The sequence below is a fragment of the Paenibacillus aurantiacus genome (assembly GCF_042431225.1).
In the GTDB taxonomy this organism is placed as follows: Bacteria; Bacillota; Bacilli; order Paenibacillales; family Paenibacillaceae; genus Paenibacillus_Z; species Paenibacillus_Z aurantiacus.
In genome coordinates this window covers 1-56,312 of record NZ_JBHMDO010000034.1, presented here as the reverse complement: position 1 = coordinate 56,312, position 56,312 = coordinate 1, and the positions used below count along the sequence as shown (strand labels likewise).

At 56.1% G+C, this 56,312-nt stretch carries 56 protein-coding genes and 2 riboswitches (1 of these 58 running past the window's edge); of the genes, 13 read left to right on the top strand and 43 right to left on the bottom strand.

The features are described from left to right. The 3 genes from ACFFSY_RS21670 to ACFFSY_RS21660 all read right to left on the bottom strand — a co-directional run. On the bottom strand, positions 1–621 hold the 5' portion of the coding sequence (locus ACFFSY_RS21670) for a GNAT family N-acetyltransferase (RefSeq protein ID WP_377497978.1). Its footprint begins 267 nt before the window's first position; 621 of the gene's 888 nt are visible here — the first part of the coding sequence; the start codon lies at positions 619–621; the stop codon falls past the left edge of the window. A gap of 168 nt (positions 622–789) precedes the next feature. Beyond that, positions 790–1,944 carry a glucose 1-dehydrogenase gene (locus ACFFSY_RS21665; RefSeq protein ID WP_377497976.1) on the bottom strand — a complete coding sequence of 385 codons (1,155 nt, stop codon included), beginning with the start codon at positions 1,942–1,944 and terminating at the stop codon, positions 790–792. 6 nt (positions 1,945–1,950) lie between these two features. Next, positions 1,951–4,005: a glycoside hydrolase family 15 protein gene (locus ACFFSY_RS21660; protein WP_377497974.1), complete on the bottom strand. Its 2,055-nt coding sequence runs from the start codon at positions 4,003–4,005 to the stop codon at positions 1,951–1,953. Positions 4,006–4,107: 102 nt separating this feature from the next. Between ACFFSY_RS21660 and ACFFSY_RS21655 the strand changes: the two genes are divergently transcribed. Next, positions 4,108–4,275 (top strand): hypothetical protein, encoded by a 168-nt coding sequence (locus tag ACFFSY_RS21655; RefSeq protein ID WP_377497973.1) that lies wholly within the window; start codon positions 4,108–4,110, stop codon positions 4,273–4,275. Between the two features lie 180 nt (positions 4,276–4,455). On the opposite strand, the gene ACFFSY_RS21650 is transcribed toward ACFFSY_RS21655, so the two are convergent. The 4 genes from ACFFSY_RS21650 to ACFFSY_RS21635 all read right to left on the bottom strand — a co-directional run bounded on the left by ACFFSY_RS21650 (position 4,456) and on the right by ACFFSY_RS21635 (position 9,357). Next, positions 4,456–6,261 (bottom strand): DUF3658 domain-containing protein, encoded by a 1,806-nt coding sequence (locus ACFFSY_RS21650; RefSeq protein WP_377497971.1) that lies wholly within the window; start codon positions 6,259–6,261, stop codon positions 4,456–4,458. Between the two features lie 105 nt (positions 6,262–6,366). Further along, positions 6,367–6,924: an adenylyltransferase/cytidyltransferase family protein gene (locus ACFFSY_RS21645; protein ID WP_377497968.1), complete on the bottom strand. Its 558-nt coding sequence runs from the start codon at positions 6,922–6,924 to the stop codon at positions 6,367–6,369. Positions 6,925–7,030: 106 nt separating this feature from the next. Beyond that, the gene (locus ACFFSY_RS21640; RefSeq protein WP_377497967.1) at positions 7,031–8,434 is read right to left on the bottom strand and encodes a nicotinate phosphoribosyltransferase; all 1,404 of its coding nucleotides are present in this window, start codon (positions 8,432–8,434) and stop codon (positions 7,031–7,033) included. Between the two features lie 140 nt (positions 8,435–8,574). After that, positions 8,575–9,357, bottom strand: a complete 783-nt coding sequence (locus tag ACFFSY_RS21635) for an NUDIX hydrolase (protein WP_377497966.1) — start codon at positions 9,355–9,357, stop codon at positions 8,575–8,577. Between the two features lie 179 nt (positions 9,358–9,536). On the opposite strand from ACFFSY_RS21635, the gene ACFFSY_RS21630 reads away from it, so the two are divergent. After that, positions 9,537–10,487 carry a nucleoside hydrolase gene (locus ACFFSY_RS21630; RefSeq protein ID WP_377497964.1) on the top strand — a complete coding sequence of 317 codons (951 nt, stop codon included), beginning with the start codon at positions 9,537–9,539 and terminating at the stop codon, positions 10,485–10,487. Between the two features lie 322 nt (positions 10,488–10,809). Next, complete coding sequence (locus ACFFSY_RS21625) at positions 10,810–11,952, top strand: rhomboid family intramembrane serine protease (protein WP_377497962.1); 1,143 nt, start codon at positions 10,810–10,812, stop codon at positions 11,950–11,952. 85 nt (positions 11,953–12,037) lie between these two features. Here ACFFSY_RS21625 and ACFFSY_RS21620 read toward each other — a convergent pair whose 3' ends face one another. The 8 genes from ACFFSY_RS21620 to ACFFSY_RS21585 all read right to left on the bottom strand — a co-directional run bounded on the left by ACFFSY_RS21620 (position 12,038) and on the right by ACFFSY_RS21585 (position 20,297). Continuing rightward, on the bottom strand, positions 12,038–12,427 hold the full coding sequence (locus ACFFSY_RS21620; RefSeq protein ID WP_377497961.1) for a hypothetical protein: 390 nt from the start codon (positions 12,425–12,427) through the stop codon (positions 12,038–12,040). 285 nt (positions 12,428–12,712) lie between these two features. Beyond that, complete coding sequence (locus tag ACFFSY_RS21615) at positions 12,713–13,792, bottom strand: lactonase family protein (protein WP_377497959.1); 1,080 nt, start codon at positions 13,790–13,792, stop codon at positions 12,713–12,715. A 141-nt stretch (positions 13,793–13,933) separates the two neighbouring features. After that, positions 13,934–14,776 carry an energy-coupling factor ABC transporter ATP-binding protein gene (locus tag ACFFSY_RS21610; RefSeq protein ID WP_377497957.1) on the bottom strand — a complete coding sequence of 281 codons (843 nt, stop codon included), beginning with the start codon at positions 14,774–14,776 and terminating at the stop codon, positions 13,934–13,936. Next, positions 14,773–15,576, bottom strand: coding sequence for a cobalt ECF transporter T component CbiQ (gene cbiQ, locus ACFFSY_RS21605; RefSeq protein WP_377497955.1), 804 nt, complete (start codon positions 15,574–15,576; stop codon positions 14,773–14,775). The genes ACFFSY_RS21610 and cbiQ overlap by 4 nt, the downstream gene beginning before the upstream one ends. Continuing rightward, positions 15,573–15,854 (bottom strand): cobalt ECF transporter S component CbiN, encoded by a 282-nt coding sequence (locus tag ACFFSY_RS21600; RefSeq protein ID WP_377497953.1) that lies wholly within the window; start codon positions 15,852–15,854, stop codon positions 15,573–15,575. Before ACFFSY_RS21600 ends, cbiQ begins: the two co-directional genes overlap by 4 nt. Then, a complete protein-coding gene (locus ACFFSY_RS21595; RefSeq protein WP_377497951.1) occupies positions 15,847–16,617 on the bottom strand; it encodes an energy-coupling factor ABC transporter permease in 771 nt (256 codons plus the stop codon). The genes ACFFSY_RS21600 and ACFFSY_RS21595 overlap by 8 nt, the downstream gene beginning before the upstream one ends. Positions 16,618–16,772: 155 nt before the next feature. Beyond that, a riboswitch (cobalamin riboswitch) is annotated at positions 16,773–16,978 on the bottom strand. 81 nt (positions 16,979–17,059) lie between these two features. Next, on the bottom strand, positions 17,060–19,552 hold the full coding sequence (locus tag ACFFSY_RS21590) for a WG repeat-containing protein (protein WP_377497950.1): 2,493 nt from the start codon (positions 19,550–19,552) through the stop codon (positions 17,060–17,062). Between the two features lie 121 nt (positions 19,553–19,673). Beyond that, positions 19,674–20,297, bottom strand: a complete 624-nt coding sequence (locus ACFFSY_RS21585; protein WP_377497948.1) for a TetR/AcrR family transcriptional regulator — start codon at positions 20,295–20,297, stop codon at positions 19,674–19,676. Between the two features lie 153 nt (positions 20,298–20,450). Here ACFFSY_RS21585 and ACFFSY_RS21580 point away from each other — a divergent pair, with 153 nt between their 5' ends. Next, positions 20,451–22,706: an MMPL family transporter gene (locus tag ACFFSY_RS21580; RefSeq protein WP_377497946.1), complete on the top strand. Its 2,256-nt coding sequence runs from the start codon at positions 20,451–20,453 to the stop codon at positions 22,704–22,706. 72 nt (positions 22,707–22,778) lie between these two features. Here the strand turns inward: ACFFSY_RS21580 and ACFFSY_RS21575 are convergent, their stop codons facing one another. Both ACFFSY_RS21575 and ACFFSY_RS21570 read right to left on the bottom strand, forming a co-directional pair. After that, positions 22,779–23,459, bottom strand: coding sequence for an HAD family hydrolase (locus ACFFSY_RS21575; RefSeq protein ID WP_377497944.1), 681 nt, complete (start codon positions 23,457–23,459; stop codon positions 22,779–22,781). Positions 23,460–23,483: 24 nt separating this feature from the next. Continuing rightward, complete coding sequence (locus ACFFSY_RS21570) at positions 23,484–23,867, bottom strand: DUF2500 domain-containing protein (RefSeq protein ID WP_377497942.1); 384 nt, start codon at positions 23,865–23,867, stop codon at positions 23,484–23,486. Positions 23,868–24,095: 228 nt separating this feature from the next. Here ACFFSY_RS21570 and ACFFSY_RS21565 point away from each other — a divergent pair, with 228 nt between their 5' ends. Further along, entirely contained in the window at positions 24,096–25,211 is a 1,116-nt protein-coding gene (locus ACFFSY_RS21565; protein WP_377497940.1) for an LCP family protein, read from the top strand. Positions 25,212–25,383: 172 nt separating this feature from the next. Here ACFFSY_RS21565 and ACFFSY_RS21560 read toward each other — a convergent pair whose 3' ends face one another. From ACFFSY_RS21560 to ACFFSY_RS21535, 6 genes are all read right to left on the bottom strand, one after another. Beyond that, positions 25,384–25,839, bottom strand: coding sequence for a GNAT family N-acetyltransferase (locus ACFFSY_RS21560; RefSeq protein ID WP_377497938.1), 456 nt, complete (start codon positions 25,837–25,839; stop codon positions 25,384–25,386). 169 nt (positions 25,840–26,008) lie between these two features. Beyond that, positions 26,009–26,842, bottom strand: a complete 834-nt coding sequence (locus ACFFSY_RS21555; RefSeq protein ID WP_377497936.1) for a 1,4-dihydroxy-6-naphtoate synthase — start codon at positions 26,840–26,842, stop codon at positions 26,009–26,011. Between the two features lies 1 nt (position 26,843). Next, a complete protein-coding gene (locus tag ACFFSY_RS21550; RefSeq protein WP_377497934.1) occupies positions 26,844–27,509 on the bottom strand; it encodes a futalosine hydrolase in 666 nt (221 codons plus the stop codon). A 177-nt stretch (positions 27,510–27,686) separates the two neighbouring features. Beyond that, positions 27,687–28,154 carry a Fur family transcriptional regulator gene (locus tag ACFFSY_RS21545; RefSeq protein ID WP_377497932.1) on the bottom strand — a complete coding sequence of 156 codons (468 nt, stop codon included), beginning with the start codon at positions 28,152–28,154 and terminating at the stop codon, positions 27,687–27,689. 138 nt (positions 28,155–28,292) lie between these two features. Continuing rightward, positions 28,293–29,936, bottom strand: a complete 1,644-nt coding sequence (locus tag ACFFSY_RS21540) for an ATP-binding cassette domain-containing protein (protein WP_377497930.1) — start codon at positions 29,934–29,936, stop codon at positions 28,293–28,295. Positions 29,937–30,007: 71 nt separating this feature from the next. Then, the gene (locus ACFFSY_RS21535; RefSeq protein WP_377497927.1) at positions 30,008–30,859 is read right to left on the bottom strand and encodes an energy-coupling factor ABC transporter ATP-binding protein; all 852 of its coding nucleotides are present in this window, start codon (positions 30,857–30,859) and stop codon (positions 30,008–30,010) included. A gap of 98 nt (positions 30,860–30,957) precedes the next feature. On the opposite strand from ACFFSY_RS21535, the gene ACFFSY_RS21530 reads away from it, so the two are divergent. Further along, on the top strand, positions 30,958–31,563 hold the full coding sequence (locus tag ACFFSY_RS21530) for a biotin transporter BioY (protein ID WP_377497925.1): 606 nt from the start codon (positions 30,958–30,960) through the stop codon (positions 31,561–31,563). 88 nt (positions 31,564–31,651) lie between these two features. Here ACFFSY_RS21530 and ACFFSY_RS21525 read toward each other — a convergent pair whose 3' ends face one another. Then, the gene (locus ACFFSY_RS21525; RefSeq protein WP_377497923.1) at positions 31,652–32,272 is read right to left on the bottom strand and encodes an acyl-CoA thioesterase; all 621 of its coding nucleotides are present in this window, start codon (positions 32,270–32,272) and stop codon (positions 31,652–31,654) included. 158 nt (positions 32,273–32,430) lie between these two features. Between ACFFSY_RS21525 and ACFFSY_RS21520 the strand changes: the two genes are divergently transcribed. Beyond that, on the top strand, positions 32,431–33,324 hold the full coding sequence (locus ACFFSY_RS21520) for a LysR family transcriptional regulator (protein ID WP_377497921.1): 894 nt from the start codon (positions 32,431–32,433) through the stop codon (positions 33,322–33,324). A 101-nt stretch (positions 33,325–33,425) separates the two neighbouring features. Here ACFFSY_RS21520 and ACFFSY_RS21515 read toward each other — a convergent pair whose 3' ends face one another. Continuing rightward, positions 33,426–33,701, bottom strand: a complete 276-nt coding sequence (locus ACFFSY_RS21515) for a hypothetical protein (protein WP_377497919.1) — start codon at positions 33,699–33,701, stop codon at positions 33,426–33,428. Between the two features lie 30 nt (positions 33,702–33,731). After that, a complete protein-coding gene (locus ACFFSY_RS21510; protein ID WP_377497916.1) occupies positions 33,732–34,706 on the bottom strand; it encodes a cation diffusion facilitator family transporter in 975 nt (324 codons plus the stop codon). Positions 34,707–35,009: 303 nt separating this feature from the next. Continuing rightward, a riboswitch (purine riboswitch) is annotated at positions 35,010–35,109 on the top strand. A gap of 114 nt (positions 35,110–35,223) precedes the next feature. Between ACFFSY_RS21510 and ACFFSY_RS21505 the strand changes: the two genes are divergently transcribed. Next, on the top strand, positions 35,224–36,651 hold the full coding sequence (locus ACFFSY_RS21505; protein ID WP_377497914.1) for an NAD(P)/FAD-dependent oxidoreductase: 1,428 nt from the start codon (positions 35,224–35,226) through the stop codon (positions 36,649–36,651). Between the two features lie 93 nt (positions 36,652–36,744). Here the strand turns inward: ACFFSY_RS21505 and ACFFSY_RS21500 are convergent, their stop codons facing one another. The 6 genes from ACFFSY_RS21500 to ACFFSY_RS21475 all read right to left on the bottom strand — a co-directional run bounded on the left by ACFFSY_RS21500 (position 36,745) and on the right by ACFFSY_RS21475 (position 43,096). Further along, the gene (locus ACFFSY_RS21500; protein WP_377497912.1) at positions 36,745–37,344 is read right to left on the bottom strand and encodes a thymidine kinase; all 600 of its coding nucleotides are present in this window, start codon (positions 37,342–37,344) and stop codon (positions 36,745–36,747) included. Between the two features lie 179 nt (positions 37,345–37,523). Then, a complete protein-coding gene (locus ACFFSY_RS21495) occupies positions 37,524–38,588 on the bottom strand; it encodes a M42 family metallopeptidase (protein WP_377497911.1) in 1,065 nt (354 codons plus the stop codon). 12 nt (positions 38,589–38,600) lie between these two features. Continuing rightward, on the bottom strand, positions 38,601–39,158 hold the full coding sequence (locus ACFFSY_RS21490; protein WP_377497909.1) for a hypothetical protein: 558 nt from the start codon (positions 39,156–39,158) through the stop codon (positions 38,601–38,603). 96 nt (positions 39,159–39,254) lie between these two features. After that, entirely contained in the window at positions 39,255–40,352 is a 1,098-nt protein-coding gene (locus ACFFSY_RS21485; RefSeq protein ID WP_377497907.1) for a GerAB/ArcD/ProY family transporter, read from the bottom strand. Next, the gene (locus tag ACFFSY_RS21480) at positions 40,349–41,554 is read right to left on the bottom strand and encodes a Ger(x)C family spore germination protein (RefSeq protein WP_377497906.1); all 1,206 of its coding nucleotides are present in this window, start codon (positions 41,552–41,554) and stop codon (positions 40,349–40,351) included. Before ACFFSY_RS21480 ends, ACFFSY_RS21485 begins: the two co-directional genes overlap by 4 nt. A gap of 21 nt (positions 41,555–41,575) precedes the next feature. Continuing rightward, positions 41,576–43,096: a spore germination protein gene (locus ACFFSY_RS21475; RefSeq protein WP_377497904.1), complete on the bottom strand. Its 1,521-nt coding sequence runs from the start codon at positions 43,094–43,096 to the stop codon at positions 41,576–41,578. A gap of 132 nt (positions 43,097–43,228) precedes the next feature. Between ACFFSY_RS21475 and ACFFSY_RS21470 the strand changes: the two genes are divergently transcribed. Continuing rightward, positions 43,229–43,471 carry a hypothetical protein gene (locus ACFFSY_RS21470; RefSeq protein ID WP_377497902.1) on the top strand — a complete coding sequence of 81 codons (243 nt, stop codon included), beginning with the start codon at positions 43,229–43,231 and terminating at the stop codon, positions 43,469–43,471. 29 nt (positions 43,472–43,500) lie between these two features. On the opposite strand, the gene ACFFSY_RS21465 is transcribed toward ACFFSY_RS21470, so the two are convergent. The 3 genes from ACFFSY_RS21465 to ACFFSY_RS21455 all read right to left on the bottom strand — a co-directional run bounded on the left by ACFFSY_RS21465 (position 43,501) and on the right by ACFFSY_RS21455 (position 45,853). Next, entirely contained in the window at positions 43,501–43,944 is a 444-nt protein-coding gene (locus ACFFSY_RS21465; protein ID WP_377497901.1) for a hypothetical protein, read from the bottom strand. Between the two features lie 241 nt (positions 43,945–44,185). Beyond that, positions 44,186–44,731, bottom strand: coding sequence for a GNAT family N-acetyltransferase (locus tag ACFFSY_RS21460; RefSeq protein WP_377497899.1), 546 nt, complete (start codon positions 44,729–44,731; stop codon positions 44,186–44,188). Between the two features lie 81 nt (positions 44,732–44,812). Then, positions 44,813–45,853, bottom strand: coding sequence for a hypothetical protein (locus ACFFSY_RS21455; protein WP_377497897.1), 1,041 nt, complete (start codon positions 45,851–45,853; stop codon positions 44,813–44,815). A 223-nt stretch (positions 45,854–46,076) separates the two neighbouring features. Here ACFFSY_RS21455 and ACFFSY_RS21450 point away from each other — a divergent pair, with 223 nt between their 5' ends. Continuing rightward, positions 46,077–46,550 (top strand): WGxxGxxG-CTERM domain-containing protein, encoded by a 474-nt coding sequence (locus tag ACFFSY_RS21450; protein WP_377497895.1) that lies wholly within the window; start codon positions 46,077–46,079, stop codon positions 46,548–46,550. A gap of 106 nt (positions 46,551–46,656) precedes the next feature. Here the strand turns inward: ACFFSY_RS21450 and ACFFSY_RS21445 are convergent, their stop codons facing one another. The 3 genes from ACFFSY_RS21445 to ACFFSY_RS21435 all read right to left on the bottom strand — a co-directional run bounded on the left by ACFFSY_RS21445 (position 46,657) and on the right by ACFFSY_RS21435 (position 49,372). Then, the gene (locus ACFFSY_RS21445) at positions 46,657–47,592 is read right to left on the bottom strand and encodes a manganese-dependent inorganic pyrophosphatase (protein WP_377497893.1); all 936 of its coding nucleotides are present in this window, start codon (positions 47,590–47,592) and stop codon (positions 46,657–46,659) included. 89 nt (positions 47,593–47,681) lie between these two features. Further along, positions 47,682–47,873 carry a hypothetical protein gene (locus ACFFSY_RS21440; RefSeq protein ID WP_377497892.1) on the bottom strand — a complete coding sequence of 64 codons (192 nt, stop codon included), beginning with the start codon at positions 47,871–47,873 and terminating at the stop codon, positions 47,682–47,684. A gap of 230 nt (positions 47,874–48,103) precedes the next feature. Beyond that, a complete protein-coding gene (locus ACFFSY_RS21435) occupies positions 48,104–49,372 on the bottom strand; it encodes an erythromycin esterase family protein (protein WP_377497890.1) in 1,269 nt (422 codons plus the stop codon). A gap of 133 nt (positions 49,373–49,505) precedes the next feature. Between ACFFSY_RS21435 and uraA the strand changes: the two genes are divergently transcribed. After that, complete coding sequence (uraA, locus tag ACFFSY_RS21430) at positions 49,506–50,789, top strand: uracil permease (RefSeq protein WP_377497889.1); 1,284 nt, start codon at positions 49,506–49,508, stop codon at positions 50,787–50,789. Between the two features lie 77 nt (positions 50,790–50,866). Here uraA and ACFFSY_RS21425 read toward each other — a convergent pair whose 3' ends face one another. Further along, positions 50,867–51,472 carry an HAD family hydrolase gene (locus tag ACFFSY_RS21425; protein WP_377497887.1) on the bottom strand — a complete coding sequence of 202 codons (606 nt, stop codon included), beginning with the start codon at positions 51,470–51,472 and terminating at the stop codon, positions 50,867–50,869. A gap of 186 nt (positions 51,473–51,658) precedes the next feature. Between ACFFSY_RS21425 and ACFFSY_RS21420 the strand changes: the two genes are divergently transcribed. Then, entirely contained in the window at positions 51,659–52,432 is a 774-nt protein-coding gene (locus ACFFSY_RS21420) for an SDR family oxidoreductase (protein WP_377497885.1), read from the top strand. A gap of 107 nt (positions 52,433–52,539) precedes the next feature. On the opposite strand, the gene ACFFSY_RS21415 is transcribed toward ACFFSY_RS21420, so the two are convergent. The 4 genes from ACFFSY_RS21415 to ACFFSY_RS21400 form a co-directional block, all read right to left on the bottom strand. After that, complete coding sequence (locus ACFFSY_RS21415) at positions 52,540–52,788, bottom strand: glutaredoxin family protein (protein WP_377497883.1); 249 nt, start codon at positions 52,786–52,788, stop codon at positions 52,540–52,542. Positions 52,789–52,841: 53 nt separating this feature from the next. Further along, positions 52,842–53,786, bottom strand: a complete 945-nt coding sequence (gene trxB / locus ACFFSY_RS21410; protein WP_377497881.1) for a thioredoxin-disulfide reductase — start codon at positions 53,784–53,786, stop codon at positions 52,842–52,844. A 170-nt stretch (positions 53,787–53,956) separates the two neighbouring features. Next, positions 53,957–54,697 carry a winged helix-turn-helix domain-containing protein gene (locus ACFFSY_RS21405; protein ID WP_377497879.1) on the bottom strand — a complete coding sequence of 247 codons (741 nt, stop codon included), beginning with the start codon at positions 54,695–54,697 and terminating at the stop codon, positions 53,957–53,959. After that, positions 54,667–55,071 carry a Fur family transcriptional regulator gene (locus tag ACFFSY_RS21400; protein WP_377497877.1) on the bottom strand — a complete coding sequence of 135 codons (405 nt, stop codon included), beginning with the start codon at positions 55,069–55,071 and terminating at the stop codon, positions 54,667–54,669. The genes ACFFSY_RS21405 and ACFFSY_RS21400 overlap by 31 nt, the downstream gene beginning before the upstream one ends. A 174-nt stretch (positions 55,072–55,245) precedes the next feature. On the opposite strand from ACFFSY_RS21400, the gene ACFFSY_RS21395 reads away from it, so the two are divergent. Then, on the top strand, positions 55,246–56,199 hold the full coding sequence (locus ACFFSY_RS21395; protein WP_377497874.1) for an L-lactate dehydrogenase: 954 nt from the start codon (positions 55,246–55,248) through the stop codon (positions 56,197–56,199). The last annotated feature ends 113 nt before the right edge of the window (positions 56,200–56,312 follow it).

Below are 56,312 nucleotides of genomic sequence, written 5' to 3'. Positions count from 1 at the left end.
TGCCGCTATGCCGTCCTTGTCGCGGGCGATGAGCGCAAGACCGCCGTTCTGCAGCGATTGCCATTGAGACTGCCATGGCTGCAGCTCGCGATGGAAGGACAGCCGCTGGACGTCTTGCGGATTGCCGGTCGTCATCGTATACCGCTCAGCCGATTCGCTATCGCCGAACGCTTCGTCGCTTAGCTGCCCTTCCCACTGGTAGAACGATAGTCTGTCAATAACGGCATAGCCGTATTTGCTATAGAGCGCGATCGCCGGCGCGTTCTCCTTGATCGCTTCGAGCAGCGCGATGTCGACGTTCTCGGCGCGGTAGATTCGGATCGCTTCTTCGATCAGCAGCTTGCCGATGCCCCGGCCCCGGTATTCGGGTATGAGAGCGGTTCCGCCGTTCCATGCGATTTTGCGGCCGGCGTCCTCGCGGAAGCCGTTCATGACGAATCCGACCGGCCGTTCACCGTCCAGAATCGCGAACGAATGCGCAAGCGATAAGCCATCATTTGCCGTCCTCTTCAAGAACATGTCCAGCGTAAAATTCAAATTGACGAAATAGTGCAAAAAACCTTCATTCCAAAGCGCGGTCAATTGTTCAAGCGAATAGGTATGCAAACGGCGAAATTCCATTTCTGCAGCCTCCCTCTAATGAGTTACGTTATAACTATACTAAATGATTGCGAGAATAATCATCATAAATGTTAAATGTTGGTCTTTATGAACAAGAAAAAAACCATGCATTTGCACGGTTTCATCCTGACTATTATGATTAGTGATCTTCTTCGCCTCAGTCTTGCGCTATACCGAGAAGCTGTAAGCAGTCTCTCCCGCCGCCGCCCCGAACTTCCACTGCTCAACCGGCACGACATCGACGACCGCTTTAATTCCAATATGGTTAAAATCGACCTGAGGCACTTCATCCAACGTAAATCGCTTCGTGAACAGCGACGTCACGGCGCCGCTCCAACGCGATTCCATCTGCTGCAGCCGATAGATGCCCGTCTCGAAGTGCTTGCGCGCCGCATTCACCGAACCGATGACGCATTTGTTCTCCAGCACCATCTCCATATTCAGCTTGTCCGCCGGAATCTCGCTTTTGCGCCCTCCAGCGGACAAGCCTAGCATGGCCAGTACCCCGTTCGGCGCCAGCACGTCCATAGCCTCGAAGCCGAGCGGACTGTAGCCGGTGCATTCCCAGATGAGATCGAAATGCGCGCCGATGCTCTCCGCATAGGCCGACAACGACGAAGGTCCGCCTTCCGCGTTCGACTGCTGATAGACCCCTCCGATTTTCTCGATGAGTTTCGCTTCCGGACTATCGGGCGCGGACATCGACCAGACGTGCACGTTCAAATCGAGACAGCGGCTGGTCAGCGCGGCAAGCAGGCCAAGCGGCCCGGAGCCAAGCACGAGGGCGGATCGCGGTTCCCAGATCAGCCGCTGCTGGATATGCTGCACTTCGTCCCATACTTTCTCCACGATGCTTTGCGGCTCGGCCATCATGCCGAACGTATGACAAGCTTCGGGCAGCTTGATGAAGAAGCGGTCTTCGTCTTTGATATATTCCGTCAAGTACCCGTGCGCGCCTTTGATGCCGCGCTCCGTATACTGACCGCTTTGGCAGAAGTCCGACCGTCCATTCCGGCAATTCACGCATGCCGGATCGTGGCAGGGCCGTCTCACGACGATGGAGACAAGATCGCCAGGCGCGAGCCCGGCTTCCTTGCCAGACTCGACCACAACACCCATGGCTTCGTGTCCGAAGATCAATTCGTCTTCGCCGCTCGGCGCTTCGCCGTAAGGACCAGTCATGATCTCGCGATCCGTGCCGTCGAGCCCGACCGCCAGCACCTTCACGAGCACCTCGTTCGGCTGCGTGATGGACGGCTTCGGATGGTCGCCGACGCGGATCGTTTTGCTGCCCTTCATATTCGTTACTTTCGCGGCTTTCACCGATCATCACCTCGTCTGCGAATAAGTTTGTGCATGTCCTTCCAGCACTTGCGTATCCGGCAAGTCCGTCTCCTCATTGATCCGGTTATCGTGCATTTGCTTCTTTCTGGCGATATACTCTTGTACAACTTTGACGTAGGTGGCGTGCGACCAGGCCAGCGGCGATACGGATAACGGGGCGCCCGTGATCGGGTGCACCTGCTCAGCCATGACGCCGGATGGCAGCGCGCGGCGGCTCGTCCATTTCAGCCATTCAGCCGCCTGCTCCACGTCCTCTTCGTTCTTGGCCACCGCGAGCAGCCACTCCGCATACCACAGCGTACAGATAATCCACGGATTGCCCGGGATGCGGCTCACATCTTGACTGATTTGGTGATAGTAATCGTTCTCGTAACGGGCCAGACCGCCGACTTCCGTCTTGACCGACAGCGCCAAATACATGTCGTGCATCGTCTGAATGATACGCGGATCGTCCGGCTTGAACAGATCGAAGTCGAATAAGCCATACATGCTGGCATCCAGCTTGAGGTCCGCTTCGTACGAGCTAGTCGACGGGTTCCAGTACAACGCGCGCAGGAAACGCCGCAGAGTTTTGTCATACATCTGCTCCTCGACCGCCCGCTTCACCGCCTCAGCCGTGTCCCGATAGTAGATTGCGCGGACGCTATCCTGATGGTACTTCGCGAAATTCGATGCCGCCAGCAAGCCGGCGTATACGGTCGCCACCGTGAACGCATGTACGCCGTAACGCTCTTCCCATAGGTCGTAGGAAGGCAATGGCAGGCCGGTGGCGCTCCGGTATCGAATGAGGAAGTCCGCCGCGGGAATGACGAATTTCTCGTATGTCTCCTTGGATTGCGCAAGCGTGCCCGCGATCTGAAAATGATGCCACATCGCGAAGATGACCAGCGCCGTCTCATCCTCTTGAATCGGGAATTGCTTCTCGCCCTTCTCGTTGATCCACGGATGCCAGCTGGACCCTGCCGACCCATCGGGATTGTATTTATGCATCATGCAGCCATGCTGCGTGAGCGACTTCACGCAGAAATCGACGAACGCATCCGTCAGCTCGCCGTACCCGCACCTGTCGAGCGCATGCGCAATCAAGGCGCCGTCGCGCGGCCACATGTACGAATAGGAGTCCTTGGAGAATTTCAGAATATCCGAATCGTTCGCGGCGACGATCGCCCCGCGATTGTCGAAATGCGTTCGGATGATGAGCAAGCTGCGTTTGTAGAGCGAAGCTAATACGGGTTCAAGCCCGGACAGATCATGTTTGTCCTGATGCACCCAGTGGCGCCAATAACCCGACGTACGCTTCAGCATCTGTGCCGGCGTCGTCGTTCGGACCGCTTGTTCCAGCTCCCGCAGCTTCGCTTCATTCGCGGCGAAGCCGATCCAGAACCAGCCATCTTGAGCGGCCCCGCCTTGAACGGACAGTGTTAGCTCCAGCGTGCCATCCACCGAGCCTTGCGTGATCGGATTGCCGCCCAGCTGGCCGTCTTCGGCATCCTGCCATGTGCCGTTCATGCCCGCCACCCGCTTCTTGCCGGTCGCGAAGCCGCTTGGGCTTGGCCCCCGCTGACCGGCCGACTGACACGTGAGCGAGAAATACCGGTTGCGTTTATAGAAGACGAGCGAGCTCAGATCGGGATCGAAATACGCGGTATCACCAATCGCCGATCCGTAGATTTCCAAGTCCAAATGCATATATAGCTTGAACGTGCGGGGATGGGCGAACAGATTGCGGATCGTCACGTGCCGGAGCCAGCAATCATGCTCGTAATCGACGCCGTCTTGAATGAGCAGCTCGAAGCCCAGGCGCTCATGCCGCGCCCGCACTTCCGTGACAAGGGTGTCTTCCTCATATAGGGCGTTCGTCTGCATGCCAGGATCGTCGATCCAAGCAAAGCCCTCTGGCGTCCAGATGCCGAAGCGGCAGCAGTTGCCCAACGTATGGTTCTCCATGCCGACGTACGGATAGTAGATTTCGCGCAAATTGTAACGGGAGTCGTAGTTGATAAGCACGTTCCCGTTGCCGATGGGCAAGTCTCTTGGCATCGTTAACCACCTTGTCTGTTGTTTGTTTGTAACTTGTCCAACATCCGGAATAACGATGCATGGCGGCGGCCATAATACAGCGTACAACGAGGAGGGATTGCGATGACTGACCAATGGAATGAACAGGCGGAACAACAGGAAGAACTTCAGCAGCATACAACCGCCGCGGAAACGAATCAAGTCGTCAACAAAAGCGGCGGCATGGATTACTCGGTGGATTTTATTTGGGGCAGCGATCAGGATCAGTACGTCAATCCCGAAGAGGCATGACCCTGCCCCACAGCAGTGCAAGACCAATGACCGATAAGCAGCAAAGCCGCCCGAGGGCGGCTTTTTTGCGCAAGACACGTATAGTACAGGACTTGCGTCGATAACGTCTTATGTTCAACTAATATTGCGCATTAAAATGATGCTGCTTTCAAACTGCATCGTACGACGACTCGGAAGTAGTTATGCCTGTCGATCCTCATCCGTACTACCTGTTCGCTGCATGGCCGACAACATGCCGATGACGGCATTACGTCGTTCGGCATATATCTGGCGTTCGTTCATGAAGTCGTCGATGACTTTGGCGACCATCCGGCGCATCCGGGCGTCAGCCTGGCAGCCATCCGATAACGCGCGCAGCATGGACAACACCTGTTCATCCGCATCCCGCTCGGCAGAGAGAAGCCGCTCGATCTCGCCTGCTTCGGTCGCGTATTGTCGAGCCCATTCCATATAGGCTTGGATGCTCGCCGGATCGGGTAATTCAGCGTCTGACGGTGACGGTTCGCCGAATCCGACGTTATACCCGCCTATCGCCTCGGGATTGCCGCCTCCATGCAATTTCCCTCTCTCGACCAAATGACGAACGCGGGCAAATAAGAAGGAGTCGTTCAATCGCTGATCGCTTAGTCCGATGAACTGTCCGACCAAGCTGGCGGCCGTGTACATTCTCCCCTTCGTCGATGCAACGGAGATAGCGGCCTGCAAAATCATCTCATCCCAATAATCTTCCGGCACCGATTGTATACGACCCTCGACAATCACGCGCAGCTCGCCAGCCTCTCTTATAAGCCGTTGCCAATCGGCGGCATATTCGCTCTGCTGCTCGGTCGTCAACGCTTGTCCCTGTTCCACAAGATCGCCCAGCTCCCCAAGCGGGACCTCGCCCGTATGCGTATGCAGGATAGCTCCATTCGTGCGCTCGAAGATACGGGAAGGCGCGTCGATCACGCGGACATCAGCCGATTCCGGAATATGCGCGGTGAGACGCCGAAGACCGATTTGCTCTCGCGCGTTCCCTGCCGCCCATACCACCACCCGGCGATCCGCAAGCCTCTGGGGCCAGCTGCGCCACTCAACGCCATCACGGAAATACTCCGCCTTGGAGTTGCCCAGCATGCCCCGCTCGGACATCCAGGCCAAACGGCGCTGGAGCGTTCCCGGTGGCGCGCCGCTGTCATCCAACGGACCTACGGATAGGTCATCCGCGAGCAGAACCACATATTCACTGCTCGCTTCGCGAAACAGATACCGAAGCGAAGAAGCTGCCGACGCATCGAACACGACGTGGATCCGTTCCGGCTCTTGCGTCTGGCCCAGCCTCTCGGCCAAGTACTCCGAATTGCCGAGCTCCCATTCCCGATCGAACGCCTCCAAATACCGCACCATATACACATGCCGCTCTTCCGCCAACATGCGCGCCGATTCCGTATTAAGCAGCGCCTTTAGCTTCAACAGCTTCTCATAGAAATGGTTGACCGCGGTATCCTTGCCGCTGCGGTATTCCTCCTTCGTCATCGTAACGCGGGGACGCACGTTCGGATCGCAGATCAGACGCCCCTTCCAGCCCGAGTAGACGAACGTGCGCGCGGCGGCGATCGCGCCAATCGCGTCGAGACGGTCCGCGTCCTGCACGATGCGCCCTTCGAGCGTCTCCATAAGCGCGCCGCCCCCGCCGCCGTAGGACATTGTAGAGATGATCAGCATTACGTGCTCGGCCGTATTAACATCGACGCCGGCTTCGGCAAGCCAATCTTCAACCCGCCGCAGTCCGGCTTCCTTGCTGACATTCAGCTTCTCGTCCGCAATATCGTGCAGCAGCGCGGCCAACTCGCATACATATGCTTCTCCCCCCTCGATTTCGGCGAGCAGCTTCGCGCTGCGGGCGACGCGGACGATATGCCACCAATCATGACCGCTGCTATCATGCTCCAATGCCGCCTTCACGAAAGCTCGTGTCTGGCTCATGATGGATTCCCGTTCCGTCAACGTTACATTCCCCCTTGCCGGCTTGCGGTCTGGCGTGCGGCCATCGCAATCCAGTCGTTCTACTGTCGCCGTCAGAGATTGGCTGACAATGGAAGAACGATCATATCATCGTGCCTCCCGAAGCGCAAGCAGCGCCCCGCGAAGCTCCCTATATGGCACGACCAGCTCGGGATGGACCTGTGTCCGCCAAACGCTCTCCTGCCCTTCCCGAATCATCGTCCTGAGCCAAGTGGCACTCACCGCGCCATCCGGTCTCGGGAAGGTCAGACGGTCCAAGCGCCGGATGCGCTCTTCCGCGAACCATCGTTCCCGCCCGCTCTCTTCGCCTTCGATGACGAGGTCCGGAGGCGGCAACCCTTTCGCCTTGGCGTAATCTTCCACAGCATCGAGCAGATAATCGCCCCAGCTTGTAGAGTGGTCGTGCTCGTTCGTCAAATCATTCAGCGCCAGTACGTGGATCCGGTCGCCATAGATTTGCCGCAGCCATCGCTCTCTCTCCTGCGCCGTGAACGGGTTCCGAGAAGTGCCGCTCTCTTGCGCCGAGCCGATCACTACGAGCACGTGTTCAGCTATCGCGAGCGCCGCGTCGATCAAGGCTTCATGCCCCCGGTGGACCGGCTGGAACCGACCGATGATGAAGCCGAATCGAAAAGGTTGTGTCATCGTACATCCATCCTCTCTTGAAGTCACCCACCCGTTGTTTGGCGAGCCCGGTCTTGCACTGCATGGTACGCGCTTGACTTGGATGTTCGACCGGCGCGATCCTCTTTTACTCCACGCCGTACTTCGCCGCGATTTGTTCCATCTTATGCAAGATAGCTTCGGATAATTGTACCCGCTCCTGCCGTGCCGTTTGGGTGCGGACCCGATTCCGGACGTCGATCCAATGCGATTCGTCAAGCGGCTTCATTGTGAGTTCTCCCGCTCCATCGTAGGTGTAGACCGACTCGTACAACCCGCCGCCCGTCATCTCTTCATGCGCGACGACGACGAGATTATCGCCCTTCATGATCAGTCCGACGCGTCCCGGTATGCTCCGCTTCAACGGGTCCATCGAGAACTTCATGCGGTCTTTGCCGTTGCTGTACGCCGTCTTCATCGCCCAGCCGAGCGTATCGCGGTCGAGATGGTTATAGAAGCCCGAGCCTATGCCGTAGGCGACGAATGCAAGCGGAACGCCGTTCTCTTCCAGCACCTGATCGTAACGCCGCGCCTGCACGAAGCTCATGCCCTCGCCGATAATGACGCCGACCTCGGCTATAGCGCCATGGCGCTCGGCCGATTTGTAAATAGCGATCGCTTGACGCAGCACGTCGCCGCTGTCGGGACGCAGTATGATTTTCACTCCGCGCTCGCGCGCCCGCTCCGCAAGGATGGGCAAATACTGTTCGATGACGCGGTTCGCATCGTACGTATCGATGACGAGCGCGACGATCCCCTCGCCGCTATCCGCCGTCGAATCTATCGCATGCAAGAAGCACTGCAGTTCATCGTCATACTGCTGCGTGACTTTGTGCGCAAGCGCCGCGATGCTGCCGATCGTCGCATGAGGCGTATGTTTCGTCGTATGGAAATCATCCGTACCCTGCAGCGACAAATTCCACGCCGTACCCGCCCAGTAAGCATCCTCCAGACTGCGGTGGCCGCGGAACCCGAAGCTGTGGAACCGCCAGAAGAACGATTCATCCGCGCCGAGCGCTTCGCGCTTCTCTTCCAGGTAGCGACGCATATGGAATGCCTCCGTGGCGCAGGCGCTTGGGAAGTAAGCATGCATAAGCACGCCTTCCCACCACGTCACCAGCTCGCCGAAGCCTTCCTTCGTATTGCGGATTTGTGCGAACGGCGTGCCAGCCGGACACCACGTGCCTTCAGGCAGAGATTCCACAGCAAGGGGCGCATAACCGCCGCATTCATCAATAACACGATGGAAGATCGCCGAGGGGAATAGCAGACCTTGCATCGCCGCGCAGCGTTCCGCTTCTTCGACATCCGCCTTCGTAATGCGGACGGTCAAGATCGATAGCGCGATTTCGCGGAAGCCATACAGAATCATGCCGGCCTTCCGGTTGTAGAGATGGCTGACTTCCCAGTCCATGCTGCATTTCAGCCGGCTGTGCGAGAGATTGTAGCTGTCCGTCAACAGGAGTACGTTCGAACGAAGTTGATTCATCATATTCATTACCTCCGTAATTGTCTTATCGACTATATAAAATGATATGCAGCGGCGTTCATTTTTGTCACATTGACTATATGAATTCGGAAATAAAAGGGCTGATCCCTCAGCCTTCCTTGCATGTGTACAGTCGCCTTGCCTCAGAACATGCCCGAATTGTAAATGGAAATTCTCGGCTCATAATCGGCAAATTCGTAAAGCTGCGCGGGACGATTAGAATTCCGATCCGACGTGAGCGGCTGGCCGTCCGAACCAATCGCTTCGCGGATCAGCCCTTGCCGCGTCTTCGTCGTCATCAGGTTACGCTTGAAATTCGCGATATCTTCCTCGAAATCCGGCACGACCGTCTGGATGACTTGATACAACTCGCGAATCGTGAATGTCCTTGGCAGAAACTCTTTCGCGATCGTCGTCGTCATCATTTTGGTCTGGATGAACGCGAGCGCATCCTTCAGCAGCTCCCGATGATCGAACGCAAGATTCAGCTCTAGCGCTTCCTCCACTTCGAATAACTTCGCTTCGTCGGCATCCGTATCCGGCGAGATAGCGCGCAGCTGATCCTCGCTTACGAGCGCACAGTAGAGTACGGATGGCATCCAGCCTCTCGGATCGCGCCCCGGATAATACACCGTCTTCACCTGTTCGATATGAACGTCAGCGCCGACATTCGTCTCCTCGTGCAGCTCTCGGTAAGCAGCTTCCGTCAGCGTCTCCGATTCGGAGGAGAACCCGCCTGGCAATGCCCACTGTCCGGGGAATGCGGATGACTGCGTGTTCCTTCTAACGAGCAGCACTTCCAGCTTACGATCAGCGAGCATCTTGTAGCTGCCCGGCTTCGTGATCGACGTAATCGTGAATATCGCGATATCGACCGGCAACCCGTCCGGCGTGCGGTAACGCCCTGTTTCCTGCTTCTTGTTCATCGTCAGCGCCTCCTTGATGAACCCAGTATAACCCAATCGACTCTTATTAGTCAATACGACTTTATTAAAAAGTTCGGCTTGCTTTCCTACTCTTCTCTTTACGCCCTCCTCTGGCCGGGACATAATATGATAGATGGTTCACATCTTACCTTAGTCAGCTAGACGAACGGAGGAGCAACATGGAGAAGAAGCACGTTTATTTCAATCATGACGCAGGGGTCGACGATTTGGTATCGTTGTTCCTGCTGCTGCAAATGGACAACATTCAACTGACCGGCGTATCCGTCATTCCCGCCGACGGTTACTTGGAGCCAGGTGCCGATGCCAGCCGCAAGATCATCGACCGGTTCGGCCAGTATGACGTCGAGGTTGCCAAATCGAATTCGCGCGGCAAAAATCCGTTCCCGGCCGCTTGGCGGATGCATACGTTCTTCGTCGACGCGCTGCCGATCTTGAACGAAGCCGGCACGATGAACGCCGCGCTCTCGCCGCTGCCCGCCCATCGGCATATGATTGAGGCCATTCGGTCCAATTCCGAGAAGACCACGCTGCTCTTCACCGGTCCGTTGACCGATCTGGCTCGCGCGCTGGACGAGGCGCCGGATATCGAAGAACGGATCGAGAAGCTCGTCTGGATGGGCGGCACATTCGAGAGGGGCAATGTACAAGAACCCGAGCACGACGGCTCGGCGGAATGGAACGTCTACTGGGATCCGGAAGCCTGTCACCGCGTCTTCCAAAGCTCGATTCCGGTCGACCTCGTCGCTCTCGAGAGCACGAACAAAGTTCCGCTGACGCTTGCCGTCCGCAACCGCTGGGCGAAAGAGCGGAACTACGAAGGCGTTGATTTTCTGGGTCAATGTTATGCGTGCTGCCCGCCTCTCGTATACATGGAGACGAATTCGACCTACTACCTCTGGGACGTGCTGACGACAGCCTCCGTAGGCAATCCGGACTTGGTCATGCAGCGCGAAGTGCGCTGTTCCGTTATACCGGATGGCATCAGCCAGGGCCGATCCGTGGTCGATCCGAATGGCCGTCCGGTCAATCTCGTCTACGATTTGCATGCCGAAGCATTCTGGACCTATATTGCCGATCTGGCGAAGAAAGCAGCGCCGCAACGGTATTAGCCGATAGTAAGGATAGCTAGGATAGATATCCTAGCTATCTTGCCTATGTAACGAAGTCGCATGACCCACATGAAGCGGCATGCGGCTTCTTCCATTCAGGCTGCAGAATTATCACCGACACGAAGGTAATCCAACGGCGCTTCATATGCACCTAGGCGCCTGCAATCCCTCCTTCTATTGCCATTGCCGTTCTTTTTCGCCAAATGGCTGCCGTCCATCCAGCTTCCCCCGCCAACGCCAGTCACATCCTTTTGCGCCTCTTCATGAAAAACGCTTTTTGGCCTATACTACAACCATTCTATAAGCGAAAGGTGTTTGCCACGTGAACGTTCACGAGCTTAATTATGCGATCTGGGCGATTGCGCGCGAGCTGGTCCACCATCATCGTTATTCGTTAATGGATAATGACGAAGGTATGCTGACTTTGAAGCGGCGCGATGGCATTCGCGTTACGTACCTGTATTTAATGCCATTAATGTACGGTCAGTCCGCGGAGCAGCAAGAAGCCGAGATACGCGAGCAGTTCGAGCATTCGATGGATTGGATGAAGATGGTCGGATTTCGCCGCCCGGCGCTCGTGCATCGAATGGTGCATCTCTACATTCGGACGGATGCCGGCTTCCAAATGTCCGGCGAACAGATCGCCTCCTTGCACTTGAGCACGTTAACCGAGAGTCACCGCATCGAAGCGGGCCTCATCGATCTGGTCGAGAATCGCGTCGTGCTGCCGAAAATCGAAATCCCCGGCGCCGAGTATATCCGCCAGTTCGTCATACGCGGAGAACCCGTTCCTTATGACGATACCCGCTTGTACGAGGTCATTAATGTCTGGCATGGCGAGATGCTGCGCGCCCACCAAGAGCGCGTTCAGCCCTTCGAGGAGGCGGGACGCAAACGCGGCGCCCCGCTAACGTTCGCTTTTACCGCCATTAACGTCGCGGTATGGCTGCTCATGACGTACTACGGCGGCTCTACGAATACGGCGACGCTTATCCGATTCGGCGCCAAATACGCGCCGCTCATCGATGAAGGCGAGTATTGGAGGCTCGTGACGCCGATCTTCCTTCATATCGGGGGTCTGCATCTGTGGTTCAATACCGTGTCGCTCCTCTCGCTCGGCGGCCGCATCGAACGCGTGCTGGGCTCAGGTACCTTCTTCCTGCTCTATATGATCGCGGGCATCGTGGGCAATGCGGCCAGCTATTGGTTCTCTCCTTCTATATCGGCCGGTGCTTCCGGAGCGATATTCGGGCTGATGGGCGCGTTGTTGTATTTAACGGTCAAAGAACCGGATACTTGGGGGGAAATGATGGGGATCTCGATCTACAGCGGTCTCATCATGAACGTCATCCTCGGTTTTGTCGTACCGGGCATCGATAACTACGCCCACTTCGGCGGTCTAATTGGCGGATATCTGTTCATGTCGGCAAGAAGCTTGTTGACCAACCGTAAGGCGCACGCCTAGTCATACGAGCAAACAAAAACGGACAACCATCTCTCCTCTTGGAGGAAGGGTTGTCCGTTTCATCTCGTGTCGCCTGGTAAGTGCATTAGATCGATTGACGCAGATGCTGCTCCGCTGCGTTCTCCTCTGCAAGAATGCGATACGCTTCGACTGCCCGGTAAGCCGCAAGCTGAAGCAGCTCTTCTTGATTGCGCACTTCGCGCAAATGAACCACTTTCTCATGGCATACGATATCCGTCTCGACGAATTCGCCGATCAGCATCTGCATCCGGAATCCATACATGGACACGTTCGCGTCGTCATGGCCGCGGAGTCGTTCCGCCACAGCTTTCATTTCATCGTGTTCTGCTTTGAAACGCCGATCATTCCGCCACGTGCCCGCAGCCTTCGTCTCGGTAATCTCCGACAACAGTCTCGTGTAAGCTGCCGCCTTGTCCAATAGAACGTTGATAGTCATCAACTCGTTCTTCTCCATCTTGTCGTTCTCCTCTCATTGTTAGAATATGGTTAGAAACTATCTAAGCCGGTCGCTTGCGCTAGTTTCTATTACAATAAATCATTGCAAGCATTATGTCAAGAAAGTTTACGCATTTGCGAATAATATGTTATTCCCATGTCAGGTAAATCGAATCTTGACAGTCCTTCCACTTCCTTGAGTCGTAAAATATGTCAAAAAACCTCCCCATCTTGTCGATTGGAGAGGTTTCATGTCAATTGTTCGTTGCGCAACTCGAGAATAATCCGAAAATAACCCGAAAAGCTACAGGTACACCGGCTTTACACAGACCGGCTTGGACACCGATACGGATTGTCCCGTCTCGCTCAGACGTCCCGTCTCCCGGTCTATGCGGAACGTAACGATGTTATTGTCGTCCCGGTTGGCGCACAGCAGATATTGTCCGCCTGGCGTCAGGGCGAAATGTCTCGGATGACCGCCGCCGGAAGCAATATGCTGCACGTGGGAGAGCTGCCCCGTTGCGCCGTCTACCGCGTACACGACCAAGCTGTCGTGACCGCGGTTCGAGCCGTACATGTAACGGCCGTCCTCCGATATCGCGATTTCGGCGGTCGTGTTCTCGCCATCGAACCCTTCGGCCGGAAGCGTGGATACCGTCTGGATCGGGGTCAGTCGGCCATCTTCCGCATCATAGGCGAAGGCGGCAACTGTCGAATCAACCTCGTTAATGACGTAAGCGAACGCGCCCGTCGGATGGAAAGCGAGATGGCGCGGCCCGGCGCCCGGGTTCGTCTCGGTCACATGCTTCTGCACGAGCTTGCCAGCCGCTTCATCGATCGCGTACGTGAAAATTTTGTCTAGGCCCAAGTCTTGAATGAGCACGAACTTCCCGTCCGGGCTAAAGAACGCCGAGTGCGGATGCGGGCGATCCTGCCGCTCCGGATGAACGCTTCGGCCTTCATGCTGACTAACGTCCAGCAGCTTACCGATCCGGCCGTTCTCTTCGATCTGAAGCAAGCCGGCCATGCCGCCGTGATAGCTGACGACGATCAAATATTTGCCGCTTGCGTCACGCTGGATATGGCAGGTCGGCGAAGCGACCGTCAACGTGCGGTTCAGCGGTTCGAATCGGCCGGTAGCCGGGTCGATCGCGAATGCCGCCCCTTCCCCGGCTTTGCCGCCGTCCGGCGATGTACCTTCCGAAATGGCATACAGCCGGTTGTTGGCCGCATCGACGTTCAGGAACGTTGGATTGCGGTAACCCGCAACCGCGTGGACGAGCGTCAGCGCCCCGGTCTCTTCATTTAACTTATACGAATAAATGCTGTTGTCTGCCGTTTCCGCGTAGGAACCGGCGAATACGATCAGTTGTTGCTCGGACAAAACAAGCGCCTCCTTATGTACCCAATTCGCTTACAAACCCGCATAAAATCGTACTAATCTTAGCATCAACGCCGTGTATTTGCAAAAAAAGAGCAGGCGATCGATTGGCAATCGAAGCGCCTGCCTAACCTAAGCCATGCCCTATGCAAGATGATGTCGAAGCCAATCTTCCAAATCAGACAGCGCTTTGGGCGCTAGGTGCCCATGACGTAGACGTTCCGGAATCGCGTCCCACAGATTCAGCACCGCAGGACGCGACAACCCCCAATCGCTTAACGCCGCTACACGAGCGAACACCTCTCCAGGCACCCCCGCCATGACGCACGCGCCGTCTTGGATGACGATGCAGTGATCCGCCCATTCGTAGGCCAAATTCATGTCATGCGTCGCCATAATCATCGTGACGCCTTCCGCGTCATGTATGCGTGCCAGTTCGTCTAACAATCTGCGCTCGGACGTCCGGTCGAGATAAGCGGTCGGTTCGTCCAACAGCAGAACTCGCGGTCGCATCACCATCACGCCTGCGAGCGCGACCCGCTTCTTCTGACCAAGACTTAGCGCATGGATTGGCGTATCTGCTGCATGCGTAAGACCCACCGCATTTATGGCTTCCCGAACGCGGTCTCGAATTTCCCCTTCCGGCACGCCTGCGTTGCGCAGGCCATAGGAGACATCCTCGCGCGGCGTATTCAGAATCAGCTGCTGCTCCGGATCTTGAAAGACAAGACCGATCTCCTCTCGGATGGCGCGCAAGCCGCGCCGATTGTCCGGATATGGCTGGCCGCGAAAGCGCATCGCGCCTTGATCGGGGCGCAGCAAGCCGAGCAGTTGAAGAAACAGCGTCGATTTGCCCGATCCGTTCCGTCCGAGCAGCGCCGTCTTCTTGGCCTGCGGTATCTGTAAGGTCAATTGATCGAGCGCCGGCTTGCGCCCTCCTGGATAAGTATACGAGACGCTCTCCGTCTCCAAGATGTTGTGTATCATGATAGCCATCCTCCAGGCAGCAGCAGTGCCGTCAACGTTATGATTGCGAGACCGATTAGGGCCTCGATGCGCAGCTTCGCGGGAACGTTCCCCGGTTCGCTTGGCGCTAGCCGCAGCTCGTCTTCGAAGCCGCGCGCGCGGAGCCCGCGCGTCCAATTGTCGTAGCGGGACATCGTCCGCCCGAACAGCCGGGCCGCGAGCGTCGCCGTGTCGGCGATTCGGCTCCTCACGCCATGATGGCCACCCCTCGCCCGTTGAGCCGTGTATAGCTCGGACGCCGTCTGGAGCAAGGCGAAGAGAAACCGGTACATGATCTGCATGATCTCCAGCAGCAGCATGGGTACGCGAAGCTTACGCAGCACCTGGAATAAATCCGCCATCGGCGTGGTCAGTATGAGGAAGAGGAAGCAGCTTGAACATGCGAGCACGCGAAACAAGAGCCTTACCGCGAGATGCATGCTATCTTCGGTCACTGCCAGCTGCCATCCGCCCAACTCGAGCCGGACGTTCGCCGCGACAGCCATCTTCGCGCCTTCCGGGATCGCCTCGATCATAAGAGCCGGCAGACTAAGCAGATAGAATCCAAGGACGCTCCCGAGCGACACAGCATAGAATTTCGCGCTGATCCCCGCTCGCGGTACCGTCCAGACGTACAACCACGCGATGATGGCCGCCTGCACCGCCGGACCGGTCAAGTAAGCGAGCAGCAGGAGCGAAGCGGCGAAACCACCCTTGGCTGTCGCCGGCAGGCTTCTTAACCGATTGCCGTAGGAGTAGCTGTCGATCTGCTTCAAGATCACGGTTGTTTTCTCGTCGCTTTGCCTCTGAACAAGCCGATGACATAACCGATGAAGCCCGCGCCGAGCGCCGCTTGCAGCGCGAACAGCATGCTCTCGGTCTCGCCCGGCGGCGATAACAGCGAGGAGAACCACGGCTTGTAGGTTGGATCGACGACCGCGATCAATTCTTCGGCTTCCCCATCCGCGCCCCCGAATTCCCCTTTGACGAAAGCCAGGGGCAGCACGGCCAACAGGATGACCGCGAGGATGATCAGCGTATTGCGATAACGTTTAAACATGCGTCGTGGCTCCTTTCATTCTGCGCTGCAGCTGCCGGAACTCGTCCGCTCCATAGGCTTGCAGCCAATTCCAGACGAGCACGGTCAGCAGACCTTCGCTGATCGCAAGCGGAATTTGGGTGACGGCGAAGACGCCGCCGAATTTCATAAGCGATGCGGCGAATCCCCCGCTAGCTGAAGGGAATGCGAGCGCGAGCTGCGCCGATGTGACGATATACGTGGCCAGGTCGGCAAGCGCCGCGGCGAAGAATATTGCCAGCTTCTGCTTGCCTGTGGTCCGCATCAGCCACACATAGACCGCGTAACCGGCCATCGGGCCTGCGACGGCCATCGAGAATGCGTTCGCGCCGAGCGTCGTCAGTCCGCCGTGGGCAAGCAGCACCGCCTGGAAGAGCAGGACGATCGTCCCTAACACGCTCATCGGCAGCGGTCCGAACATGACGGCGCCAAGCCCCGTCCCGGTCGGATGCGAGCTGCTGCCTGTGACGGAAGGCAGCTTCAGCGCCGATAGCACGAACGTGAAGGCGCCTGCAAGGCCGAGCATGATTTTGAGCTCTGGCGCTTCCTTCGTCACCTTTCGCAGAGAACGAATTCCGAGCATAAAGAACGGGATGAAGACTACCCACCAGAAGATCGCCCATCCGACAGGCAGGAAGCCCTCCATGATGTGCATGGCGTATGCGGACTGCGGTTCATTGATCCATAAGTACAGCGCCATCGCCGCTACCACCGCCAACGTCCCCGCCCATTTTCTTTTTTTCATTGCTGCCAATCCCTTCTGTTAAATGTTGCACGCCGCTCGGACATGCAAAAAAAGGCGCCTCTCCCCTTCGTCATGCAGGGGAAAGACGCCCGTATGTACGCCCTTGGTTACCATCCGGTTGCTCGTCTAACACCTCCCTATCTCCCGTAGGTAAAGCAGTGTCGTTGAAACAGGCAGGTCTCCTGGCTACCGGCATCATCGTCGTCAGCCGCCTTCCCGGTTGCACCCAGTGGCGATTATGCGCTTTCGACTCCTCCGTAACAGTGGCGGGACCGCGTCGGCTTTGCACCGAACTTCCCTATTAAGCCGGAATGGCAGCCTGCATCGGCCGCTTTCCAGCACCTGTTTCCGTTATTCGATTATATCCGCACGCGGAATCAAACCTATGAACATAGTAAACGGTTGCCGCGTTTTGCGCAACAACCGTTTTGGATGGCGCCTCTCAGTGGAAGGATTGCCAGAATGGGCGATCCTTGGCTAATATCCCGTTGATCTGCGCGAACGGAATCGTGAACGTCGGGAAGCCTGCCGCGTAGGGTCCGATTTCGTAAGGCGCGAAATACAGATGCAGCGCCGTCTCCGAGACATAGAACGGCTGGTCTGGCGCGATCCCTTTGTACGTGTCCGGGAATACGTAGTCGTACTGCGGGTCTTCCTTGATTTGTTGGCCGACGATATCGCTGAGCACCTTCACGTAATCGCTGCCGGGCTTGAACAAGTCCTTCAATTCGTAGAACCCCCCGGTTGTCACATCGACATGCGGGTACAGCAGCGTAGGCATGCCGTGCGCCGCGCCGAACGGATAGTTGTAGCCGGACAGCTCGAGGACGAGCAGATTTTTGCGGAACATGGAGATCTGGAAGTCGCCGGTATACGAAGCTTCCAGCTGCTGATCCGCCGGGACCGGCTTCACCTGAGACAGCTCCTTGAGCTTGGTATTGACATTCTGCTGCGTATTCGGATTCGACATTCCTTCGAGCTGCGGGTAATAGACGAGGTAATCTTTGTTCGGGCTATATTTCACCTCGCGCACCCGGTACGGATCGCGCAGCGGAATGATGCTGTTCTGCCGCCAGACATTCTGCCCATCCTTCGTCCAATACGACAGCCGCTGGTCCACGTTCGCCGCGATCAGGCCATCCTCGAGCGTTAAGATGCCGCTTCCTTTGATACGCGGATAACCCGGCGCCGCCTTGCCCGTCCGATCGATGAAATACGTGTGCGTGCGGTCATAGACCGAAGCCAGCCCTTGCTTGAAATCCTGCGGATCGAAATAGACGTAATCGCTTAGACGAACGCCATTCGTCGCGGCGATCGCGTATTTGGAACCGCGGTACGGCTCGTTCTCGTCGATCGCCTGCCCAAGTGCCAGACGCTTCTCGCCGAGCTGCCGGATATCGTTATAGCCCGGCTGGACGACGTATTGACCTTTCTTGTCGATGACGCCATACACCGACTTGTAATCCTCGCCCGTATTGACGACGGCCAACCCGTCTTGGAAAGGCTGGGCAAACGTATACGCGGGCGGAATGACGACCCTGCCCTTCTCATCGATATATCCATAAGGGCCGCCTGCTTCCTGCTGGAAGGCAAGCAGGCCGTCGCCTGGCGGACCTACGAATGGATAATGGAATACGGCAACCTCGGTCCCATCAGGCCGAATAACCGCATATTCGCCTTCTTTCGTCTTCACGAGCGCACGGTCGCGCTGGAAGTCGTCCGCCTCCATGAAGCGGGCCGGAATGACTTCGTCTCCCCGTCCGTCAATGTAACCATACCGCGAGCTGCCATCTTGATCTTGGACATAGAAGACCGCCCTGTTATCGTGCAAATTCCCCAGGAAGGAATAAGCGCGCTTCGTCACGATCTTCCCTGAAGCGTTCATCAGCTTAAAGCCTTCCTTGTCGATAACGACCGCGTGACCTTCGTTGAAATCGCTGATCGAATCATAAATCGGCTCTACAACGAAGCGGCCTGTTGTGTCGATCAGCCCGGTCCCGCGTTCCGTCCCGGCGGCCGCGAGTCGATTCGGACCGAAAGAAGCGGCAGATCGGAAACGAGGCGGCAGAACCATTTTGCCTGAGCGGTCGATGTACCCCCAACGAATTCCGTTCAAGGTCTTGAGCGAAGCGGGGAACAGCGCTTCCGCTCTGGTAGCGACACTTCGGCCATGTTGCAACTTGCCCGCGATCTCCCGCTGCAGACGCTCCAGCTCTTCCCGCGACGGATACGGATGCGGAAAATCCAATGCCCGGCGAGCGGATGACAGTGCCGCCTGCGGCAATCCCGCTCGAAGCTGAGCATCAGCCAGATAATACCAATAGAATGCGTAATCAGGATGAAGCCGAACCATATGCTCATAATAACCCGTCACCTTGCGAAAGTAAGCCGCCTCTACGTCGGGTGCCGGCACGATGTCGCCGCCATGCCAGCGCAGCACCTCCACGCGATAGGCTTCGCCCGTGTCATGCAGCCAGAGAACCAGTTCCGACTGTCCGTCTCGACCGCTCGAACCGAGCAGATCGAGCACCTCGATATAACTGTACGTTAACGGTTCTTTCAGCACGCTTCGCAATCCGCCGGGCTCCCACTCGTAGATCGCCAGCTGCGACCAGACCGCGCCCATCTGCCAGCCTACCAGCAAATTGTTGCGGGTCGCGCTTGATACCGGCGACGCGGACAGCAGCGTCACCCCGTAGCCGGCTCCGCGTTCATTGACGACCGCTTCCCAACCTTCCGCCGGATTCCGGAGCACCAATAGATACAACGCGTCTGCATATCGGTAAACGGCCGCGATCTCCGGATCGCGGTCGCCGTTCATGTCCGCCGCGACGATCGCCGGGTGCGGCACCGGACGTTCGATGACGGCCAGCTCCGCGCCTTGGGGCAAGAATCGCCGCACGAGCTGAACGAGCTGCTGTTCGTGTGCGATCATGTTCGCATCACTCCTCCAATCGCTCTCGAATACGCCTTCTGCGCGCCGGCGCTTGGCTTTTCGCCTAATCGTATGCGGATGCGCGGCAGATATGACAATTTCGAGCGATGGAAGCGAGCGTCTAGCCTTTAAGCGGATCTAACCCGTGCAGGAATAATTGAACGATCTCCTCGGCAGCTTCGTCCGGCGAGATCAACCCCTCGGTCAACTCCGGCTGATTGCGCATCAGCATCAGCATGGCGAACGCGCGGGAGAGGAAGGTAGGATTGCTCTGACGAATGATACCCGCTTCCATCGCCGAGCGGAACACGCCTCCGAGCAGCTGGTGAAGCTGCTGCTCCTGATGACGGATCGCGGCGATTTGGTCCTCGCTCAAGACGGAGGACGCCTTTCGCATCATCGTCTCGAATTCAACGTGCGAGTGGCGCAGCAATCCGATGGCCAGCTGCTTCAGCTTCCCGGCCAAATCCGGCGTCTCGCGAACGATGTCCTCGCTCCTGGCCAGCGCTGTGCGCAGCATGAGCAGAATCGCTTCGGTGAATAGCGAGCTCTTGTCCTTGTAATAGTGGTAGATCGTCGCCTTGGTTACGCCGCACAGATCGGCGACCTCCTGAAGCGATAATTTGTCATAGCCAAGTTCCATGAATTGCATGGCCGCCGTGCGCAGGATGAGGACGCGCGTCGCGTCGGTCCGCTTGCCTTTTGGCCGGCCAGTCTTCGTCTTGTTCTCAGATTTGTCTTGCATAACAGTGATCACGCCTCGCTTATGGTCGAAAATGTTGTTCATAAAGTTTTAACGAATGCCGGATTGAAATATCTACCCTAGGGTAGATATAATTAGTTCAGCTTTAATTATTTTACCCTTTTACCCCTACTTTTGAAATGGAGGAACCATGCAATGGAATCGAACAGCTGGCTTGCCAAGTACGGCAGCCTCGTAGCGGGCAAGCGAACGCGCTGGATCACGATCTTCACGTGGGTTTTGCTCGCCGCGGTTCTCAGTTTGACACTGCCCCAGGTCGGCAGCAAAGAAATTAACAACGCGCCAAACTTGAAGGAAGATCTGCCTTCGGTTCAAGCCGCTGCCATCATCAAGGAGCAGTTCCCTTCCGAGTCCGGATTGCCGGCGCTGATCGTCTGGCATCGCGACAGTGGACTGACCGAAGAAGACCTCGCTGCTGTTCAGGCGCTCGCGAAGCGTTTGACAGAATCGCCGGTTGAAGGCCAGTCTTCCACGATCCCGCTTCACCAGCTCCCGCCGGATGCCGTTCGCGCGCAAGTATCCGAGGACGGTACAACTCTGATCCAGCCGATGTTCTTCGCCGAATCCGTGGATACGGAAGTGATGGAACATTCGCTGGAGACGGTCAAGGCGTTTGGAGACGAGGCATCCGGCGCGAAGCCGTTCGAGCAGGAGACTAGCGGCGGCGAACTGAGCGCGCGCATTACCGGCCCGGCCGGCATTGCGGTAGACGCCACCGCGCTTTTCAGCGGCGCCGACGTCTCGCTCTTGATCGCAACCGTCGTCATCGTGCTTGTCATTCTGCTCGCCATCTATCGCTCGCCGATCCTGGCGCTCATCCCGCTCGTCGGCGTCGCCTTCGCGTATGCCGTAACGAGTCCGCTGCTCGGTTGGATGGCCGGCAACGAATGGATTATCGTCGACTCGCAAGGGATATCGATTATGACCGTGCTGCTGTTCGGCGCAGGCACTGACTACTGCTTGTTCTTGATATCGCATTTCCGCACCGAGCTTACCCGGCATGAAAATAAATTAATGGCATTAATTCATGCCATTAAAGATGCGACCGGCGCTGTCGCGATGAGCGGCTTCACCGTCGTCTTGTCCTTGCTTGCGCTGCTGCTGGCCGAATATGGCGCCTACCACCGGTTCGCCGTCCCGTTCAGCTTATCGATCTTCGTCATGGGCATTGCCAGCATTACGCTCGTGCCTGCTCTTCTGTCCGTATTCGGACGCGTCTCGTTCTTCCCGTTCATTCCACGCACGCCGGAGATGAAGCGCGAGCGCGCCATCCGCAAAGGGAAGCCGGTACCGAAGGAAGCGCCGAAACGCGGCTTCGGGCACGCGATCGGGGGTCTCGTCACCCGCAAGCCTTGGACCGTAACGATCGTTTCGGTCGTCATTCTCGGCGCGCTGGCCGGGTTCGCCCCTGCCGTCAATTATAATTATGACATTCTCTCCTCGTTCCCGAAGACGATGGATTCCCGCGAAGGCAACGATTTGATCGGCGAAGCATTCTCCCCGGGCAGCCTCGCACCGGTGACGCTAGTCGTGGATACCGAGGGCAAAGCCATTAATCTGGACTCGGTCTTCCAAGCAGACGAGAAGATCGCTTCCGTCTCCGCGAAGCCGGAAACAGGCGCATCCGAGCCAAACTTGCAATCTTATTCCATTACGCTTGCTATGAATCCGTACTCGTTGGACGCGATGTCGTTCATACCTGAGCTTCAAGCGCGAGCGGAGAATGAATTGCGCGCCAGCGGCATCGCCGAGCCGCGCGTCTGGATTGGCGGACAGACCGCCGACCAGCACGATACGAAGGCCGTCGGCGACCAAGACCGCAACCTGATTATTCCGGTCGTCACCGTGCTGATCGCGCTGCTTCTCCTGATTTATCTGCGCTCGTTCGTCGCGATGCTCTACTTGATCGCCACCGTCCTGCTCTCCTATGGGGCAGCGCTCGGACTGGGCTGGATCATCATCCATTACTTCATGGGCGCGGACGGCATCCAAGGTTCGATCCCGCTTTACTCATTCGTGTTCCTGGTCGCACTCGGGGAAGACTACAATATCTTCATGATCTCGAGCATCTGGCAGAAACGCAAAACGATGCCGCTGCGACAAGCGATCCGCGAAGGCGTCGCGGATACAGGCGGCGTCATTACGTCGGCAGGTCTGATTCTCGCGGCCACCTTCGCCGTACTCGCCACATTGCCGATTCAAGTGCTCGTGCAGTTCGGCATTATCACGGCGATCGGCGTGCTTCTCGACACGTTCGTCGTCCGGCCATTCCTCGTTCCTGCGATCACGGTCCTGCTCGGTCGCAAAGCGTTCTGGCCGGGCCGCGTCTATGAACCGGCAGCATCGGCCGGACTCGAAGCAGACGGCAAATACAAAACCGCTCGCGGTTAAAGGTGCGTCAACGCATAGGAGGTGTCCGATTCGTCATCTAATGATGACCTTAGGACACCTCCTTTTCATTTCTTAATAGCAAGCTCCAAGCTCGTCGACAAGCTCGCTCAAATGGTCAATTGTCCGATATCGTCCCACAGACAGTGGTTCTCCCGATGTCAACCCGCGCAGCCATACGGCGTGGAGTCCCGCTCTGATCGCGCCATCCACGTCGTTGGCCGGATGGTCGCCGACGTATGCAGCGTGCCGCGGCGATACGCCAAGCTGATCCAGCGCTATAGCAAAGATCGCGGGATCGGGCTTCTTGACCGCCACCTCGTCTGACACGATAATTGCATCGAACAGATGCCGAAACCCGGTCTGGTCGATCTTGGCCTGCTGGCTTCGGCTGCTTCCGTTCGTAATAAGGCCGAGTTGGAAACCGCTGGCTTTCAATCGATGGAGCGTCTCGCCCGCGCCTTCCATGGTGACGGAGTACGCGCTGAACGTCGCGAACCAGGTTTCGAGCAAAGTCTCGACGGACGTGAGAGGGTCCCGCATCGGCACCGTACGCATCATCTCCGCATAGAGCTGCTTCTTTGGCGTGTAACCTTGACGGTCCTCCGCAATTAGCCAATTCGTATAGCGCTCCGCTTGTTCGTCGTCAGCATAAGACGCATATGTCCGAATTAGCTGTGCGGCATACGCGCGGAAGGCGGCGTTACGGTTCAGCAACGTATTGTCCAAGTCGAATAATACCGCTTGAATCGTCATGGAATTCTCCCCCGATTACATGTGCTATGAACGCCGGAATCCTTTATAGCGCGTACCTTGATGGGTCAGAACGCCCGAGTCTCCTTCCGCCAGCAAGCCGTATTCCGTCCCTTTCATCGGAAGTTCAACGCGCGCCCCATCCTGGAATTCGAACGTTACGTAATAGTTAGTGCTCGCGCTCATCTCGCCTGATCCGCCCCATACTTCCGTACGTTTGGAGACAACGCGAGCCGGCCGTTCCACTAAATCCGAAGCGCTATTGACCGCGAACTGGCGAGCACCTCGAATCAACACGCTCGCGAATCCGCCAACGACGAGAACAAAGACGAGCCCTCCGAATAACTTAAAAAAGAGCGGCATCTCATTCAAGAAACTAAAAAATCCAGGCTCATTACCATACAAGTTCATGCGTCCTCCTACATCTGGCGCGAAATAAATTCGACCTTAGTCAACTATATATTCGCTGCATTGCCGTTCATTCCCTTTCATTTCGGCGAAAATCGGCGATTTCCCGTCATTTCTCGTCACAAAGTTCACAAATCCGGCTTTGTTTGTTTAAATTTGAGGCGGATCGTTATGCTATGATAAAAAAGATGTCTTTTTATTTCTGTTTCGTAAATGGAGGAACGTTAACACATGCAGGACAAATCCCTTGAACCTAACGCCGGCGGGCAACAAGATTCCGCGCAGGCCAAGCCCAAGTCCCGGATTTGGCGCAAAATCATCATCTCCGTCGCGATCGCCTCGACGACGTTCATCGTCGGTTCCGGCGCGTTCGCCGGCTACCTATACTATAAAGCCAACCAAGCGTTCGATAAAATCTCCGCGCCGGAGGAGACGGAAGATGCGCAGCAGCCGGTGGCCGACGTCGAGACTCCCGTCCAGCCTGCCGAACCGCTCGTCGACAAGCCGATCTCCTTTCTGCTGACCGGGGTCGATAACCGGGAAGGCAGCGGCGGCACGATGAACGCTGACGTGCTCATGCTGGCTAGTTACGATCCAGCCGACAAATCGGCGGCGCTGATGTCGGTTCCGCGCGATCTGAGGATCGCTTCGGATGATCACGGTACGCATAAAGCGAATTACTTCTTCCCTTATTACTACAACAAAGACAAAGACTCGGTTATTCCGAACGTCAAAGCGTTCTACAGCGACCTGCTCCAGACGCCGGTCGACTACATGGTTGTCGTCGACTTCGACGGACTCCGCGAGATTGTGGACGCGCTGGGCGGACTAGACCTTAACGTGGATATGGATATGCGGTACATCGACAGCGCCGACGGCACCAATATTAACCTTAAACAGGGTCAGCAGAAGCTCGGCGGCAAAGAGGTGCTCGATTTTGTCCGTTACCGCAAATCGAACCAAGGGACCGAGGAATCGTCGGACATGGCGCGCAACGAACGTCAGCAGCAGGTGTTGACCCAAATGGTCGACAAAATGAGCTCGCTCTCGGGCATCTCGCAGTGGGGCAACATTCTCGACATCGTCGGAGAGCATATCCGGACGGATATCCCGAAGGATACGCTCGTGGACTGGATCATTAATTACCGTTCAATGAAACCGCAGTCGTTGAATCTGAACGCGCTGGACGGCGTGTGGGATAGCCCGTACATCTACGTGCCGGAGTCGGACTTGAACGCCAAGCTGTCCGCCGTACGCGCCAAGCTGGCGCTGCCCGCGCTGGACATGGAAGATTTGAAGGATCATATCGGCACCCTCAAAGACGACAAGTCTGAAGAAAGACCATAGAGATGGACACCTCGTGTTCGTTCGCGAACGAATGAATGACAGAAAGCCCTTCCGAAGGCAATAAGCCGGGTGGTTGGGCTTCTTTTTCGTATAAGGCATTGATGCGGTTGATCCCCCTTCACCTTACGGACGCTGCGCGCCATTTGACGACGTGGTCGTTTGCGGGCGCGAACTATCGAAAGTGCTTATGGGGCTTCCACAATAACTCCCGATCCTCCCCGATCTCGAAACCGAATTTGCCGTAGAAATGGCGAAGCCGCCTTTCATGCTCTTCTCCGCCGGCATCCTGCATACGGCCGTCAATATATTCGATACCGCGTTCTCTGGCATGCTGCAGCAGCTGATTCAACATAAGCGTCCCATAGCCTTGATTGATTTTGTCGCCTAGTATCCGAATATACTGCAGCTTGTATGCGTTTTCATTTTTCTTTTGCTGAACATATACCGCCAGGTCGTTCAAATATCTGCGCGTCGCGCCCCCCGTTCCGTGGACGATCCGGCCGAATAGATGCAGCCCGTTATCCGTATAAATGATGAGCCGTCCGCCTCCCCTTGTAGGCACTACGCTTAAGACTCTGCATCCATCCTGATGAATCGCGTCGATCTGGGCTTTCGTCGTCACTTCCACCAACCAACATCCCCCCGCCATCCGCCATTGTTCGGTTTCCTTACAGATATATGGCGGGAACCGACAGACATGACAGTCAGAAGACGAGGGATCCGAAGAATAAAGAACCCTCTGCTTCGCCGACCAGGCGGAACAGAGGATTCTGACATGCGCATAAGCGCAAGCGGCGCTATCGCAACAGGGACAAGTCAAATTCGGGCACAAGTCCTTCTTTGGCGGCTCGGCCGAGCAGCGCTTCGACGGCGGCATAGCCGTCTTCGCCCAGATCGGCGGTGAACCCGTTCACGTACAGATCGATATGCTGCTTGGCTACTTCTCGAGACATCTCTTGCGAATGTTCCAACACATACGCGTCGGAAACTTCGGGATGTGCCCACGCGTATGCCACCGACTCCCGGATCCAACCTGCGATCTGACTCGGGTTCGCCAGCGTCCGCTTGGCAATGATCGCCCCGAGCGGAATCGGCAGGCCCGTATCGGATTCCCACCAGCTGCCCATATCGGCCATGAGCGACAAGCCGTAATTCGGATACGTGAATCTGGCTTCATGGATGACGAGCCCCGCATCAATGAGACCATCCCGGACCGCCGGCATGATTTCGTGGAACGGCATGACGATCACTTCGCCGATGCCGCCCGGCACCTTCTGCGCCGCCCACAGCCGGAACAATAGGTAGGCGGTTGAGCGCTCGCTTGGCACCGCTACCCGTTTGCCGGCAAGCGATGCCGGATCGGGATTGCCTTCCTTGGTCAACACGAGCGGCCCGCAGCCGCGGCCCAATGCTCCGCCGCACGGGAGCAGCCGGTAATCTTCGAGCACCCATGGCAGCGCTGCGTAAGAGATCTTCATGACGTCGAGTCCATCTCCGCTGGAAGCCAGCTTGTTCGTTATATCGATATCTGCATACATCACGTCGAACTCCGGCGCACCGGGGATCAATCCATGCACAAGCGCATGAAAGACGAACGTATCGTTCGGACAAGGCGAGAACGCGATTCTCATTCTATATGACCTCCTTTAGCGCCGCTGCGGCCGCTTCAAGCGCCAGCAGCGCGTCTTTAATTCGCCAGGCGTCCCGATCGCGCGGTCCGACCGCATTCGAGATCCCTCTAATCTCTATGACAGGTACTTGCATCAGCTTGGCGGCGGCAGCTGCGCCATACCCTTCCATCGCTTCGGCAGCTGCTCCCGGGATACGCGATGCTAGCAGCTGCGCCGTCTCCGCCGTCCCTGTTACGGTCGTGACTGTCAATACCGGGGCATAGGCGACCGTGATTCCTCTTGCTTGCACGGCTTCGACAATTCGCTTAGAGATCGCCGCTTCGGTCGCCATCCGCGCGGAGCCGAATCCAAGCTCGTCGATCAGGATGAAACCGTCCTTCGATTCCGCGCCTAAGTCCGCGGCTACGATTTCGCTCGCCACCACGACTGTGCCGATCTCGGCAGCCTCCCTGAATCCCCCGCCGATCCCCATATTGACCACTAGCTCATAACTACCCTTGGACAGCTCTGCCGCCGTCGCCGCCGCCACCGCAGCTTGTCCGACGCCCCCAACCATTACGCGGAACCGTGCGCTCTCTCCGATACCCAGGCGCACGGCCTCACGTTCAGCCTCGACCGACGTGACGACCAGACAGCGCGCTTCTTCTAGTCTCTGCTCGTTGTTCATGCTCTGCCATTCTCCTTTCCCCACTTGCACGGTCCGACAGTCGCAAGATGCCGGATCCGTCATACGCGATGCTACCATGATAGCGCAATTCTCGCGGCGTCTCAAATGAACGGGATGTCGCACGACACCGCAAGCCGCGCAAAAAAGCCAGGGAACTTGCCCCGGCTTTATGCTCGTCTATTCAGACTGTACGTTTTCCTTGCGGCACTCTTCACAAATGCCGTAAATTTCGAAGCGGTGATTCAGAATTTGATAATTGCCGGGCAGCTCGAGGGACTGTTCCATCGGACAATAGTCGAAGGTCATCGTCTTCTCGCAATTGACGCAAATCAAATGGTGGTGATGATGGGACAGGCAGCTGCCTTTGAACTTCAAGCCGCCTTCCATGAAATAAAATTGCTCCAGCACGCCCATCTCGCTGAGCATTCTTAAGTTCCGGTATACCGTATCGAAACTGACGCTTGGATATTTGGCACTCATCTGGTCGTATACGTCCTTGGGCGACAAATAGCCGTCGTGATCCGAGAAAATATGGGCAAGCGTCTTGCGCTGCTCCGTAATTCGCCATCCGTTCCTAGCCATAACGGCAAGCATATCTTCGGCCATTACGGTATGCGCATGGCTCTGATCGTGCTTATGTGCCATCTTTGTTCTCTCCCTTTCCCTATGCCGCTCGCTTCTCCCATTTTATCAGCATTCGCATCATTTCGCCATTTTTTTCAGGTAGGATGCGACCTGTAGCGCAGGCTCGATGCTAACATCGGAGGCTCGAAACTAACGAAGCTAGGAGAACCGCCAGAACAAGAGCAGCAGCAATAAGCAGGAAGTCGTTAAAGCAACATCCTTTAGCTGCCATCTCAATGTACGTCTCACGCGCGGATACGGCCGTCGTCCAACACCACGGCTCTCCAAGGCGCTGGCCGCCTGCTCCGCGATGCGGAAGAGCGACAGCATGAACGGCAGCAAGAGCTCGCGCAGCTGCCCGGGCAGCTTGCGAAGCGAGAAGCGTGCCGCCTTGCCGCGGGCAAGGTTTAGCTTGGCGAACCGCTGCCACTCGGCCAGGAGCACCGGGATGAAGCGCAGCAGCAGAGTTACAGTAAGAATAATCGTTTGGCCCGCTGAAGGTACCTGCCCGCGCACGGCGAATGATTGCTCCAAGGAACGACGCAGTCGGAGCGGCGTAATGACGATCGGCAAGCCGAAGCCGAGCAGCATAACGAGCAAAGGCCTTGCCGTCGACTGCAGCGACGCAAGGAATCCGCCGATTTCCCAAGTGAGACCATGACCGCCGCTTGCAATGCCGGCAATAATCGCCGCGGTAACGGTGAATACCGTCATCGCTTTGATCGCGCCCAGCCAGCGGCGGAGCGGAATGCGTCCGGCCAGAATCGCAGCTGCGGTAATAATAGCACTGACCGCAATGCCCATCCAAGACTTCTGCATCAGAATCGCGGTAGACAGCAGCACATAACTGAGCCAGACCGACCTTGGGTCATAATCGGCTAGCGGCGATCCGGTGCGCTTCACCGAATGTTCACCGCGCCACGAGGCAACTGCTCGTTCGTAATCACGTCGTGTCTCCATCTGTGCTGCCGCTGCTTCCATCGCGGGATCATCCCGCATATTCCTGGTCAATCCGGGATCGCGCTGCCCCCTACTCACCCCTGCGGCAGCCGCGGCTGTGGCTGTATGTTCGGCCGGTTCGCGCAGCGACGTGTCCACGCCTAGACGCCGCAGCCCGCGAAGGACACGCAACCAGGCGGGAATCGCCATTCCGCATTCGGCGAACCATTCGGGATGAACAAGCAGTTCTTCAGGTTCGCAATCCCTGATCGACCGATCCGATCCCATGAGCCACACCCGATCCGCGAACGGGATCGCCCAGTCGGTATCATGGGAGATAAGCAGGATCCCCTGCCCTTCGGCCGCTCGCTGCTTCAGCATGCACGATAGTTCGGCATGCGCGGCCGCATCGAGACCCGCCGTCGGCTCATCCAGCAGCAGCCATGGCGTCGGCGCCGCGAACAAGCAAGCAAGCGCAACCCTGCGCCGTTCGCCGCCGCTCATATGCTGTGGCTCGCGGTCGAGCCAAGAAGCGTCCCATCCGACTGCCGTCAGCGCAGCCGATGTCCTCTTCCCGACTTCGGTGTCCGATAATCCATATGGTTTGAGCGTGAAGACCAGTTCGTCCCGGACAGTACGCGCGATCAGCTGCTCCTCGGGCGATTGGCTCGCATAGCCGTATGCCAACAGGGCTGCCGCATTCAGCCTGCGACGGCTTCTATCCGTCAGCCAGACGCGCTCATTGCCGAAGACCGACTCGACCTCCGATTCCGGCTGAAGCCCGGCAATACTTTCGAGTAAGTAAGTTTTGCCTGAACCATTCGCCCCGATCAAGACGGTTACCGTGCCGGGTTCAAGCTGCAATTGGCGATCGCTGCGAGTATCATCTATTACATTAACGCCATTAATTATTAATGGCGCAAACTTACTTCCAATCAATCCCCAACGACCTCCCGCCACTCCGCTTCCGTCATCGGCAGCGGATCTTGCAGCACGCCTTCGGCGCGCATAGCCAGCGCCAGCTTCGTTAAGTAGCCTGGTTGTAAGCCACTGGCTTCACATGGCGTCTTACCCGTAGCCTCGACAATTCCATAAAAAAATTCTCGCGCACAGCCGTCGAAGCAAATCTCTCCTTCCTTGACGGCCCATACCCGCTCTTCGGGCGTCAGTTCGTCCAGCCGCTGCGTTACCCAGACGACGGCGCTTCCTGATGCATGCCGCTGACGGATGAGCTCGCTTGCGACCTGGCGGCTCCGGTCGTCCAACATGGAGGTCGCTTCATCCAATACAAGCAGCGGGGCCTCTGCCGCTGCTGCGGCCGCGATCGCCGCCAATTGCTTCTGCCCGCCGGACAAGCGCTCCCACGGAACATCCGCTACAGACGCAAGTCCTGTCCGGTAGAGCGTCTCCGATACCCGGTCTTCGATCGTGGCCGCCTCCAAGCCCATCCACTCCAAGGCGAACGTAATTTCTTCCCGCGGCGTCTCGCCGAACAGCTGCGCATCAGGCTGCTGCATGACGTAAGGCGCTGGATACGCACCAGCGAAGCCCCGCTCAATACTGCCGCTTACGCCCTCCATACTCAGCCCGGCCAATAATCGGGCAAGCGTCGATTTGCCGCTGCCGTTCGTCCCCGCTATGTATACCCACTCTCCTGGCAGCAGCGTCGCATGAACCGCGCGAAGCCTCGACGTGCCTTTAGCCCCGGGTTGTCCCGATCCCAAGACATGAACATCGGTTAATCGCAAAGCTGCAGCTGCTCCAATTGGCGTATTCGTATTCATCATTGAATTTCCCTCTTCTCAAGACTGGCAGACCGTGGTAGAATCCGAATTGTTAACCACAAACCTATCAACTAGGTTAACATTCGAAAGGAGATTTGACAATGTCCACCTCGTCACAGACGACTTACGCTTCAACGAATCATACGGTATATGCCATTCGAGGCATCGTATTCACGGCGCTGTTCGCGGCATTGTTCGTCGCTTCCAGCTGGCTGAAGATCCCCCTTGGCTTCACGACTGTGCCAATTACGCTGCAGACGCTTACGATTATGCTCGCCGGGGGGCTGCTCGGCGCGTTCTACGGCTTCTGGAGCATTGCCGTCGTGATCGCGTTAACCGCGATCGGATTGCCGCTCTTCCACGGGAACGGCGGCCTATCGGTGTTGACGGGCGCGACTGCGGGTTACATCTGGATGTATCCGTTCGCCGCGTTGCTCGTTGGCTTCGTCAGCGATAAGCTCTTCCGCTCCGAAAGCACGTGGACGAAAGGCAAGACAGCGATCCTCTTTGTCAGCTTGATGGTGTTCGGCGTCGCGCTCCTATACACGACCGGCGTGCCTTGGCTTGCCCACGTGACGAAGATGTCGATGAGCAAAGCCTTGGTACAAGGATGCTATCCGTTCCTGTTCGGCGATACGGTCAAAGCTATCGTGGCCGCTGCGCTCATTCCGATTTTGCGTCCTCGACTGCCCAAGCTTCGCCCATAATTACATACTCGAGCATAACAAAGGGGAGATGTCCCGGAAGTCGTCTTACGACGATAACGGGACACCTCCCCTTTTGCTTACGACAGCTCTACCACTCCGACTCCCAAGCGCAGGCGAATGCTTGATTATCTTTACGAGAGCTGGAATTTCCTCGCGAGTTTACCGGCCGGTGACGAACATCTTCCGTTCCCATAAAGTCGGCGAAATGCTTGCTTTCCTGGCGACGGATGCGTCTTGCTTCTTTCCGTTCGGGCGCCGTATTGAACAAGAGCCGTTCCTCGTCCGATTCGGGCTGCACGCTTGGCACCTCTACAGGCCGATTGTCTTCGCCTAGCGCGACGAACGTCAAGAATGAGGTGGCGGCGACCTTGCGTTTGCCGGTCAACAATTCCTCGGTCACGACGCGTACGAACACTTCCATGGAGGTTTTGTGCGACCACGTCACGAAAGCGGACAAACTAACCGCATCCCCCTTCTTGACCGGGTGAAGGAAATCTACAGAGTCGGTCGACGCGGTCACGACCGGTCTTCTGGCGTGCCGCGTGGCGGCGATCGTCGCCACATCGTCAATATAGGCCATCAGCTTGCCGCCAAAAATTGTGCCGTGGTGATTCGTATCCGGCGGAAGGACGATCGCGTCCTTGACGGTTAACGATGCGGATGCCGGTCTTGCATCGAATGAAGTTGTCTTCTGTATAAGTTCAATCATAGCTGCACCTGATTTCTTGTTGTTTGGATAACGCTTAGTTTACAACCGCTCGGGTTATAGGTAAAATACATATTTCGAATCGTCTCCATGCCTTTTGGCTATAGTTGACGTCTCCCACTCGTTCACACTCATTCAGATTCAACATTAGGAGCCACTTCATGGATCTCAAACAGCTGCAATACTTCGTTGCGGTCGCGGAGGCCGGCAGCTTCACCCAAGCGGCCCGCAAACTCCATTTAACCCAGCCCTCCTTGTCCAAAATGGTGCGGCTGCTCGAGGACGAACTAGGCGTTCAGCTCATCGACAGGTCGGCCAAACCGATCGAGCTGACGGACGCCGGCGCGACCATTCTCAAATCGGCGCGAAAGGTACTGCAATCCGTCGACCATATGACCGGCGAGCTGGAGGAAGTCATGTCGCTGAAGAAAGGGAAGCTGCATCTGGGCATACCGCCGATGATCGGGTCTACTTTCCTGCCGCCGGTCATTGAACGCTTTCTGACGCGCTATCCCGACATCCGCTTGCTCGTTACCGAGCGGGGCGGCAAACGTTTGGAAGAAGACATCCTGCAGGGCGAGCTGGATTTCGGGATGGTGATTTTGCCGGTGAAGGATGAAGCCAAGTACAGCATTTTGCCATGTCTTCATCAGGATCTGCTGCTGGTCACGGACAAACAGCATGCTTATGCCGGCCGCGATACCGTGCCGCTTCATGAGCTTGAACAAGAAGCGTTCGTCATGTTCCGGGAGGATTTCACGGTGCGTCACTTGATTATGGAACAGTGCGTGCTCGCTGGTTTCGAGCCGCGAATCGTACTGGAAAGCTCGCAATGGGACTTCATGACGGAGATGATCGCCGCGCGATACGGCATCACCCTGCTGCCGGAAGGAATCTGCCGTCAACTGGATCCGAACCGGTTCGCCGTCATCGCGATCGAACCGGCGATCCCCTGGCGGCTGTCGATGATTTGGCGCAAAGACCGGGCGATGTCATTCGCGGCGAAAGAATGGATTCGGCATGTAGAACAGGAGCTCGAAGCACGAGAGCTTTAATCCGCTGATTCCGTTAAAGCAAAGACGGCCCCCATCAACTTCACAGTTGATGGGGGCCGTCCTATTTGCGCTATCAAGTCAACTTAACTCGTCGCCGCATGTTACTTTTCGCCTTCCGGTTCGCTCTGGTCGCGACCCGCGTATTTATCATAACGACCATCCACTTCCCGTGCGAGCGAACGAAACAGCTTGGTCTCCTCCGCCACCGGGTCGTGCTCGGTTTGAATCCGCATTTCGTATTTGGCCGGGAGCTTCACGCGCGCCCGCTCTTCCGCGTCGTCCTGCGCGTTGTTCATTGGCCCCTTCTCCAACTGCTCGGCCAGTTCGTGCTCCATTTCGGACAGCTTGAATTTGGTCTTGTCCTTCTCTTGTTCCATCGTCATCGGCCTCCTTGTACATATTGAATGCTAAGATCCGGGCGCTTCGCCGGACGGCCGCCAGTCGCGAACGCCGTTATCCTCAATGATGCCGAGCGTCACGTCCGTGATATCCGGGGTCGCAAGCAGCTTGTCCCTTACGCGGAATTTAATATCATCCGCGTCGGCTAGCGACAGACCAGGTCTAAGCTCGATATAACCTTCGACATGATAGAATCGTCCTTCCTGCAAAATCCGCATCTTATTAATATCCGTGACGTCCGGATCGTCCATAATAACGCTCGCGACCCGCTCTTCGATGTCCAGCGGCGCGGCAACTCCGATTAAGCCGACCATGTTGTCGTAGCCCACCTTGAACGCAACGCCGACCATGAGAATTCCGATCAGAATCGTTGCGATTCCGTCGAAGAGCCGGAATGTCGTAAACTCGGCGATGATGACGGCGATAAGCGCCAAGAGCGCGCCGCTGGTGGCGACGACGTCTTCGTAGAAGACCAGCCTCGTCGGCGGCGCCGCGCGACCGACATTCCGGATGGCCGTAATCACGACCCCGCCGCTCGCGTCAGCCCGCGTCTCCTTCACGATTTCGTTCATCGCCTTGATCAGCACGAAGCCATCCACCCCAATGGCAACGGCAAGCACCGCGAAGTTGAGCCAGAAGTTCGTGGCTTTGGCCGGATGAGCCAGCAGATGAAAGCCCTCTCGCACGGTCTCGTACGCCATAACCGTCACGACGATAACCGCGATCATGCAGAATAAGTTGATGACTCGGCCGAAGCCTGTCGGGAATCGTCTGGTAGGCGCCTTCTCTGCGAGCACGCTGCCTGTAAAGACGAATGCCTGGTTCACCGCATCTGCGACGGAATGCATGGCAGAGGCGAACATGGCGCCGCTTCCGCTTGCGGCGGCCGCAATTCCTTTCAAGACGGCTAGTCCGGCGTTCCCTATAGCCGCTACGGCAGAAGAAGTATTGCCCTTCTTCACCATTTGCCACAAACTGCTCATGTCCGGTCACCTCCCGTTTTTGGACGCATTTCGAGATCTATTCCTTTTCCTATACACTTCATCGTGCCTTGCGAACCTGTTTTTTATCCATTCGGGGGAACCGCTGCAGAACTGCATGGAGTACCGCCATTTCAGGAGATGGCGGATTTCGAATCGTCAGCATTTAATGTTCGGTTTTTGGCCGGAATAAGGTTGTAAGAACCATATCCATTTTCATTCCAACGCCTAAACACGAATATTTTCGAAATCACTTGTTGACATATACGCCTTCGTCCTTTAAGATCAATCATGCAACAACCGACAACCAAATGAATACTTACTGTTCGTATATCCTCGATAATACGGTTCGGGGGTCTCTACAAGGAACCATAAATTCCTGGCTACGAACGGGTTGCCTTTGACGCACACCCGTTCGGCGCCAGGATTTTTTGCGTTCGATTTTGCTGCGGCCGCCAGTGCGACGAATCAAGTGCATCCCCTTAAACCTAACTAATTGTGCCTTGGAGGACGATGAACCGTGAGCAAGTACGATGTGATTGTAGTAGGCGCCGGTCCGGCCGGAATTTTCGCATGTTATGAATTGTCGTTGAAAGCGCCTCATTTGAAGGTACTGCTGGTGGATAAAGGGCATGACATCTACCGCAGAAGCTGTCCGATCCTGGAGGAGAAGATCACCTTGTGCCCGCCGCCCGCCGGCAAGAAGGACTTCGCGGGCTGTCTGCCGGCCTGCTCGATCACGGCAGGCTTCGGCGGCGCTGGCGCGTACAGCGACGGTAAATTCAACATTACGACCGAATTCGGCGGCTGGTTGACGGACTACCTCGCCCCTTCCAAGGTGCTCGAACTCATCCAATACGTGGACGCCATCAACCTGGAGCATGGCGCTACGCCGCTCATTACCGATCCGACGACGGATACGATCCGCAATATCGAACAACGCGGCTATGCGGCTGGCTTGAAGCTGCTGCGCGCGCAGGTGCGCCATCTCGGGACGGAGCAGAATCTGGAGATTCTCAAATCGATTTATGAGTACTTGAAGACCCGCATCGATATGGCATTCAAGACGATGGTCGAGGATATTGTGACCGTGAAGGAAGACGGCGGACACCGCATTACCGGTATCGCGCTAAAGAACGGCGAGATCCATGAAGCGGACCGTGTTATGATCGCGCCTGGCCGCGACGGCTCGGAATGGCTAACGGCCATTCTGAAGAAACGCCGTCTGAAGATGTATAATAACCAAGTCGACGTCGGCGTACGCGTCGAGACTTCCGACGTCGTGATGCAGGAGATCAATGAGCATTTGTACGAGGGCAAATTCATCTTCAATACGTCGGTTGGCACGCGCGTTCGCACCTTCTGCAGCAATCCGTCCGGCCACGTCGTCGTCGAGAATCATAGCGGCGTCATGGCGGCGAATGGCCACTCGTTCAAAGATCCTGCGCTCGGATCGCCGAATACGAACTTCGCCCTGCTCGTCTCGCATAAATTCACGGAGCCGTTCGACAAGCCGAATGAATACGCGCGCGAGATCTGCAAACGGGCCAACGATCTATCAAGCGGCGGGGTCATCGTTCAGAAGTACGGCGATATTATTCGCGGCCGCAGATCGACGGAGAGCCGTATCCGCGAAGGCTTCCTCGAGCCGACGCTGAAGGAAGCGGTGCCAGGCGATCTTGGTCTTGTTCTCCCGTACAATACGATGAAGAGCTTGATCGAGATGGTCGAAGCGCTGGAGAAAGTAACGCCGGGTATCGCTTCCGAGCATACGCTGTTCTACGGCGTGGAGGCGAAGTTCTACTCGGCGCGTCCGAAGCTTGCCGAAAGCCTGGAGACCGAAATTCGCGGGCTTTACTGCGGCGGCGACGGAGCAGGGATTACGCGCGGGCTCGCCCAAGCCGGTGCCGCCGGCATCTGGATCGCGCGCAATATGATCGGCGAGTAAACGGCCGAACTCTTGCGGATTGATGCAAACGAACAAAAGGCTGAGCGGGTTGCGCGTGCAACCTGCTCAGCCTTATTCTTGTGCCGCTTTCCCCTACTCGGTGGATGGCGCGACGAACGCTTGATTGTAACACTTCCGGCATACCGGCTTATAATCTTCGTTGCCGCCGATTTGAATTTGCTCGCCCTCGTTGACCGGGCGTCCGTCCCGGTATCGAATGACCATCGTTGCCTTCCGGTCGCAATGCCAGCAGATCGTCTTGATTTCCTCGATCTTGTCAGCCTGCACGAGCAGATAATAACTGCCTTCAAACAGCTGGTTCTGGAAGTCGTTCTTCAATCCGAACGCCATAACCGGGATGTTCAGCTCGTCGACGACGCGCGTCAACTCCAGCACATGATGCTTCTTCAGAAATTGCGCCTCGTCGATGAGCACGCAATAAATTTGCTTCGGTTCGGGCTTCGGCTGATAGGCTCTCACGCTCTCGAACAAATCCGTATCGTCGTGCACCGGAATGGCGGGACGCTGGAAGCCGACGCGAGAGCCGACCTGCTCCGATCCGCTGCGGGTATCTACCGAAGGAGAAAAAATAAGGACTGGCTTGCCTTGCTCTTCGTAATTATGCGCGACTTTGATAATCTCGAACGATTTGCCGCTGTTCATCGTGCCGTATTTGTAATAAAGCTGAGCCAATGGTTACGCCCCCATGAAAATTGTCGATACGTGCTATTATACCGCAACTCCATGTCCGGCGCATCCGGGGATTTGGCTGAATGCTGCATTCCCAATCTTCCGATTGTGAACGCAAACCAATCAGCTTTCTGCTCGCTGAATGCTGCATTCCCCATCTTCCGATTGTGAACGCAAACCAATCAGCTTTTCTGCATCATGTACAACGCGATGAGCGCGCCGGTATTCACGATCGCGTCGGCATGCGTGCGTTCCATGCTGTGCGAAGCGTGTACCCCTGGACCGATCAACGCCGCGCGTATGTTGCTTCCGCCGTGCAGCGCCGCGGACGCGTCCGAGCCGTAATGCGGGAAGATATCGACCGCGTACGGTAATTCCGACGCCTTCGCCAACTCGATCAGAGTAGTCGTCATATCGTAATCATACGGCCCGCTCGAGTCCTTCGCGCAGATCGAGACGTCGTATTCCGTCGCCGACAAGTCATCGCCGAGCGCCCCCATGTCGATGGCCAGCATCTCCGTAATATCGGAAGGAATATACGACGACCCATGTCCCACTTCCTCGTACGTGGAGATGATGACCTTCACTGTACGACGTGGCTGCACGCCGGTCCGCTTCAGCCAATCCAATACGCCCAGCAGCGCGGCAACGCTTGCTTTGTCGTCCAGATGGCGCGATTTGACCAGACCGTTCGGCAGGATGCGTGTGCGAGGATCCCACGAAATATAATCGCCGACTGCGATTCCCAGCTTCTCGACGTCTTCCTTCGTCTTAACGATCTCGTCGATACGAATTTCCATATTGCCTTCTTCACGCTTCATGTCCCTTGCGTCGCTATACACGTGGACGGAAGGCTTGATCGGCAATACGGTACCTTCGTACGTTCTGCCGTCTCTCGTATGGATGAGGCAGTATTCCCCTTCCACCGAATGCATCATATAACCTCCTACGCTCGTGAACCGGATCGTGCCGCCCGGCTTGATCGCGCGAACCATCGCGCCTAATGTGTCGACATGAGCCGTCAGTCCGAGGGTGCCGTCGCCTGCCGTGCCGCCGCTCCCTTCGATCGTAATGATGGCGTTGCCTTTGGGCGTCATCTCCGATTGGAACCCCAACCGTTCCGCTTCTTCGCGCACGTAGCGGATCGCTTCTTTGCAATATCCGCTTGGACTCGGCGTGCCGAGCAGCCGCTCCAGCACCTTCAATATGTAGTCCCGGTTCAATTCGGGGCGTTGAATCTGAGTCATGCCGGATGCCTCCTATAATAGTCGTTTCAGATCGGATAAGCTTGGCTTGCGAATCCGTACATGCACTTCCCCGTCCTTCAAAAATACTTGGTCCAGCCGAATAATTGGCAGTTCCTCTCCGATCGGGATCGACAGCTCGCCGATCCGTTCCTTCGGCAGCGGGAATCTGCCTGCTCTCATCTCGATCGGCGTTCCAATCAGATAGGGAGATTCCCAGCGGAACGTGTAAACAGCCTGGAATCCGACTGGCCAGAATCCGAACAGCTTAACGTTGACGTCTGCGATCATCCGATCGCCCTCTAGTTCGAACGAAGCGCCGGTCACGCGTACATGCGGACGAATATTCGGCTCGCGTGACAACGTGCGTCTGGCCAAATTGTTCAGATCATCTTCCGTCAGCACGAGTTCGAGCGACTGTCTGCGCAGCATCTGGACAGCGCGTTCCATCAGCGGCACGGGTTGATAGGACAAATCCAGCTCTTCGCGCGGACCTGTATACACATACGCCGCTACTGCCGCTGCCGCCAGAATGAGAATAATCGCCAGCAGCGCGAGGCGAAGCTTCCTCATCCCGAACGCCTCCTCTCCCTCGCTTCACCTACTCATTATGAAACATCCGCCTCGGCTGGTCAAACAACCGGGAACACGTCCCGGATAAGGCACGGGTTAGACCGCTGTCCGCTTCGCCCTCCTCAGCAATCCTAGGACAAGGGCGATAAGCGGGACGCCGACCGCCGTGGGAACTGCGAACAAGGGCCAATAATCAACGGTGAAGATCATGGCGCGCAAGTGATCCGCTACGACCCAGTAGCCCGTGCCGCCAAGCAGCAGAGCAGTCGGGATCAGCAGGTAACGAGAATCTTTCACCCCGACCAATTTAGACGCACATAACGAAGCGCAATACAGACACATCATGATCTGGATGAGCGAAGATGTGGCGAAGAAAGCGATCATAATCATTTCATACCGATGGAGAAACAAACCGATATGCGCGCTCCGTGCCAATTGCATGCAAGCGACGATATATTCCTGCGTTGCCTCGGCCGACAACACGCCGGACTCGAGAAGCGGCCAGATCACGACGGACAGCCCCGCGAACAAAATGCTGACCGCGGAGACTCTCCCCCAACGCTGCGGCTTCTTCACGACAGGCAAGATGACCGAGATCATAAGCGTCGCCAGCGACCAATCCGTATCAAAATGCCGGCTTGCCCAGACCGTCTTCGCCATGCCGCTATCCAAGACGGGAAGCAGGTTCCTCACGTCGAATTCGTTGATCGACCCCATCATGACGAAAATATTGAGAATTAGGATTGAGAACACGCCGACGAACGCCATTCGGCCCATGACTTCAATGCCGTGATACGCCCCGTACAAGCCGACGGCGAGCGCAGCCACAACGAATAGGATTACGGGCGCCTCCGGCAGGAAGTAGTCCATCAGATGAAAGGTGAACGTGACAAGCACCGTGGCGAACGCGCCGGTAAAAAACACCAGCAGGACGGCAGCGATCAGCTTGCCGGTCCACTTGCCTGCCAACTTGCCGACCAAGTCGATGACCGATGACGTACCCTGATCCATCTGGATGACGCGCGCGGTCAACCAAGCAACCGCCATCCCTTGAATCATGCCAATGAGCGTGGAAATCCACATGTCGCTTGCAACTTCGCGGGCGATGATCCCTTGCGTAATGCCGATGGCTTTGGCATAGATAACGTTCATGACGAGCGCGAGCAGCATGCCGTTCGTTATGCGTACCTTCACTTTAGTTCCTTTCCGCTCGTCGGTTCCTTCATCTTCAGAACCGGGCTGGTCAGCTTGACATCCGTTTGCACCGTAACGTCCGCATCCGCGAAATACTCGTCCCATTCGGCCGCCACTTTGCGCCACTCCAGCGGGTAACGATTATGGAACGATTGCCCAGCCTTCAAAAAATCCGTCCGATATTGCTTCTGCGCGATATCGAATATGTTCTTCACTTGCTCTTCCATCTGCGTCTTGAGCTTGGCCTCCAGCTTATCGCGAATTTCCGGGTAGGATGGAGCACACCCCAATTCCACAAGATTGGCGTTGATCTTCTGCTTGACGTGAAGCTTAACCCTGCCGTTTACCCATTCCGGCTTCATCGATTGAGACAAATCCTTTAGCTCCAACGTGGTCCGGTTGCCGGGTTCGTCCGGGCAGTTCACGACCGCGATCTCCGAGTCGACCTTCTCGAGGAAAGGCAGCAGACCTCTCGCTTGTTTTGGCGATAGCCAACCCATCATCTTGTCTCCTTTAAAAACGGCTGCTCCCGAGAGGACGATTTGTTTCAACGACCCGAATTGATCCGGTTTTTTGTTGGAGATGCCTCGTGGCTTTAATTGGACTTTGGCCAATACCGGTTCAGTCCCCGTCGCCAGGTAAGCTTCCTGGAGCCTCATCATGTTGGAACTCGGCGCTTCCGCAACGATCTCATTATAGCGGAACAACTTGTCCATCGCTTCCCCGGGCACAACCTCCATACCCGTAATGGTTGCGATGACCTCGCTCGCTTTGTCGGGCGTAACCACCACCCAGGTGGTCATGCGCAGCTCATGATTGCGGGTGAAGAAATCGATCATATCGGCAATGCCCCGACGCGCGAAGCTCTCGCCAATCACGATGACGAAATTGTGCGCCCAATACACTCGTCTCGAAGAGAATCGCGCTAAGTTCCGCGCCGCTTCGAATATGGTTCGGCCCTGCGATTGGATCGAATAGATCGGTTCGCCCGTGCCGCCCGACGGAGCTCCTGTCTGGCCTCTCGCGTCGGCGGGTCTTACGATTTGCACGCTTAAGCTGATCTGATTCGAACCGTGCGCATCGAGGCCGACGGCCGTTACCATAGCCAGTTCATTGATCTCCTGCTTGCCGAAGCAGCCGGCAGCAAGGATCGAGACCGCCGACCATGTCAGCAGCAGTGCGGCCATTCTAAGCCAATGCATGATCCTCCCCCTTTGCGTGGTTTACGAATCAGGCGGTTCCGGCATGCCGCCATCTTGTTGTCGGTTGGCGTCGGCCGCTAGTCGAGGCCGGTACTTATTGCTCCACCAAGGTAGACGGAGCACGATATCCTTCTGATCGGAGGGCCGGAAAGGCGCGGCCGGCGCCAAATAGGGCTCGCCGAAAGATCGAATCGACAGCGCATGGATGACAACAATGAAGAACATGCCGGCGAAGCCGAGCAGACCGAGCATCCCAGAGGCGATAAGGAGCGGAAAACGCAGCAGCCGGATCGCGAACGAAGCGGAGTAATTCGGAATCGTAAACGATGCAATCCCCGTCACCGCGACGACAATGACCATGAAAGGCGACACGAGACCGGCCTGCACCGCAGCTTGGCCGATAATCAGCGATCCGACGATGCTGACCGCTTGCCCGACCGGCTTCGGCATGCGTAGCCCCGCTTCGCGCATAAGCTCGAACGCCAGCTCCATCATGATCGCTTCGACAAGCACCGGGAACGGGACGACCTCTCTGCCCGAGGCGATCGTGAACGCCAGCATGGACGGGATCATTTCTTGATGAAACGATATAAGCATGACATATAATGAGGGCAGCATCAGGCTGATCATGAACGCGATATACCGGATGATCCGGAAGAACGAACCGACCCAATAGCGAGAATAATAGTCGTCGGAAGCTTGGAAGAATTGCCAGAAGAATGTCGGCACGATCAGCACGATCGGCGTATTGTCCACGAAGATGGCGACTCTGCCTTCCAGGATGGAGGCCGCGACCTTGTCCGGTCGTTCGGTGGTGTCGACCGTCGAGAAAACAGAGAGAGGCGAATCTTCGATTAATTCCTCGATATAGCCGCTCTCGAGGACGCCGTCGATTTTGATTTTATTGATGCGTTCCTTCACTTCCTCGACTAATCCCGGCTTGACGATTCCCTCCATGTAGGCAATGTTCAAATCCGTCTTCGTCTTCGTGCCGACAATTAGCGATTCGATCCGCAGGCTGGGATCTTTGATCCGTCTTCGCACAAGGGCCGTATTCGTGCGGATGTTCTCGGTGAATCCGTCGCGGGGGCCGCGAACGACATTGTCGGTCGCCGGTTCGGTAATGCTCCTCGACTCCCACGCTTTCGTCACGACGAGCAGTCCTTCGGCGAATCCATCGATCAGAAATAACGTTTCTCCGCCTAGAATACCGTCAATGCCTTCCCCGATGGTGCTTATGGTTCGCAGCGAACAGTTAACCAACAATCTCCGCTTGAGCTCTTCCATTGTATCGGCTTGCAGCAGAACCTCTTCCGGCAGTTCATGACTATAGATGAGGATTGCTCTAAGGATATACTGTAGTTCCGTATTGCTAATCAATCCATCCGTGTAGAAGCAGGCGCCTCGTTGTTTCGTTTGCTGATGGAAATCGAAGTCGCGCTTAATAAAGTCGACACTCTGTCCCATCACGGATTGAATCAGGTCAACGTTAGTCGGAAGGGAATCGGATATGGCGGTCTCAAGCAGCGGCTGAATAGTCATGACGATCCCTCTTCTTTCCTCATTTCCCCGTTGGCTATGGTATTTCCAGTTCAAGGGAGACCTATTCGGGAGTAGCTCGCGATCGAGTGGGTTATATTAACCGCAATATCGTTCAAGGGGCGGACGAATTTAATGTACCATTGGTGGATTTACGAATATGTGGTGAACACGTCGTGGTTTGTTCGGGGGTTCACTTGGTTGCTGTTCCTGATTAACTTCGCGCTTCCGGTAATCGTTTGGTTCACGATGAGCAGCCGCAATCCTTTTCGCAGGGACGAGAATGCAGCTGGCGCAAGCAGTGGATCAACCGAAGAACAAGGTGAGCCAGGAAGCGCAGACAAGAACGCCAAAAACCCGCCAGGTGGCGGGTCATAGGTAGGCACGAAGCCTTCATAATCCATCGATTATTGGGCGCGCGGCTTCAAGGATACAACGGAGTTAAAGTACGTCAAGAACCCGCATAATTGCTTGAATTTCCACATGTAATCTTCAAAGCTGCCTCCGAGTTCTTCGGCTTGCTTGTTAATCTCGTAAGCGTTCTTGTACACCGCGGCGAGCGCGTCTGCTTCGGTCTTGGGCTTATGCAAGTCCGTACCTCGCAGAATCGACGTTTCGCCGAGAATGTGGCCCATATAAAGGGGGGAAATATTGACGATATTGCCCGGATTCGGATTCGGCTCGCAATAGGCTAATCCGGTTTGTTCGAACGGCAGGAAGAGCAAATGCGCGCCTCGTTGCTCGTCCTTCCACGTGAATGCCATCCCCTGATGAAGCGGATAGACGTTCGGATAATTGATGAACTCGCCCTTTTTGAGCCGCTCAAAGAAGTATTCCAAATACGATTTCATGCTACCGGCTCCTTCGGTTTTTTCCTCTCTAGAACATTCTACATCACTTCGCTGTATTCCTTCACATCGATTTAAGCTTCGAAATAACGTCCTACCTACTATTTCGGCAGATAAGCGCGATTTGCTAAGACTTCTAACGGCAGGAATGGAACATTTTTTGTCGGGTGAATGAGAAGTGAATGAGAAGTGAATGAGAAGTGAATGCGATGGGAGCCGATACCAGCCACCGAAGTAACTATTGCTAACGAGCGTAAGCCTTGCGATGAAAATTGGTGATATAACGGAACAGCTTCTGCCCGTCGGTGAAAGGAAGCTCTGCATGAGGATCAAGTTTCGCATACATCGCCCGATAAGGCTCTGGTACCCAGATGTAATGATGGACGTAATCCGTAATGGAGAAGCCGCACTTCTCCCAGAATCGGATGCGCGCCAGATTGACGGGGCTTGGATCGGATTCGACTTCAATGATGACGGCTTGTAAACGTTGTTCGCTCCCCCAATTCAGCAGCGCACGGACAAATTCTCGTCCATGGCCATGACCGCGCTGCTCGTCATTGACCGTCAGATAGTCGACGATGAGTGCTTTGCGGTCACTTGAGATGGAGGAGAATGCCATTCCATATGCTTCGTTATGTTCATGAAAGACATGGAACAAAGCCAGTCGCCGTTCGAACATACGTCGGATCACTTGTTCCGTCTTGCCCCCGTTGCCGAATGCGCTCATGTACATCGGCTTCGTCTTCTGCCACCAGAATGCGTCTAGTTCATGCATGGTCGTCAGTTCCATACTCAACCCTCGTCCTATGTAAGATGGCCATGATTCCTTACGGAATCATGGCCGTGGCGTGCTTCACACGCCCTCGCGTTGTTATTTTGCGTGGCGGAGAATGTACTTAATATCATCGGCGATCGATTTCGCTTTCGTCTTCGCGTTCGTGCCGCTCAACTGCTGATTCACACGGCGGATCGCATCGATCGACTTCGCATCCGTGACGTGAAGCACAAGTCCTTCACCTGTATTTCGCATCGATGTGTTGTGATCGGTTTGACCCGTCAAATTGCTCGTCGTGCCGTTGCCGCCACGAGCGTTATTGCCGTTATGAGCGTTATTGCCGCGGCTGCCGACGATCGTCAAATTGCCGATTTTCAGTTCGTTTTGGTTGTGCGTAGTCGCATTCATACGAGTGCCGTGATTGCCAGTCGTGCCAGTCGTGCCAGTCGTGCTATAAGTGCCATATCTTCCGCCCATTCCGTTGCCGGTGACGTTCGTACCATAACCATTCGTGGTGCCAGTGAGGTTCGTGCCATTGTTCGTACCGTTGCCCGTGACGGTCGTACCGAAGCCATTGTTCGTCGTCCCGGTTCCGTTCATCCCAACTAGATCACGGCCTGCACGGCCAAGGTCGCGCCCTGCTTCGCGCGTTGTGCCGACGACGCCTGTACCGAGATCGCGAGCGGCTTCGCCTACGTTCGAGCCAAATCCCGTTACACCGTTACGATTGCCATACTCACGCGGCCCCATGCCAACCAGGTCGCGAGCGGCATTACCCAGATCGGTACCCACATTGCGGGTCGTGTTGGCAATACCTCGACCTACGTCGAGCGTTGCTTCGCCAAGATTACGACCCGTACCGCGCAAGTCGTTATTTATGCCCGTCGTATTATTATCGACCGCATTCATCCCATAACGTCCCGTGTTGTTGCGCGTTCCCAGCAGGCCATCGTTATCCCGTGTGCTTCTTGTCGTCAAGCGTCTGTCGTTGTACCCATCCGTGTTGTGCGTGGACAAGCGGTGAACGTGTCCCGTGTTTTTCGTGGTCACGTTGTTGTTGTCATTTTTCCCGCAACCTGTGAACAGAACGGCAGACAAGCTTAACCCACAGACCAACAAGCACGCTTTTCGATTCAAGACGATCCCTCCAGCTCTAATTTTGACCCTGCATCAGCGGGCCTCGATTAGATTGCGCCAATCCGAGGCGGATTACATGTTGAATCATTTGAGCGTTCAGGTAATCTTTCGGAGTCCGCCAACGCGTGATACGCGGGCTTCATCTGAAGGTGCGATTGTATAGGGTGCATAACCGGCATGTTCGGCGATGCACACTATAACGGAAAGGAGATGGATCACCACGATGACGCCTCTAATGCGAACGACCATTCTGATGCTGGCTATACCGCTATTGTCGCAATTAACGGCTTTAACAGGAGCGGCCGCTTACTCCGCTTCCGGCCCTGAAGTTACGAGACGGCTTCAAGCACCTATCGAATCCTCGAACGGCGCCGGCTTCGGCAGCACGGAGCAGCTGGGATTGTCAGGCAGCACGCCTGGTTATATCGTTGAACAAGATACGCATCCTGGCCAAATTCGACCGCTCAGCACGCCAGTCGGCAACGGCGGCAGGGTGCTTGTACCTCATCAGCGCGGATTGTCTGGCAGCACCCCCGGTTATATTATGAATCAACGCGCGCTGCAGAACGACAGCGTGCGGCCGCTTAGCGCGATTCCCGGCGAACGAACCTCCAGAGGCAATTTTGATTGGGACTGGCTCGGTCTCCTTGGACTTCTTGGATTGGCCGGCTCGCGCAAAAGAGCTTCGACGGATTAGCAGCTTGGACAGCGCTATTAACCCGGTCACACGACTGGAAGTTGATCATTGATTGTCAAAGAAGCAGCCTGGAAATTCCGGGCTGCTTCTTCCATTGGAGCGATTATTAGGCCAACTTGTTGAAGGCTTCAGTCAGTACCGGCACGATTTGCGATTTGCGGGACACGACGCCTTTCAGCACCGCTTGGTTGTTCGCCAAGGAGACGTTATAGGCTTGTTCGACCGCATTAGCTTTGGCACCAAGCGCCAAGCCTAAGGAATCGTTGTTCAAGATGTCCGTTACGACGAACAGGAACAAATCCAGGCCCTTCTCGTTGATGATGCCTGTCAGTGCGTCTTCCAGCTCAGCTTGACGGGAGAGCACGTCGTTCACGTCGACCGCGTTCACTTGCGCGATTTCGACTTTAGCGCCGCCCATGTTGAATTCTTTGGAATCCAGGGAGATCAACTGCGCAATCGTTTTGTCGCTCAGATCGGCTCCGGCTTTCAACATGTCCAGACCGTATGTATCCGCGTTCACGCCGGCGATTTCAGCCAGCTCGCGAGCTGCTGCCACGTCTTGCTCCGTGCAGGTCGGCGATTTGAACAGCAGGGAGTCGGAGATGATGGCCGAGAGCATGAGGCCTGCGATTGCCTGCGGAATTTGCTTGCCGTTCTCTTTGTACATTTTGTTCAAGATCGTTGCCGTGCAGCCTACTGGCTCCGCGCGGAAGTACAATGGCGCGGCTGTTTCGAAGTTCGCGATCCGGTGGTGGTCGATAACTTCAAGCACTTGGACTTGCTCGATATCGGAAGCGCTTTGTTGGCGCTCGTTGTGGTCGACGAGGATAACGCCTTTCGCTTCGGTTGCTACTGTCTCGACGAGACGAGGCGCCTCGACCTTGAACGTGTCCAGCGCGAATTGCGTTTCGCCGCTAACCGCGCCGAGGCGGACCGGTTCCACGTTGAAACCGAGCTGCGTTTTGAGATCGGCGTATGCGATCGCGGAGCAAATTGTGTCGGTATCCGGATTTTTATGTCCGAAAATAAGAACTTTTTCCATCAATTCTGATCTCCTAACACGTTATTATTTGGCGTTAAAAGTATACCTTAGAATGGTAATCAGTTCAAGATGAGAATCGCTATCAATGGCTATTCGTTCGGATCGTTTTCCATGCTGAAGATGATCGCGTCGCGTCTGATTTTGCCGCTTTGCATGACGCGGTCGAGCCCTTCTTTGTCTAACACTTCGAAGTCCGACGCGTCCATCTGCACGACATAGAAGGAGCGGTTTTGTTCGCGGAAGTAAATCTTGGCCTTATCGATGGCATATTGTCGTGTCATGAACATGCTCCTCTCGTGTAAACGCGGATTAGCCCGGCCGATCCTTACCCGGTTGTGACGATGCGTGGATGCCCATTCGAGCGTGTCCGCCCTCGGTTATGTATGTTGATGACGATACGACCTAAGCTCGTCCATATCATTGTACCAGAATCGCAGAAAGCGGATAACAAAAAAATGTTAAACTTCTGCGATTCCGGTATGTTCGAGCTATGAATGCGGACGATCGAAGGTCAGGCAAATACCGGTTCCGGAACAACCGGCGCGAGCGCTTTCGTCTGATCCACGAACACGAAAGCGTCATACCGCGCGCTCATGGACGAAGGAACATAGTTGCCGAACCGTTCATATTGCGGATGATAGACGACGCCGATCGCGCGGTGGCCAATGTGCTGATCGTATTCGCCGTCTTTACCACGGAACGATAGCCATCCGCTCGCGACGCCCGCTTCGTGCATCGCTTCTTCCCAACTGTCCTCGGCTGCTTTCGGCACCCGCATCTTCGCGGGCTGCGCTCCCCAGCTGCGGCCGGCGACAACAGTTCCTTCATACGTACCGAACCCGATCGCGTATACGTTGTCCGCACCGAAGCGCTCCCGCGCCAGCTGACCGACATTCACCATACCCTCGTCCGCCATATCCGTTGCCCGCGCATCCCCGATGTGCGTATTATGCGCCCATACGACGATCTTGGCCTCGTCTCCGTAGGCATCCATCATTCTGGCCATAACCTCGGTCATATGACGATCGCGTATATTCCACGATTCAGGTCCTCCTCGAACCATGGAACGGTAATAATGTTCGGCATCTACAGCAACGAGCGTATTCATGACCGCGCTTAACGCCTCTTCGTCGCGAATCCCCTCGCCCATCCGCCGCACTCGCAGCTCGCGCAGCAGGTCGATGACTTCCTGTTCGCACGACTCCCCCAGCGCATAGGCCGCCGCGGCCCCGTAAGATTGCTCATCCCGTCCATAGGGCTCGAAGCATTCGAACGCCCGGATGGCGTGGTCTAGCTCTGGTGAATTTGTCTTGCGCAAATACCGAATGGTCTCTTCCATCGACTCCCAAAGGCTATACACGTCGAAGCCGTAGAATCCGACCAAATCGTCCCCTTCGCGTTTGCCGTTGAACGCTTTAAGCCACTGCGCGAACGCCTCGACTTCCTCATTCGCCCACATCCATGTCGGCCATCTGCCGAACGCCGAGAGCGCATCCCGTACCGACCCGGCCGCACCGGTATAATTCTTAATCCAGCGGTTAATCTCATAACAAGAAGGCCAATCGCCTTCGATTGCGATGATCCGGAATCCTTGTCGTTCAATTAGACGTTTGGTAATCTCCGCGCGAATGGTATAAAATTCGCTCGTGCCGTGCGATGCTTCGCCAAGCAGCACGATTCGCGAATCGCCGATTGCGTCCACGATCGCGTCGTAATCGCTAGCTTGGTGTAACGGCATCGCGTCCCGTCGGATCGATTGTACCAAAGTTGGGTCTGCCATCGTTCGTCCTCCTTTCAAACTGAACGAAGACAGTATTCCCACGCTGGTCCCAAAAAAAATGGATGCCAACCGATCGCCGTTCTGGTAAGATGTTCAAGGAAATTCGACAAAAACCGCAATGGAGGAAGAACCCGTGCAACGAGTTATTCAGGTGGATGAACGTCCGCCGCTTATCCAGACGATACCGCTCAGCCTGCAGCATCTGTTCGCCATGTTCGGCTCGACGGTTCTCGTCCCCGTGCTGTTCGGCGTTGACGCCAGCACGATTCTGCTGATGAACGGAATCGGCACTCTGCTCTATCTGTTAATCTGCAAAGGCAAAATTCCCGCCTACCTCGGGTCAAGCTTCGCGTTCCTGTCGCCCGTGCTCGCCGTACTAGGCACCAATACCGAGGAGAACTATCCTTACGCGCTCGGCGCCTTTATCGTCGTCGGAATCGTGTTCACGCTGTTCGGACTGCTCGTGCAGGCGGTCGGCACGAAGTGGATCGACGTCATCTTCCCGCCGGCGGCCATGGGCGCCATTGTCGCCATCATCGGACTCGAGCTCGTGCCGACTGCGGCCGGCATGGCAGGTTGGATTCAGCAGCCAGGCTCGCCAGTTGATCCGGCTTGGGCTCCTGATCCGGATGCGGTCATCGTGTCCGCGGTGACGCTTGGGATCATTATTCTAGGTAATGTCCTGTTCCGCGGCTTTATGAAGATCATTCCGATTCTGATCGGCTTCGTGGCTGGCTATCTGCTCGCGTGGGCCATGGGTATGGTTGACTTCACTTCCGTCACCGAAGCAAGCGTGTTCGCTGCTCCGACGTTCACCCTCCCGAAATTCAAGCTGGCGACGATTCTGACGATTCTCCCGGCCGCGCTAGTCGTCATCGCCGAACATATCGGCCACCTGATCGTGACCGAGAACATTACCGGCCGTCCGCTGACTAAGGAGCCCGGTCTCCACCGCTCTCTGCTCGGCAACGGCATCTCGACCATCCTCTCCGGATTCGTTGGTTCGACGCCAAATACGACGTACGGCGAGAATATCGGTGTCATGACGCTCACTCGCGTCTACTCCGTCTTCGTCATCGGCGGCGCGGCTATTCTGGCGATCGTGCTCTCCTTCTTGGGCAAGCTGTCCGCGATCATCTCGGTTGTGCCGCAGCCCGTGCTGGGCGGCGTATCGCTCATGCTGTTCGGTGTCATCGCGGTAGCGGGCATCCGCATGCTGATCGAGACGAAGGTTGATTACGGCAAGCCGCAGAACATCATTCTGACAACAGTCGTGCTGGTAATTGGGCTCAGCGGCACGAAGCTGACCATGGGCGGAATCGAGCTGAAAGGCATGGTGCTCGCAACGATCGCGGCCATTGTGCTCAGCTTGATCTTCAAGCTTATCGACGTCTTCAATATCGGCAACGACAAATAAACCTTGCTGCTCATTGGACAAAGAAAGGCAGCGCTCGACTCGGACCTCCGTGATCAAGCGCTGCCTTTTCTCATGGTTTATCCCCTGCATGTCGCTGTCGCTTCAAAACCAAGCAGCGTCCCGACCTCTTCCACCCAATTGCCGTCCGCATCCGCCAGCAGCGTCGTCCAGCCTAGTTCGGCTGCCACTTGCAAGTTGCGCGGCTGATCGTCTACGAACAACACCTGCGCTCCGGCCGGCAGCTTGGAGGACGCCACGCGAAACATCTCTGGCTGCGGCTTGGCGCTCCCTATTTCGCTCGAGATCGTGATGCTGCTGAACAAGTGCAGCTCCTTCTCTAATACAGGAAGCAGCCATTCGGTACGATGATTGCTTAACAGATGAAGATCCGCACGCGTTCGCCATACCGCAAGGCAGTCCAACGCGTCCAGTCTTACGAGATTCGACATTAACAGCTGCCTGGCTGCCGTTTCGTTCACGCCCGGATAGCCGCCGGCCAACCATGCCCAGAACTCGGTCTCCGAGACTTCCCCACGCCACAATGCTGCGCTCATCGAGGTTTTGTAATGCGGGACGATCACGTCGTAATCGATCGAAGCGTGCTCGCAGAGCTGTTCCCAGAACAACGGCGACAGATTGCTGACGAGGACACCTCCTGCGTCAAGAACGAGCTGTGGTTTCATTGCTTTTAACCGCCTTTATGAATTGAATATGGATTCTATTATAGGCAGGACAGCCAGCCCCTGACAAGCCGATCGATCGTGGAGCTCTCTTATTATGGCTAGCATTCCCAAGCCGTGCTACAATTCGAGATAGATAGAATTAGTTCCCCCCCTTTACGACAGAACGAAATGAAACGAGGGACTACCATGAACCGTCTGCAGAACAAAACCGCCATCGTCACCGGCACGAGCCGGCCGAATGGCATCGGAGCCGCCATTTGCCGCGAGTTGGCCAATCAAGGGGCGAATATTTTCTTTACGCACTATACGAACTATGATCATCAGTTAGGATTTTCGGATGCGGACAGGGGTTATCCAGATCGACTGGCCGAGGAGCTGCGCGAATCGGGCGTTCGCGCCTCCCATGCGAGCGTCGACTTATCCGATCCTTCTACGCTTGCGGAATTGCTCGATCAGGTATGCAGCGAGCTGGGCGTTCCCGATATCCTTGTGAATAACGCGACGCACAGCATCGACATCGACTTCATGACGCTTGACGCAGACAACTTGGACCCTCATTATCATGTGAATCTTCGGGGCACCGCGCTCTTATCTACTGCCTTCGCCAAGAGGATCGACGGCCGCGAAGGAGGCCGCATTATCAACCTCACTTCTGGTCAAGACCGGGGTCCGATGCCGGGCAACCTTGCGTATGCTGCGACTAAGGGCGCCGTATCCGCCTTCACCGTCTCGTTAGCGGCCGAGTTGGCAAGTAGACACATTACGGTCAACGCCGTTGATCCGGGGCCGACCGCGACAGGCTGGATGACGCCGGAGATCGAGGCGCATCTGCTGCCCCGCTTCCCGATGGGGCGCATCGGGAAGCCCGAGGACGCGGCCAAGCTGATCGCCTTCCTAGCTAGCGACGATGCCGCATGGATCACCGGGCAGATCATCCATTCCGACGGCGGGTTCCGATAACCGGCATTTCGCTGAAACGCCGAATAGCCATTCCCCAGCATGCTCACAAGGCATCGGGGAATGGCTATTACTATTGGCTGAATCGTATCGAAATTGAATAGATTCGTTTACGCTTGCAGCTCAGTTACCGCTTTGTTCAGCTGCGTTTGGTTGAAGCCGAGGATTTTGTAATCGCCGATAACCGTTACTGGGACGGAACGCATGCCCGTATTCCACAGTTCTTCCGCGAAGGCTTCGTTCAGATCGATGTTGCGCTCTTCGAAGGATACGCCTTTATCGGTCAGGTATTGCTTCACATTCTTGCAGTAGTTGCAGTGCGTGCTGGAATAAACAATCGCTTGCGCTTGTTCGGACATTCGACATCGCTCCTCTATGTTCAAGGTATGGAATGAAAGTGTTACGTGTTGGCTTAGGCGTGTACGTGCGCTTCGACTTCTTCCAGGTAACGTTCGCAGTCCAGTGCCGCCATGCAGCCCGATCCCGCCGCGCTAATCGCCTGACGGTAACGGCTGTCCTGTACGTCGCCGCATGCGAATACGCCCGGAATGTTCGTGAGCGTCGTGCCTGGCTGTACAAGGATGTAGCCCGTCTCGTCGGTCGTAATCTGACCGCCAAGGAATTTCGTATTCGGCGTATGACCGATCGCAATGAAGATACCGCTTGCTTCGATGACTTCTTCTTGGCCTGTCTCGTTGTTCAGCACTTTCAAACCTTTCACGCCATTGTCATCTGCTACGACCTCTACAGGCGTGCGATTCAGGTTCCAGCTGATTTTCTCATTCGCGCGCGCGCGGTCCTGCATGATCTTCGATGCGCGAAGCTCCGTGCGGCGGTTCACCAGGACAACTTCGGATGCGAAACGCGTCAGGAAGTTCGCTTCCTCCATCGCGGAGTCGCCGCCGCCGACGACGATGATCTTCTTGCCGCGGAAGAAGAAGCCATCGCACGTTGCGCATGTGCTGACGCCGCGTCCGACATTATCCCGCTCGCCCGGAATGCCGAGATATTTCGCCGATGCGCCGGTCGAGACGATGATCGATTCCGCCTTCAATTCGCCGATCCCTTCTACGTTCAGCGTGAACGGACGCTTCGACAGATCGACGCTGTTCACCCAGCCAGAACGGAATTCGGCGCCGAAACGCTCCGCTTGTTGACGCATATTCGCCATGAGCTCAGGTCCCATGATGCCATCCGGGAAGCCAGGGAAGTTCTCGACTTCCGTCGTCGTCGTCAATTGACCGCCTGGTTCAGGACCTTCGATGACGAGCGGGCTCAGGTTGGCGCGAGCCAAGTAAATTGCAGACGTAAGGCCACCGGGGCCGGTTCCGATAATAATTGTTTTGTAGACTGTCATGACAGTTCCTCCGTTCCATGTTACAGGCAAAATTAAATTTAAACTTAGTTTATCTCTCAACCTTACCTTCACAGCATACCATGCGACTCGATCGGATGCATGAAGTGTTTATGAAGACAAAATGAAACCTTCATGAAGATCTCATGAAGGTTTCGTGAAGAATCGGCTGCTCAGTCCGCAATCCGGTAACCGACTCCCCGTACCGTCACGATATAGTGCGGTTTCTTCGGGTCGTCGCCGAGTTTGTGGCGCAAGCTCTTAATATGCACGTCTACGGAGTTGCTCCCGCCGAAATAGCCGTCGCCCCAGATCCGCTCCATAATGTCTTGCCGCGTCAGTACGCTTCCACCGCTAGTCAGCAGCGCCTTCAGCATGTCGAATTCCGTCTTAGTCAAATTGATAGGCTGACCGGACCGCTGCACGGTCATCCTTCTCAAATCGACCGTAATGTCCTTCAACAACAGCTGTTCGCCATGCTCGGGCGAAACTGCGTTGGCCGGTTGGCCTTGTTCGGCCAACCGCTCGATGACGGCAAGCGCGCCTTCCAGCGGCTGTGGCCAAACGAGCACTTCTCCGCCGCCTACTTCCTCATCCGCGTGCACAAGCGTTAACTGCGAACCGCCTCCGGCGAATTGCACCTTCTCCGAGGCGCCTCCGCGCGTGCGGTCGACAACGAGCAGATCGGCCTGCAGCATCGCCAGCGCCGGATCGTCCTCATGATGAAAGACCAACACATCGTAACAGCGAGTCGTTAAAGCGGCTACCAACGCGCGCAGCGAAGCAGGCAGCGGACTTACGATAATAATTCGACGGGTGGTGTTGCAATAGTCGCCTTCATCGAAAGCATCGGGCAAACCCGCCCAGGCAGACTGAACCTCCGCTATTGCACGGTCGTCTTCTGTTCTCTGCATGAACCGCACACCCCTTTGAATAATAATTGCTCTTCCTGTATGTCGTACCCCGTAGCGGCTGCAATACTATTCAACCACGTCTGAGGCGTCTCAATAAACACTTCGTCCAGCTTGCCGCAGCTTATGCACAGCACGTGCTGGTGGTTTTCCATTCTCGCGTCGTAGCGGCTGGCGTCGCCTTCCAGCTTCAGCTCGCGAATCAATCCCTCTTCCGTCAAATAACGAAGCGAATTGTACACCGTCGCGTAAGCGAAATTGGCGCCTCGTATCTTCAAACGGTCCATAATGTCGGATGCCGTCGGATGGTCGGAGGAGTCCATAACGATATGATAAATCGTCCGCCTTGGCGTTGTCAGCTGACCTTTCCGGCTCATTCGGCGTTAACCTCCACGTTTAAACTTAGTTTAAAGTTTATTCCCTCTTCCTTCCGGTGTCAATGGATGATCAATTCTTTGGCGTAATAAAACTTCACATGACGATGACAAAACCATCACGCTGCCACATATAATGGTAGAAAATCCAGTCAGGCAGAGTGGAGGCGTACATCGATGACTAGCAAAACACGCAAAGTAGCGATCGTCGGCGTCGGGTTTGTCGGGGCGAGCTGCGCGTATTCGCTCATTAACCAATCCATATGCGAGGAGATTGTCTTGATCGGCAGAACGCCCGAACGAGCGAAGGCGCAAGCATTGGATCTGTCGCATTGCATGGACTTCACGCATGCCAGAACCAAGGTTCATACCGGGGACGTCACGGACTGCGGCGATGCTGACATTGTCGTACTGTGCGCAGGTGCCAACCCGATACCTGGCGGAACCCGGCTCGACCTGCTTGACAGCTCGCATACCATCTACCGAACACTGATTCCGGGCATCATGAATGCCGGGTTCAACGGCATCTTCGTCGCCGCGGCGAATCCGGTCGATATTGTCACGTATATGGTATGGAAATTGTCAGGCCTGCCGCGAAGCCGAGTAATCGGCACCGGCACTTCGATCGATTCGTCACGGCTCAAAACGCTGCTGTCCGAATATGTGCCCGTCGATCCACGCAGCGTTAGCGGCTATGTGCTCGGCGAACACGGCGAATCTCAGTTCCCCGCTTGGTCGCACGTTACGATCGGCGGCAAGCCGATTCTCGATATTCTACGCCAGCATCCGCAGCGGTTCGGCCATCTGAAGCTGGATGATATCGCGGAGGCAACGCGAAATGCCGGATGGGAGATCCTCCAAGGGAAAGGTTCGACGCACTACGGCATCGCGAACGCCATCGCGTCGATCGTGCGCTCCATTCTTAACGATGATTACAAAGTCATGGCAGTCTCGGCCATTCTTGAGGGCGAATATAAGCTGAACGACGTCTGTCTCGGTGTGCCGGCCATCTTGACCCGACAAGGCGTCAAGGAGCTGGTCGAGCTGAATTTGTCGCCGAAGGAACGGCAGCTTCTCGCCTACTCCGCCTCCGTCATTCAAGCTGCAGCCGCTCCGCTTGGGCTGTTATGATATACGCTCAAGTAGGCGGCGGCGATCAAAGAGGCCCGGTCGCTGTCGCGCCGAGTAATCTGGACCCTTAGTCAAGGACACTTTGAAAAAAAGAATTAAGCAGCACTTAAGAG

Excerpts from the sequence above, each read along its gene's own strand:
- ACFFSY_RS21660 (WP_377497974.1), bottom strand. The coding sequence starts at position 4,005 with ATGCCAAGAGACTTGCCCATCGGCAACGGGAACGTGCTTATCAACTAC.
- ACFFSY_RS21655 (WP_377497973.1), top strand. The coding sequence starts at position 4,108 with ATGACTGACCAATGGAATGAACAGGCGGAACAACAGGAAGAACTTCAG.
- ACFFSY_RS21645 (WP_377497968.1), bottom strand. The coding sequence starts at position 6,924 with ATGACACAACCTTTTCGATTCGGCTTCATCATCGGTCGGTTCCAGCCG.
- ACFFSY_RS21640 (WP_377497967.1), bottom strand. The coding sequence starts at position 8,434 with ATGATGAATCAACTTCGTTCGAACGTACTCCTGTTGACGGACAGCTAC.
- ACFFSY_RS21635 (WP_377497966.1), bottom strand. The coding sequence starts at position 9,357 with ATGAACAAGAAGCAGGAAACAGGGCGTTACCGCACGCCGGACGGGTTG.
- ACFFSY_RS21630 (WP_377497964.1), top strand. The coding sequence starts at position 9,537 with ATGGAGAAGAAGCACGTTTATTTCAATCATGACGCAGGGGTCGACGAT.
- ACFFSY_RS21620 (WP_377497961.1), bottom strand. The coding sequence starts at position 12,427 with ATGGAGAAGAACGAGTTGATGACTATCAACGTTCTATTGGACAAGGCG.
- ACFFSY_RS21610 (WP_377497957.1), bottom strand. The coding sequence starts at position 14,776 with ATGATACACAACATCTTGGAGACGGAGAGCGTCTCGTATACTTATCCA.
- ACFFSY_RS21600 (WP_377497953.1), bottom strand. The coding sequence starts at position 15,854 with ATGTTTAAACGTTATCGCAATACGCTGATCATCCTCGCGGTCATCCTG.
- ACFFSY_RS21595 (WP_377497951.1), bottom strand. The coding sequence starts at position 16,617 with ATGAAAAAAAGAAAATGGGCGGGGACGTTGGCGGTGGTAGCGGCGATG.
- ACFFSY_RS21590 (WP_377497950.1), bottom strand. The coding sequence starts at position 19,552 with ATGATCGCACACGAACAGCAGCTCGTTCAGCTCGTGCGGCGATTCTTG.
- ACFFSY_RS21585 (WP_377497948.1), bottom strand. The coding sequence starts at position 20,297 with ATGCAAGACAAATCTGAGAACAAGACGAAGACTGGCCGGCCAAAAGGC.
- ACFFSY_RS21580 (WP_377497946.1), top strand. The coding sequence starts at position 20,451 with ATGGAATCGAACAGCTGGCTTGCCAAGTACGGCAGCCTCGTAGCGGGC.
- ACFFSY_RS21575 (WP_377497944.1), bottom strand. The coding sequence starts at position 23,459 with ATGACGATTCAAGCGGTATTATTCGACTTGGACAATACGTTGCTGAAC.
- ACFFSY_RS21570 (WP_377497942.1), bottom strand. The coding sequence starts at position 23,867 with ATGAACTTGTATGGTAATGAGCCTGGATTTTTTAGTTTCTTGAATGAG.
- ACFFSY_RS21565 (WP_377497940.1), top strand. The coding sequence starts at position 24,096 with ATGCAGGACAAATCCCTTGAACCTAACGCCGGCGGGCAACAAGATTCC.
- ACFFSY_RS21555 (WP_377497936.1), bottom strand. The coding sequence starts at position 26,842 with ATGAGAATCGCGTTCTCGCCTTGTCCGAACGATACGTTCGTCTTTCAT.
- ACFFSY_RS21550 (WP_377497934.1), bottom strand. The coding sequence starts at position 27,509 with ATGAACAACGAGCAGAGACTAGAAGAAGCGCGCTGTCTGGTCGTCACG.
- ACFFSY_RS21545 (WP_377497932.1), bottom strand. The coding sequence starts at position 28,154 with ATGGCACATAAGCACGATCAGAGCCATGCGCATACCGTAATGGCCGAA.
- ACFFSY_RS21535 (WP_377497927.1), bottom strand. The coding sequence starts at position 30,859 with ATGATGAATACGAATACGCCAATTGGAGCAGCTGCAGCTTTGCGATTA.
- ACFFSY_RS21530 (WP_377497925.1), top strand. The coding sequence starts at position 30,958 with ATGTCCACCTCGTCACAGACGACTTACGCTTCAACGAATCATACGGTA.
- ACFFSY_RS21525 (WP_377497923.1), bottom strand. The coding sequence starts at position 32,272 with ATGATTGAACTTATACAGAAGACAACTTCATTCGATGCAAGACCGGCA.
- ACFFSY_RS21520 (WP_377497921.1), top strand. The coding sequence starts at position 32,431 with ATGGATCTCAAACAGCTGCAATACTTCGTTGCGGTCGCGGAGGCCGGC.
- ACFFSY_RS21515 (WP_377497919.1), bottom strand. The coding sequence starts at position 33,701 with ATGGAACAAGAGAAGGACAAGACCAAATTCAAGCTGTCCGAAATGGAG.
- ACFFSY_RS21510 (WP_377497916.1), bottom strand. The coding sequence starts at position 34,706 with ATGAGCAGTTTGTGGCAAATGGTGAAGAAGGGCAATACTTCTTCTGCC.
- ACFFSY_RS21495 (WP_377497911.1), bottom strand. The coding sequence starts at position 38,588 with ATGACTCAGATTCAACGCCCCGAATTGAACCGGGACTACATATTGAAG.
- ACFFSY_RS21490 (WP_377497909.1), bottom strand. The coding sequence starts at position 39,158 with ATGAGGAAGCTTCGCCTCGCGCTGCTGGCGATTATTCTCATTCTGGCG.
- ACFFSY_RS21480 (WP_377497906.1), bottom strand. The coding sequence starts at position 41,554 with ATGCATTGGCTTAGAATGGCCGCACTGCTGCTGACATGGTCGGCGGTC.
- ACFFSY_RS21475 (WP_377497904.1), bottom strand. The coding sequence starts at position 43,096 with ATGACTATTCAGCCGCTGCTTGAGACCGCCATATCCGATTCCCTTCCG.
- ACFFSY_RS21470 (WP_377497902.1), top strand. The coding sequence starts at position 43,229 with ATGTACCATTGGTGGATTTACGAATATGTGGTGAACACGTCGTGGTTT.
- ACFFSY_RS21465 (WP_377497901.1), bottom strand. The coding sequence starts at position 43,944 with ATGAAATCGTATTTGGAATACTTCTTTGAGCGGCTCAAAAAGGGCGAG.
- ACFFSY_RS21460 (WP_377497899.1), bottom strand. The coding sequence starts at position 44,731 with ATGGAACTGACGACCATGCATGAACTAGACGCATTCTGGTGGCAGAAG.
- ACFFSY_RS21450 (WP_377497895.1), top strand. The coding sequence starts at position 46,077 with ATGACGCCTCTAATGCGAACGACCATTCTGATGCTGGCTATACCGCTA.
- ACFFSY_RS21445 (WP_377497893.1), bottom strand. The coding sequence starts at position 47,592 with ATGGAAAAAGTTCTTATTTTCGGACATAAAAATCCGGATACCGACACA.
- ACFFSY_RS21440 (WP_377497892.1), bottom strand. The coding sequence starts at position 47,873 with ATGACACGACAATATGCCATCGATAAGGCCAAGATTTACTTCCGCGAA.
- ACFFSY_RS21435 (WP_377497890.1), bottom strand. The coding sequence starts at position 49,372 with ATGGCAGACCCAACTTTGGTACAATCGATCCGACGGGACGCGATGCCG.
- ACFFSY_RS21425 (WP_377497887.1), bottom strand. The coding sequence starts at position 51,472 with ATGAAACCACAGCTCGTTCTTGACGCAGGAGGTGTCCTCGTCAGCAAT.
- ACFFSY_RS21420 (WP_377497885.1), top strand. The coding sequence starts at position 51,659 with ATGAACCGTCTGCAGAACAAAACCGCCATCGTCACCGGCACGAGCCGG.
- ACFFSY_RS21415 (WP_377497883.1), bottom strand. The coding sequence starts at position 52,788 with ATGTCCGAACAAGCGCAAGCGATTGTTTATTCCAGCACGCACTGCAAC.
- trxB (WP_377497881.1), bottom strand. The coding sequence starts at position 53,786 with ATGACAGTCTACAAAACAATTATTATCGGAACCGGCCCCGGTGGCCTT.
- ACFFSY_RS21405 (WP_377497879.1), bottom strand. The coding sequence starts at position 54,697 with ATGCAGAGAACAGAAGACGACCGTGCAATAGCGGAGGTTCAGTCTGCC.
- ACFFSY_RS21400 (WP_377497877.1), bottom strand. The coding sequence starts at position 55,071 with ATGAGCCGGAAAGGTCAGCTGACAACGCCAAGGCGGACGATTTATCAT.
- ACFFSY_RS21395 (WP_377497874.1), top strand. The coding sequence starts at position 55,246 with ATGACTAGCAAAACACGCAAAGTAGCGATCGTCGGCGTCGGGTTTGTC.